This window comes from Rhodoferax sp. WC2427 (assembly GCF_040822085.1).
Lineage (GTDB): Bacteria > Pseudomonadota > Gammaproteobacteria > Burkholderiales > Burkholderiaceae_C > Rhodoferax_B.
Genome location: NZ_CP162006.1, coordinates 4635393 through 4693063 on the forward strand (window position 1 = coordinate 4635393; position 57671 = coordinate 4693063).

38 protein-coding genes and 1 pseudogene (2 of these 39 cut by a window edge) are annotated in these 57671 nt (G+C 65.4%); 25 read left to right on the forward strand and 14 right to left on the reverse strand.

Going from position 1 to position 57671, the window contains the following annotated elements:
- Positions 1-800, reverse strand: the 5' portion of a protein-coding gene (locus AB3G31_RS21600; RefSeq protein ID WP_367848093.1) for a YhdP family protein. The gene continues 3307 nt to the left of window position 1, outside the view; only the first 800 of its 4107 coding nucleotides appear in the window; the start codon lies at positions 798-800; the stop codon falls past the left edge of the window.
- A gap of 25 nt (positions 801-825) precedes the next feature.
- Between AB3G31_RS21600 and glnE the strand changes: the two genes are divergently transcribed.
- The 4 genes from glnE to AB3G31_RS21620 all read left to right on the forward strand — a co-directional run bounded on the left by glnE (position 826) and on the right by AB3G31_RS21620 (position 9737).
- Positions 826-3609 (forward strand): bifunctional [glutamate--ammonia ligase]-adenylyl-L-tyrosine phosphorylase/[glutamate--ammonia-ligase] adenylyltransferase, encoded by a 2784-nt coding sequence (gene glnE, locus AB3G31_RS21605; protein WP_367848094.1) that lies wholly within the window; start codon positions 826-828, stop codon positions 3607-3609.
- 307 nt (positions 3610-3916) lie between these two features.
- Positions 3917-5305 (forward strand): efflux transporter outer membrane subunit, encoded by a 1389-nt coding sequence (locus tag AB3G31_RS21610; RefSeq protein ID WP_367848095.1) that lies wholly within the window; start codon positions 3917-3919, stop codon positions 5303-5305.
- A 20-nt stretch (positions 5306-5325) separates the two neighbouring features.
- Complete coding sequence (locus tag AB3G31_RS21615; RefSeq protein WP_367848096.1) at positions 5326-6468, forward strand: efflux RND transporter periplasmic adaptor subunit; 1143 nt, start codon at positions 5326-5328, stop codon at positions 6466-6468.
- 173 nt (positions 6469-6641) lie between these two features.
- The gene (locus AB3G31_RS21620) at positions 6642-9737 is read left to right on the forward strand and encodes an efflux RND transporter permease subunit (protein WP_367848097.1); all 3096 of its coding nucleotides are present in this window, start codon (positions 6642-6644) and stop codon (positions 9735-9737) included.
- Between the two features lie 148 nt (positions 9738-9885).
- Here the strand turns inward: AB3G31_RS21620 and AB3G31_RS21625 are convergent, their stop codons facing one another.
- Entirely contained in the window at positions 9886-10827 is a 942-nt protein-coding gene (locus tag AB3G31_RS21625) for a homocysteine S-methyltransferase family protein (protein ID WP_367848098.1), read from the reverse strand.
- 282 nt (positions 10828-11109) lie between these two features.
- Positions 11110-12051, reverse strand: a complete 942-nt coding sequence (locus AB3G31_RS21630; protein WP_367848099.1) for a LysR family transcriptional regulator — start codon at positions 12049-12051, stop codon at positions 11110-11112.
- 104 nt (positions 12052-12155) lie between these two features.
- Between AB3G31_RS21630 and uraD the strand changes: the two genes are divergently transcribed.
- The 3 genes from uraD to AB3G31_RS21645 all read left to right on the forward strand — a co-directional run bounded on the left by uraD (position 12156) and on the right by AB3G31_RS21645 (position 14246).
- On the forward strand, positions 12156-12722 hold the full coding sequence (gene uraD / locus AB3G31_RS21635) for a 2-oxo-4-hydroxy-4-carboxy-5-ureidoimidazoline decarboxylase (RefSeq protein WP_367848100.1): 567 nt from the start codon (positions 12156-12158) through the stop codon (positions 12720-12722).
- A 32-nt stretch (positions 12723-12754) separates the two neighbouring features.
- Positions 12755-13732 (forward strand): Bug family tripartite tricarboxylate transporter substrate binding protein, encoded by a 978-nt coding sequence (locus AB3G31_RS21640; protein ID WP_367848101.1) that lies wholly within the window; start codon positions 12755-12757, stop codon positions 13730-13732.
- Between the two features lie 190 nt (positions 13733-13922).
- Positions 13923-14246, forward strand: coding sequence for a low molecular weight protein tyrosine phosphatase family protein (locus AB3G31_RS21645; protein ID WP_367848102.1), 324 nt, complete (start codon positions 13923-13925; stop codon positions 14244-14246).
- 329 nt (positions 14247-14575) lie between these two features.
- Here AB3G31_RS21645 and AB3G31_RS21650 read toward each other — a convergent pair whose 3' ends face one another.
- A complete protein-coding gene (locus AB3G31_RS21650; RefSeq protein WP_367848103.1) occupies positions 14576-15487 on the reverse strand; it encodes a LysR family transcriptional regulator in 912 nt (303 codons plus the stop codon).
- A 143-nt stretch (positions 15488-15630) separates the two neighbouring features.
- On the opposite strand from AB3G31_RS21650, the gene AB3G31_RS21655 reads away from it, so the two are divergent.
- The 5 genes from AB3G31_RS21655 to AB3G31_RS21675 all read left to right on the forward strand — a co-directional run bounded on the left by AB3G31_RS21655 (position 15631) and on the right by AB3G31_RS21675 (position 19920).
- Positions 15631-16383, forward strand: a complete 753-nt coding sequence (locus AB3G31_RS21655; protein ID WP_367848104.1) for an SDR family oxidoreductase — start codon at positions 15631-15633, stop codon at positions 16381-16383.
- 159 nt (positions 16384-16542) lie between these two features.
- Positions 16543-17280, forward strand: coding sequence for a glutathione S-transferase family protein (locus tag AB3G31_RS21660; protein WP_367848105.1), 738 nt, complete (start codon positions 16543-16545; stop codon positions 17278-17280).
- Positions 17281-17389: 109 nt separating this feature from the next.
- Entirely contained in the window at positions 17390-17539 is a 150-nt protein-coding gene (locus tag AB3G31_RS21665; RefSeq protein ID WP_367848106.1) for a hypothetical protein, read from the forward strand.
- Positions 17539-17709 (forward strand): hypothetical protein, encoded by a 171-nt coding sequence (locus tag AB3G31_RS21670; protein ID WP_367848107.1) that lies wholly within the window; start codon positions 17539-17541, stop codon positions 17707-17709. The genes AB3G31_RS21665 and AB3G31_RS21670 overlap by 1 nt, the downstream gene beginning before the upstream one ends.
- Positions 17710-18012: 303 nt before the next feature.
- Positions 18013-19920, forward strand: a complete 1908-nt coding sequence (locus AB3G31_RS21675; RefSeq protein ID WP_367848108.1) for an alpha-amylase family glycosyl hydrolase — start codon at positions 18013-18015, stop codon at positions 19918-19920.
- Here the strand turns inward: AB3G31_RS21675 and AB3G31_RS21680 are convergent.
- Positions 19917-20909, reverse strand: coding sequence for a glycosyltransferase family 2 protein (locus AB3G31_RS21680; protein WP_367848109.1), 993 nt, complete (start codon positions 20907-20909; stop codon positions 19917-19919). The two genes, AB3G31_RS21675 and AB3G31_RS21680, sit on opposite strands and share 4 nt — an antisense overlap.
- 139 nt (positions 20910-21048) lie before the next feature.
- Here AB3G31_RS21680 and AB3G31_RS21685 point away from each other — a divergent pair, with 139 nt between their 5' ends.
- Together AB3G31_RS21685 and AB3G31_RS21690 are read left to right on the forward strand one after the other, a co-directional pair.
- Entirely contained in the window at positions 21049-22488 is a 1440-nt protein-coding gene (locus tag AB3G31_RS21685; protein WP_367848110.1) for a lipopolysaccharide biosynthesis protein, read from the forward strand.
- 32 nt (positions 22489-22520) lie between these two features.
- On the forward strand, positions 22521-23480 hold the full coding sequence (locus tag AB3G31_RS21690) for a glycosyltransferase family 10 (protein WP_367848111.1): 960 nt from the start codon (positions 22521-22523) through the stop codon (positions 23478-23480).
- Between the two features lie 4 nt (positions 23481-23484).
- Here the strand turns inward: AB3G31_RS21690 and AB3G31_RS21695 are convergent, their stop codons facing one another.
- Positions 23485-24633, reverse strand: coding sequence for an acyltransferase family protein (locus AB3G31_RS21695; RefSeq protein WP_367848112.1), 1149 nt, complete (start codon positions 24631-24633; stop codon positions 23485-23487).
- Between the two features lie 113 nt (positions 24634-24746).
- Positions 24747-25868 (reverse strand): alanine racemase, encoded by a 1122-nt coding sequence (alr, locus tag AB3G31_RS21700; RefSeq protein ID WP_367848113.1) that lies wholly within the window; start codon positions 25866-25868, stop codon positions 24747-24749.
- A gap of 155 nt (positions 25869-26023) precedes the next feature.
- Here alr and lplT point away from each other — a divergent pair, with 155 nt between their 5' ends.
- The 4 genes from lplT to AB3G31_RS21720 all read left to right on the forward strand — a co-directional run bounded on the left by lplT (position 26024) and on the right by AB3G31_RS21720 (position 29916).
- Complete coding sequence (lplT, locus tag AB3G31_RS21705) at positions 26024-27304, forward strand: lysophospholipid transporter LplT (protein ID WP_367848114.1); 1281 nt, start codon at positions 26024-26026, stop codon at positions 27302-27304.
- A 4-nt stretch (positions 27305-27308) separates the two neighbouring features.
- A complete protein-coding gene (locus AB3G31_RS21710) occupies positions 27309-28181 on the forward strand; it encodes a DMT family transporter (RefSeq protein WP_367848115.1) in 873 nt (290 codons plus the stop codon).
- A gap of 227 nt (positions 28182-28408) precedes the next feature.
- The gene (locus AB3G31_RS21715; protein WP_367848116.1) at positions 28409-28897 is read left to right on the forward strand and encodes a glutathione peroxidase; all 489 of its coding nucleotides are present in this window, start codon (positions 28409-28411) and stop codon (positions 28895-28897) included.
- A gap of 104 nt (positions 28898-29001) precedes the next feature.
- Complete coding sequence (locus AB3G31_RS21720; protein ID WP_367848117.1) at positions 29002-29916, forward strand: glutaminase; 915 nt, start codon at positions 29002-29004, stop codon at positions 29914-29916.
- Positions 29917-30009: 93 nt separating this feature from the next.
- Here AB3G31_RS21720 and AB3G31_RS21725 read toward each other — a convergent pair whose 3' ends face one another.
- Positions 30010-30891 (reverse strand): LysR family transcriptional regulator, encoded by an 882-nt coding sequence (locus AB3G31_RS21725; RefSeq protein WP_367848118.1) that lies wholly within the window; start codon positions 30889-30891, stop codon positions 30010-30012.
- Positions 30892-30989: 98 nt separating this feature from the next.
- Here AB3G31_RS21725 and AB3G31_RS21730 point away from each other — a divergent pair, with 98 nt between their 5' ends.
- Both AB3G31_RS21730 and AB3G31_RS21735 read left to right on the forward strand, forming a co-directional pair.
- Positions 30990-31994, forward strand: a complete 1005-nt coding sequence (locus AB3G31_RS21730) for an NAD(P)-dependent alcohol dehydrogenase (RefSeq protein ID WP_367848119.1) — start codon at positions 30990-30992, stop codon at positions 31992-31994.
- A gap of 131 nt (positions 31995-32125) precedes the next feature.
- Positions 32126-32254: pseudogene (locus tag AB3G31_RS21735) on the forward strand (glutaminase); the annotation flags it as partial.
- Between the two features lie 592 nt (positions 32255-32846).
- Here AB3G31_RS21735 and AB3G31_RS21740 read toward each other — a convergent pair.
- The 6 genes from AB3G31_RS21740 to AB3G31_RS21765 all read right to left on the reverse strand — a co-directional run bounded on the left by AB3G31_RS21740 (position 32847) and on the right by AB3G31_RS21765 (position 38613).
- Complete coding sequence (locus AB3G31_RS21740) at positions 32847-34007, reverse strand: ROK family protein (protein WP_367848120.1); 1161 nt, start codon at positions 34005-34007, stop codon at positions 32847-32849.
- Positions 34008-34038: 31 nt separating this feature from the next.
- Positions 34039-34818 (reverse strand): ATP-binding cassette domain-containing protein, encoded by a 780-nt coding sequence (locus AB3G31_RS21745; protein WP_367848121.1) that lies wholly within the window; start codon positions 34816-34818, stop codon positions 34039-34041.
- The gene (locus tag AB3G31_RS21750; RefSeq protein ID WP_367848122.1) at positions 34819-36006 is read right to left on the reverse strand and encodes a sugar ABC transporter permease; all 1188 of its coding nucleotides are present in this window, start codon (positions 36004-36006) and stop codon (positions 34819-34821) included. It lies immediately after the preceding gene.
- 130 nt (positions 36007-36136) lie between these two features.
- Positions 36137-37174 carry a D-xylose ABC transporter substrate-binding protein gene (gene xylF / locus AB3G31_RS21755; protein ID WP_367848123.1) on the reverse strand — a complete coding sequence of 346 codons (1038 nt, stop codon included), beginning with the start codon at positions 37172-37174 and terminating at the stop codon, positions 36137-36139.
- A 213-nt stretch (positions 37175-37387) separates the two neighbouring features.
- Entirely contained in the window at positions 37388-37771 is a 384-nt protein-coding gene (locus tag AB3G31_RS21760; RefSeq protein ID WP_367848124.1) for a hypothetical protein, read from the reverse strand.
- A gap of 86 nt (positions 37772-37857) precedes the next feature.
- The gene (locus tag AB3G31_RS21765) at positions 37858-38613 is read right to left on the reverse strand and encodes a YoaK family protein (protein ID WP_367848125.1); all 756 of its coding nucleotides are present in this window, start codon (positions 38611-38613) and stop codon (positions 37858-37860) included.
- A gap of 452 nt (positions 38614-39065) precedes the next feature.
- Between AB3G31_RS21765 and AB3G31_RS21770 the strand changes: the two genes are divergently transcribed.
- The 5 genes in view from AB3G31_RS21770 to AB3G31_RS21790 are tightly spaced (at most 18 nt apart) and all read left to right on the forward strand, a layout consistent with a single transcriptional unit that may run on beyond the window.
- Complete coding sequence (locus tag AB3G31_RS21770) at positions 39066-40439, forward strand: efflux RND transporter periplasmic adaptor subunit (RefSeq protein ID WP_367848126.1); 1374 nt, start codon at positions 39066-39068, stop codon at positions 40437-40439.
- 18 nt (positions 40440-40457) lie between these two features.
- Positions 40458-42620 carry a biotin/lipoyl-binding protein gene (locus AB3G31_RS21775; protein ID WP_367848127.1) on the forward strand — a complete coding sequence of 721 codons (2163 nt, stop codon included), beginning with the start codon at positions 40458-40460 and terminating at the stop codon, positions 42618-42620.
- Entirely contained in the window at positions 42617-44602 is a 1986-nt protein-coding gene (locus AB3G31_RS21780; protein ID WP_367848128.1) for a hypothetical protein, read from the forward strand. The genes AB3G31_RS21775 and AB3G31_RS21780 overlap by 4 nt, the downstream gene beginning before the upstream one ends.
- The gene (locus AB3G31_RS21785; protein WP_367848129.1) at positions 44599-45504 is read left to right on the forward strand and encodes an efflux RND transporter periplasmic adaptor subunit; all 906 of its coding nucleotides are present in this window, start codon (positions 44599-44601) and stop codon (positions 45502-45504) included. Before AB3G31_RS21780 ends, AB3G31_RS21785 begins: the two co-directional genes overlap by 4 nt.
- Before the next feature lie 18 nt (positions 45505-45522).
- Positions 45523-57671, forward strand: the 5' portion of a protein-coding gene (locus AB3G31_RS21790; protein WP_367848130.1) for a cadherin domain-containing protein. It continues 736 nt past the right edge of the window; 12149 of the gene's 12885 nt are visible here — the first part of the coding sequence; the start codon lies at positions 45523-45525; its stop codon lies beyond the right edge, outside the window.

Below are 57671 nucleotides of genomic sequence, written 5' to 3' on the forward strand. Positions count from 1 at the left end.
TCCACATCCACCCCCACATCGGCATAGCGGCGCAGTTGCGACACATCGACCCGGGGCAGGCTGGCGTAGGCCGGGCCGTCCCAGTCCTGCCAGCGGCCCCGGTGGGTGCTGAGCAAGGGCTGGCGAAAGCGGGCGCTGAGGCTGAAACGGTCTCCCCACTCGGCGGGGGGCGAGGCATCCAGGCGCATCTGGTGGCCCAGGCCCTTGTTGCGCATCACCAGATCCACGCCGCTCAGGACCAGCGGGGGGGCGGCGCGCTGCTCGTCGGTCCAGCGCACCGTGCCGCCGCGCACCACCAGCTCGCTCTGGGCAAACAGCCAGTCCAGGGCCCGGCCATCGCCGCTGCCGGTGTGCGACACATCCAGCCCGGCGATGAAGACCGTGCCGTCGGCGCTGCGGCGCACATCCAGCGCGGGCTGCTCGATCCCCAGGGTCTCGAAACCGCGCTTGAGCAGCGACGCGGGCGACACCGTAGCCGTGACCCGCGACAGCGTCAGCGCCTCGCGCCCCTGGGCGTCCAGCAAGGCGACATCGCGCAGCTCGAACGAGGGAAACAGGTGCTCCGACTGGGCCGAGATGGCTCCGATGCGCACCGGTACCCCCAGCGCCTGGCTGGCATAGGTTTCCAGCCACGGGCGAAATTCGCCGATTCGCGGCACAATCCAACCGTGTAAAGCCCCCCAGGCCAAAGCCAGCGCCAGCCAGGCTGCCGCCACCAAGCCCAGACTCCAGGAGGCGGCTGTGGCCGCCCATCGGAGCAGGCGTGTGGGATAGGGCTTGGATTCAGTCATTGGACACATGGATGCAACCAGAATTATCACTCCCATGGCAGCCGCGCCCGCAGCAGGCCCCCCCGTTTACGGTGTTACTTTGTTAAGCACTCCCGCCCCCACCGCGCCCCTGTCCGGCCACTCGCGTTTTGTGCAGCGCCTGCGCCGCCGTTATGCCGACCAGCTCGATCTGCTCCCCCCCGGCCCCCCCATCCGCGCGAACATGGAGGCCACCCTGGCCACCCTGCGCGCCACCGGGCTGGACACCGGGGCCGCCCTGCGCAGCCTGCGCCAACTGGTGATGGAGCGGCTCGTGGTGCTGGACTGCGACCAACAAGCCCCCCTGCAGGTGGTGACCCGGGCGGTGACCGAGCTGGCCGAAATCGCCCTGGATGCCGCCTGCAGCCACGCCTTTGCGCAACTCGACAGCCAGCACGGCGCGCCCCTGGCCCCCGACGGCAGCCGCGCCCAGATGTGGGTGGTGGGCATGGGCAAGCTGGGTGCCCGCGAGCTCAACGTGTCCAGCGACATCGACCTGATCTACGTCTATAACCATGACGGCGACACCGCCGGCCAGCCCGACATGCCCGAGGGCCGGGGCCGCACCAGCAACCACGAGTACTTCTGCAAGGCCGTCAAGACCATCTACGCGCTGGTGGGCGACACCACCGAGCACGGCTTTGTGTTCCGCGTCGATCTGGCGCTGCGCCCGCACGGCAATTCCGGGCCGGTGGCGGTGTCCATGGACGCCTTGGAAAATTATCTGCAAGAGCAGGGCCGCGAATGGGAGCGCTTTGCCTGGCTCAAAAGCCGGGTGGTGGCCCCACGCAGCTGCATCCACGACGCCAGCGCGCTGCGCACCGTGGTGCTGCCGTTTGTGTTCCGCCGCTACCTGGATTACGGCGTGTTCGACGCGCTGCGCAACCTGCACCAGCAGATCCGCGACCATTCGGCCAAGCGCAGTGCGGGCCGCCCCGAGCGGGCCAACGACGTCAAGCTGTCGCGCGGCGGCATCCGCGAGATCGAGTTCACCGTGCAGCTGCTGCAGGTGGTGCGCGGCGGCCAGTTCCCCGAGCTGCGCACCCGCCCCACGCTGGCCGCCCTGCAGCGCCTGGCCCGCGCCGGGCTGATGCCCCAGGTGACCGCCGACGCCCTGGCCCGCGCCTACACCTTTCTGCGCCGGGTCGAGCACCGCATCCAGTACCTGGACGACCAGCAAACCCATGTGCTGCCCACCATCGATGCCGACCTGGCCTGGATCGCCCACAGCATGGGCTACCCCGACTGCTGCGCCTTCCTGACCGAGCTGGACACCCACCGCGAACTGGTGGCGCAAGAGTTCGACACCCTGCTGGGCGGCAAAAAGGAATGCAAGGGCTGCAACGGCAAGGGCGGCAAAGCCAACGCCGGCGGGCCGGGCGACCTGTCGGGTGCGCCGGACCTGGCCACGCTCGCCGAGCGCCTGGACGAGCCGCTCAAAGGCCGCCTGCTGCGCTGGTCCACCCACGCCCGCGTACTGGCCCTGCGCGACATCTCCGGCGCGCGGCTGTCGCGGCTGGTGCAGCGCACCCTGGGCTGGCTGCAAGAGGGCAGCACCAGCCTGGACGGCGTACTGCGCTGGATGGACTGGATCGAGCCCCTGCTGCGCCGCGACCACTACCTGGCCCTGCTGCTGGAGCGCCCCTCGGTGCACCAGCGCCTGCTGCGCCTGCTGGCCGCCGCCAAATGGCCCGCCCGCTACCTGCAGCAACACCCCGGCGTGATCGACGAACTGGCCGCCGAGACCATGCTGGCCGAGCGCTTCGACCCCGCCGCGCTGGAGGCCGAGCTGGAAGCCCGCCGCAACTCGCTGCGCATCACCCAGGAGGACGACGAAGAAACCCTGCTCAACCTGCTGCGCCGCGCCCACCATGCCGAGCTGTTCCGCACCCTGGCGCGCGACGTGGAAGGCCGCATCACCGTCGAGCAGGTGGCCGACGACCTCAGCGCGCTGGCCGACGTGGTGCTGCGCGTCACCGCCCGCTGGTGCTGGCAGCGCCTGCCCAGCCACCACCTGGACGAGCCGCGCTTTGCCGTCATCGGCTACGGCAAGCTGGGCGGCAAGGAGCTGGGCTACGGCAGCGACCTGGACATCGTGTTCGTGTTTGAGGACGAAGACGAACGCGCCCCCGAGGTCTACGCCCAGCTGGTGCGCAAACTCATCAACTGGCTGAGCGTCAAGACCGCCGAGGGCGACCTGTTCGAGATCGACACCGCCCTGCGCCCCAATGGCAACTCCGGCATGCTGGTCACCACCCTGGCCGCCTATGCCAGCTACCAGGAAGGCCGGGGCAGCAACACCGCCTGGACCTGGGAGCACCAGGCCATGACCCGCGCCCGCTACGTGCTGGGCCCAGACGACATGGCCCAGCGCTTCGATACCATCCGCCAAAACGTCATCACCGCCCCGCGCGACCGGCCCGCCCTGCAGGCCGAGATCGTCGCCATGCGCAACAAGGTGCGCGCCGCCCACCCGGTGCGCGGTGACAACTTTGACGTGAAACACAGCACCGGCGCCATGGTGGACGCCGAATTTGCCGTGCAGTACCTGGTGCTGGCGCACGCCGCCCAGCACCCTACGCTGCAAGACAACGTGGGCAACATCGCCCTGCTGCGCCGCGCCGAGGCCTGCGGCCTGCTGCCCCCCGGCGTGGGCGAAGCGGCGGCCAACGCCTACCGCGAACTGCGCAAGGCCCAGCACCAGGCCCGCCTGAACGAAGCCCCCACCCAGGTCGCCCCGCCCCTGCTGCAGAAAGAGCGCGCGGCGGTGCTGGCGCTGTGGCACGTGGTGTTTGGGTAATTGCTATTGAATAAGTAGCTGCTTGCGCTGATGGAACAAGCGCAAGCAGCACTTTTCATGCACAAACCACCCGCGGCCCCGGCCCGGTCGGCCCGCGCCGCGCTGACATAAACCGACACATACCGATACCCCCTGGAGAAGACCCGGCTTACCGACCCTGGCACCATGGGGCCAACGCCTCGCCGCCCTGCGTGGGCTGCGCGGCGTCCCCTCGATGGGGGACAAAGCGCAGGCCTGTCACACGGCAGGTGGCAGCCACCCGATACGATAGCCCCGCCTACCCTTGCCACCCCTGGAGCCCCTCCGCATGCCTCTGCCCCGCTGGCCTCTTCTGTGCCTCCTGCCCCTGTGGCTGTCCGCCTGCGCCATTGCACCGCCACCCGCCACCGTGCCCGCCCAGGCCGCCCCGCAATGGACGGCCCCGCTGCCGCACCAGGGCCACATGGGCGACCTGGCAGACTGGTGGCAGCGGCTGGACGATCCGCTGCTGGTGGCGCTGATCGCGGCGGCGCAGGAGGCCAGCCCCACGGTGGCCTCGGCGGCGGCACGCATTGCCCAGGCGCGGGCCACAGCGGTGGGCGCGGGTGCCGCGCTGGGGCCCACGCTGGATGCCGCGGCCAGCGCCAGCCGGGGCATCTCGCAGCCCGCCGTGCCCATTGCCACCACCGCCCAGGCCGGACTGCAGGCAGCCTGGGAGATCGACCTGTTTGGCACCAACCGGGCCGCCGCCAACGCCGCCCAGGCGCGCCAGCAAGGCGCCCAGGCCCAGTGGCATGACGCGCGGGTGGCGGTGGCCGCCGAGGTGGCCAGCCAGTACGTGTCGGTGCGGGCCTGCGCCCTGCTGCGCGGGCTGGCGGGGGAAGACGCCCAGTCGCGCCGGGAAACGGCCCGCCTGTCGGGCTTGAGCACCCGCGCCGGGTTTACCGCCCCGGCGGTGGACGCGCTGGCCCGCGCCAGTGCCGCCGAGGCCAACAACCGCGTGGTGCAGCAACTGGCGCAGTGCGACCTGTACCTGAAAGCCATGGTCGCGCTGACCGGCCTGGCCGAAGCCGATTTGGCACAAAAACTGGCCTCAGCGCCCATTCCACCAGCGCAACCAGCTCTGTTTTCCATAGCATCCATCCCCGCACAGGCCCTGGCCCAGCGGCCCGACATCTTCAGCGCCGAGCGCGAGGTGGCGGCGGCCAGCTTCGACGTGGGCAACGCCCAGGGCCAGCGCTACCCGCGGCTGACCTTGAACGGCTCCATCGGCGCGCTGGCCTACCGGGCGGGCTCGGTCAGCGAGAACTTTGGCACCTGGTCCATCGGCCCGCTGGCCGTGTCGGTGCCCCTGTTCGACGGCGGGCGGCGCAGCGCCGAGGTGGATGCCGCCCAGGCCCGCTACACCGAAGCGGTGGCCCTGTACCGCGCCAAGGTGCGCCAGGCCGTGCGCGAGGTGGAAGAAGCCCTGGTCAACCTGCGCAGCGCCGCCGACCGCAACGCCGACACCCAGGTGGCGGCCCAGGGCTACCAGGCCGCATTTGCCGCCACCCAGGCCCGCTACACCGCCGGTTTGGCCAGCCTGCCCGAACTGGAAGACGCCCGCCGCACCGCGCTGGCCGCCGACACCAACGCCATTGCCCTGCAGCGCGAACGCCTGCTGGCCTGGATCAGCCTGTACCGCGCCGTGGGCGGCGGCTGGACTGGCCCGCTGTAAACCTCTACCGACACCTTCCCATGCACAAAAATGCTATTTATTCCGTAGCTGCTCTCGCCCTGTCCATCAGCGCCATCGGCCTTTTTTCTATAAATTCTCAAGCCGCGGACAAGGCCCAGGCCGCTGCGCCCAAGCCCGCGCTCACCGTCACCACCGTGCAGCCGCAGCGCAGCCCCTGGGCGGTACAGCTCAGCGCCAACGGCAACGTGGCGGCCTGGCAAGAGGCCAGCATCGGCAGCGAAGCCAGCGGCCTGCGCCTGCTGGAAGTACGCGCCAATGTGGGCGATGTGGTGCGTGCCGGGCAGGTGCTGGCCACCTTTGCCGACGAGAGCGTGCAGGCCGATGTGGCCCAGGCGAAGGCGAATGTGCTGGAGGCCGAGGCCAATGCCCAGGATGCCAGCGGCAACGCCGCCCGCGCCCGCACGCTGCAGGCCACCGGGGCCCTGAGCGAGCAGCAGATCACCCAGTACCAGACCACCGAGCAGGTGGCCAAAGCCCGGGTGGCCGCCGCCCGCGCCACGCTGGTGGTGCAGCAGCAGCGCCTGCAGCACACCCAGGTGCGGGCCCCCGACTTTGGGGTCATCAGCGCCCGCAGCGCCACCGTGGGCGCGGTGCTGGGCAGCGGCACCGAGCTGTTCCGCATGGTGCGCCAGGGGCGGCTGGAGTGGCGCGCCGAGGTCACCGCCGCGGAGCTGGAGCGCATCAAGGTGGGCACCATCGCCCAGGTGCGCACGGCCCAAGGCACGCCGGTGCAGGGCAAGGTGCGCATGGTGGCCCCCACGGTCGACCCGCAAACCCGCATGGGGCTGGTGTATGTAGATTTGCCTGCGTCGAATCTCAAGCCCGGTATGTTTGCCAGCGGCGCATTTGCGCTGGGCCAAACGACCGCGCTGACCGTGCCGCAAACCGCCGTGGTGGTGCGCGATGCCTTCAGCTTTGTCTACCGCGTGGGCAAAGACCAGCGGGTGGCCCAGGTCAAGGTGCAAACCGGACGGCAGCTGGGCGACCGGCTGGAGATCACCAGCGCTTTGCCCCCCGATGCGGTGCTGGTGGCCAGCGGCGCGGGCTTTTTGAACGACGGCGATCTGGTGCGGGTGGTGCAGGAATCCAAGCCGAATGTGTCCCCAGCGCCCTCTGCACCAGCGCAAGCAGCTAGCAAATAAAGAGCAAACATGTTGAACCTAGAAAATGCTGGTGGCTGCCCGCCCCTCACCCCATCCCTCTCCCCGAAGGGGCGAGGGCGTCATGCAGGAGCCCGCATCGCGCCCTCCCCGGATGTCCTGTCTTGCCCCCTCTCCTGCCGTGCGGGAGAGGGCTGGGGTGAGGGAGCCACACCATGAACGTCTCCTCCTGGTCCATCAAGAACCCGATTCCGGCGGTGATGCTGTTTGTGCTGCTGACGTTTGCCGGGCTGCTGTCCTTCAACGCCATGAAGGTGCAGAACTTCCCCGACATCGACCTGCCCACGGTCACCGTGTCCGCCAGCCTGCCCGGCGCGGCCCCGGCCCAGCTGGAAACCGAAGTCGCCCGCAAGCTGGAGAACTCCATCGCCACGGTGCAGGGCCTGAAGCACATCTACACCTCGGTGCAGGACGGCAGCGTCACCGTCACGGCAGAGTTCCGGCTGGAAAAGCCGGTGCAGGAGGCGGTGGACGACGTGCGCTCTGCCGTGGCCCGCGTGCGCAGCGACCTGCCGGGCGACGTACGCGACCCCATCGTCAACAAGGTGGACATGGCGGCCCAGCCGGTGCTGGCCTTCACCATCCGCAGCCCGAAGCTGGACGCCGAGGCGCTGTCGTGGTTTGTCGACTTTGAGGTCACCCGCAAGCTGCTGGCGGTGCGCGGCGTGGGGGCCGTGAGCCGCGTGGGCGGCGTGACCCGCGAGGTGCAGGTGGCGCTGGACCCGCTCAAGCTGCAGGCGCTGGGCGCCACCGCCGCCGACATTTCGCGCCAGCTGCGGCTGGTGCAGCTAGACAGCGCCGGGGGCCGCGCCGACCTGGGGGTGGGCGAGCAACCGGTGCGCACCCTGGCCACGGTGCAAACCGCCCAGGAGCTGGGCCAATTGCAACTGGCGCTGGCCGATGGCCGCCGCATCCGCCTCGACCAGGTGGCCACCGTGACCGACACCGTCGCCGAGCAACGCTCTGCGGCGCTACTCAACGGCCAGCCGGTGGTGGGCTTCGAGGTGGCGCGCAGCCGCGGCGAAAGCGAGGTGGCGGTGGGCGCGGCGGTGCAAAAGGCGCTGGCCGAGCTCAAACTGCAGCACCCCGACATGGAGCTCACCGAGTCCTTCAACTTTGTGACCCCGGTGGAAGAGGAATACACCGGCTCCATGCACCTGCTGTACGAGGGCGCCATCCTGGCGGTGGTGGTGGTGTGGCTGTTTTTGCGCGACTGGCGGGCCACACTGGTGTCGGCGGTGGCGCTGCCGCTGTCGGTCATTCCGGCCTTCATCGGCATGTATTTGCTGGGCTTTTCGGTCAACGTGATCACGCTGCTGGCGCTGTCGCTGGTGGTGGGCATTTTGGTGGACGACGCCATCGTGGAGGTGGAAAACATCGTGCGGCATCTGCGCATGGGCAAGACCCCGTACCAGGCGGCCATGGAGGCGGCCGACGAGATCGGCCTGGCCGTGGTGGCCACCACCTTTACCCTGGTGGCGGTGTTTTTGCCCACCGCCTTCATGAGCGGCATTGCGGGCAAGTTCTTCAAGCAGTTTGGCTGGACCGCCTCGCTGGCGGTGGTGGCCTCGCTGGTGGTGGCGCGGGTGCTCACGCCGATGATGGCGGCCTACATTTTGAAGCCCATCGTCGGGGCCGAAAAAGACGCCGGCTGGATGCGCGTCTACATGCGCTGGGCCACCTGGTGCCTGAAGCACCGGGTGCTGACCATGGTGGGGGCCACGGTGTTCTTCTTTGGCTCGATCGCGCTGATTCCGCTGCTGCCCACCGGCTTCATCCCGCCCGACGACAACTCGCAAACCCAGGCCTATCTCGAGCTGCCGCCCGGCTCCACCCTGGCACAAACCAGCGTGGCCGCCGAGCAGGCCCGCACGCTGATCGCCCAGGTGGCGCACGTGCAAAGCATCTACACCACCATCGGCGGCGGCAGCGCGGGCGGCGATCCGTTTGCCCCGGCCGGGGCCGCCGAGGCGCGCAAGGCCACGCTGACCATCCAGCTCAGCCCGCGCGGCGACCGGCCCCGCAAGCAGGGCATTGAAAACGCCATCCGCAGCGCGCTGGAGCCGCTGCCCGGCGTGCGCAGCAAGGTCGGCCTGGGCGGCTCGGGCGAAAAATACGTGCTGGTGCTCACCGGCGAAGACCCGGTCGCCCTGCAGGCCGCCGCGCAGGCGGTGGAGAAAGACCTGCGCACCATCCAGGGTCTGGGCCAGGTCGCGTCCAGCGCCAGCCTGATCCGGCCCGAGATCGCAGTGCGGCCCGACTTTGCCCGCGCCGCCGACCTGGGCGTGACCAGCAGCGCTATTGGCGAGACGCTGCGCATTGCCACGCTGGGCGACTACGACATTTCGTTACCGAAGCTGAACCTGTCGCAGCGCCAGGTGCCCATCGTCGTCAAGCTCGATGACGCGGCCCGCAAAGACCTCAGCGTGCTGGAGCGCCTGGCCGTGCCGGGTAGCAAAGGCCCGGTGATGCTGGGCCAGGTGGCCACGCTGGAGACCAACGGCGGCCCGGCCGTCATCAGCCGCTACGACCGCACCCGCAACGTCAACTTCGAGATCGAGCTCTCGGGCCTGCCGCTGGGCGACGTGAAAGAAGCCGTACAAAAGCTGCCCGCCATGGCCCAGCTACCGCCCGGCGTGAAGGTGGTGGAAATTGGCGATGCCGAGGTGATGGGCGAGCTGTTTGCCAGCTTCGGCCTGGCCATGCTGACGGGCGTGCTGTGCATCTACATCGTGCTGGTGCTGCTGTTCAAAGACTTTTTGCACCCGGTGACGATTCTGTGCGCGCTGCCGCTGGCGCTGGGCGGGGCCTTCGTGGGCCTGCTGGTCGCGCAAAAGAGCTTCTCCATGCCCTCGCTGATCGGCCTGATCATGCTCATGGGTATTGCCACCAAGAACTCCATCCTGCTGGTGGAATACGCCATCGTGGCCCGCCGCGACCATGGCATGACGCGGGTCGAGGCCCTGCTGGACGCCTGCCACAAACGCGCCCGCCCCATCATCATGACCACCCTGGCCATGGGCGCGGGCATGCTGCCGATTGCGCTGGGCTGGGGCGCGGCGGATTCGAGCTTCCGCAGCCCGATGTCGGTGGCGGTGATTGGCGGGCTGATCACGTCTACGGTGCTGAGTTTGCTGGTGGTGCCTGCGGTGTTTACCTACATCGATGATTTGGAGCACTGGTTCAAGCGCATGGGGGCGAAACTGCGGGGCAAATCGCCCCCGGTGCCGCAGGCCAAGGCGCTATCTTAATAAGAGCTTCCAGCGCTGATGAAATAAGCGCTGGCGGCCCTTTTTTCCTGAGGTGACGCTAGATATGCCTCCGCGAGGGATTGGTTCAGCCCTGCCCTAAGGTTCGAATGCGTTTGGGGACAGGGGGCCAGGTCGTGGCGGTGGGCGCTCAGAATGCCTGGCTGGTCCACGCATCGCGTATGGCGCGCAGGTGGCGCCAGTCGGTGCCGCAGCAGCCGCCCAGTACATTCAGCCGCGGCAAGGCACCTTGGAGTCCACGGTACCGTTGGGCCAGGTCTTCAGGGTCGCCTATGTCCAGTTCGGTTGAGTCATCGAGCTCAGCGTGGCTCTTCGTCGAGGCGTTTGCACGGACACCTTGGATGCGCGCAATCCAGGGCTCGCCCACCGGCAAGGCATGTTCGAAGTGCCGCGGATGCGCGCAATTGATGGCAAAGTACGCTGGCGGCGCATACGCGTCCACTTTCCCTATCGCATCACCCAACGATTCGCCGCTGGGCAATCGGCCGTCGGTTTCTACCGTGAAAGAGATGGCCACGGGCAAACCCACCCGCCGTGCCGCGATGGAAATGCCCAGGGCCTCGGCGGCTGTGGTCATCGTGACCCCGGCGAGCATGTCGACCCCGCCTGCGGCAAGCGCCTGCGCCTGCAGGAGGTGGTAATCGGCAGCTTCGTCCACACTGGTGGGGGCATCGGCAACGTAGCCGTCGCCCCGCGGGCCTATGACCCCGCTGACAACGATGGGCCCGCTGAGGCGTGGAGCCCAGCGCGCACGCATCGCGCACATCATCTGCGCCGCCTGGGTGTTAAGTGCTTTCAGGCGGGTGGCATCGATGCCCAGGAGAGCGGCCCAGTCGGAACTGGCACGCCAGGTGGGTGTTTCCAGTATGAAACCAGCGCCTGGCATCTCACCGCAGAGTTCAAGGTATGGAACGTAGTAACTTTTCAGTCGCTCTTGGCCAAGCTCATCTTGCAGCAGCGTAAAGGCCGCAAAGTGTGGCAATGCAATGTTGTCGAGGAACACGAGCGAGGTCTCAAGGCCGCCGTCGCTCAAGAAGATTCCCCCCGTGAGTTGGGGAAGTGCATGGGTCATGCTCCGCCTCCTTCCATGGATGGGATCCTGCGTTCGGGCACCACGATACTCCGGCGCGCAAGCTTGGGCAACCCTGCATATGCGCTATCGGAAAAGGAGCTTCATGTGCTTATGGAATAAGCGCTGGCGGCCTTTTTCGATCTAAGGCGACGCTTCATGCGTCCCCGTGAGGCGGCGCGCCCTGGATCGGGATGGGATGCAAGGCGCAAACCACTGACATAGCTTGGGCTATGGCGAGGATTTGCAACGCCGCAGACCGCGAGGGGCTTGTTCAGCGTTGCCCTAGTCCTTGGAGGCAGCTTGCCCCCGTGCCGCCGCCAGGCAGTCCTGCAGCGCTTGGATGAGCCGCTCGGACACCAGCTTCACCACCGGTCCGGGCGGCTTGGTGGCATCCACGGCCACGCTGATTTCCTGGGGTTCGGCCCCCCGGTCCCGGATGGGGATGAAGACCAGCGTTCCGGACGCCAGCTCCGATGCCACGTCCAGCTCGGACGTGAACACCACATGGTGGCCGCCCAGTGCCAGCTGCTTGACCAGCTGCAGCGAGTTGGTCTCGGTATAGCGGCGCGGTTCCTTGAACAGCCAGCTGTACTGCGCCTCCAGATACCGCCGGATCGTCAGCGCCTTGCTCTGCAGCGCCACCGGGTGGGCCATGGCCTCCTGGAAACTCACCGTCTCGCGCTGCGCCAGCGGGTGGCCGGGTGCCACCACGCAGCCCAGCGGCAACGCGCTCTTCCACAGCACCAGCAGTTCCCGGCGCGGCTTCAGGTTGAAGATGGCGGCCAGGTCGGCCTGGCCGGTCAGCAGTGCCGCCTCGGCATCGTCGGGCGTGGCCAGCGCGATGGACAGGCTGACCAGCGGATGCAGCGCACCCAGATCCCGCACCAGGGCGGGCATGACGCTGGTGGCATGGCTGTCCATAGCCACCAGCGACACATGGCCCTGGTGGACGCCCTGGAGGCGGCGGATCTCGGCGACCACCCCCCGTTCGTCTTGCAGCCAGTGGCGCGCCAGCGTGATGAGTGCGTCGCCCGAGGCCGTCAAGCGCATGCCGCGCGGCAGCCGCTCGAACAAAGGCACGCCGAGTTCTTCCTCCAGTTGCAGGATCTGCCGGTTGATGGCCGAAGCCGCCACGTGGAGCTCGCGCGCGGCCTTCTGGATGGAGCCCGAGCGCGCCACCTGGTCGGCGTAGCGCAGTCCGGCGGGAACGAGGGAATGGCGCATGGAGGGGTATTGAGAAGTGTCGGCAGAGTGTACTAATTTTGCGTATGCAGCACTGCAAAAATGGTGATGGACGGCAATGATTTGCGTCCCTAAGATCCGTTTCCATGAGCACACGATCTACCCTGGAACACCTCAACACCTGCGCACCCGAGGTCTTTTGCGCCACCCTGGCCGACATCTGGGAGCACGCCCCCTGGGTGGCACGCGGTGTGGTCGACCAGCGCCCTTTTGCGACCATCGATGCCCTGCACACCGCGATGGTGGAGGTGGTGGCCGCTCTGGACGAGCCCGCACGCGTCGCCTTCTATGCCGGACACCCGGAACTGGCCGGTGACGACGCCCGCCGGGGTTTGATGACCGATGCGTCGGTTGCCGAGCAGGGCACCTTGGCGCTGGCGCGGCTGGACACCGTGGATGCCGAGCGCTGGAGCGCCCTCAACCGGGCCTACCGGGCGCGCTTCGGCTTCCCGTTCATTCTGTGCATCCGCCGCCACACGCGGGAGTCGGCCCTGCAGGCCTTCGAGCAGCGGCTGGGGCACGACCGCAACACCGAGCTGGCCACCACGCTCAGCGAAATCGCCGCCATCACCCGCCTGCGCCTAGACCGCCTGGTGCCCGATGCGCCCGAGGTTTCCCACACGGCCAGCCACGGCGAATCGATTCCTTCTTGACCGTACTTTCTAATCCACCACCGGAGCTATCCATGAACACTCGACGCAAAATTTCCCTCCTGGCGTGCGCGCTGGGCCTGCTGGCCGCGGTGCCCGCTGGCGCCCAGGGCACCTATCCCGACCATCCGGTGAAACTCGTTGTGGCGCTGCCCGCGGGTGGTGGGGTGGACATCATTGCGCGCCTGGTCGGCCAGAAGCTGGCCGCCGTCACCGGCCAGCCCTTCGTGGTGGACAACCGGGCCGGAGCCTCTGGCCGCATCGGCCTGCCGTTCGTGGCCAAGGCCGCGCCGGACGGCTACACCTTGATGGCGTCACCCGCGTCGTTCCTGACCACCAACAAAAGCATCTTCAAAGAGCTGCCTTACGACCCGCAGGCCGATTTCGTACCCATCACCAAGCTGGCCAACCAGTCGATGGTGCTGGTGGTCAAGGACAAGCAAAAGTTCTCCAGCGCAGCGGCGCTCTTGGCCGCCGCCAAGGCCAAGCCCGGGGGCCTGAACTACGCCAGCTCGGGCGACGGCAGCCCCCAACACCTGGCCGCGCTGATGTTCGAGACCCGGGCGCAGGTGCGCATGACCCACATACCGTACAAAGGCGGCGCGCTGGCCATCACCGACCTGCTGGGCGGCAACGTAGACCTGCTGTTCGCGCCCCTGCCCGAGGCGCTGCCCTACCTCAAGACCGGTAAGCTCACCGCGCTGGCGCTGATGAGCGACAAGCGCTCGGCACTGATCGCCGACGTGCCCACGATGCGCGAAGCAGGCATCCCCAACATGGTCATGCAGACCTGGATCGGCCTGCTGGCTCCCGCTGGCACGCCCCGCCCCCTGGTGGACCAGCTCAACCGCCAGGTGCACGCCCTGCTGCAGAGCGAGGACGTGAAGAAACAACTCTATGAGATCGGCATGGACCAGGCCCCCACCACCCCCGAGCAATTCCAGCAAACCATCGCCCAGGAGATCGCGCTGCATGCCGACCTGGTAAAGGCTTCGGGGCTGGTGCCGCAGTAGGGGTTTGCGACGTCGGAACACGTCGGCCAGCTGCGGCAAGAGATCCATCGCCCCGCAATGGATAGTGGCGGTGCCAGCGCAGTTGCCGCCGGAATCGCAAACCCAGTTGCTATCGCAATAAGAGCTGCCAGCGCAGGTACCATCTGCGCTGGCAGCTCTTTTTTTTTAAACCTTGGATATAGCTCCCGCCATGCCCCGCGTACTCTTCATCTGCAGCCGCAATAGATTGCGCAGCCCCACGGCGGAGCAATTTTTCTCCACCGTACCGGGCGTAGAAACCGACTCCGCCGGCCTGGCGCCCGACGCCGAATGCCCGCTGAGCGCGGACCAGGTCGAGTGGGCTGACATCATCTTTGTGATGGAGAAACGGCACCGCACGCAGCTGACCCAGCGGTTCAAGCGGCACCTATCCGGGAAGAAAGTGGTGTGCCTGGATATACCGGACAACTACCAGTTCATGCAGTCGGAGCTCGTGGCGTTGTTGGGGAAGCGGGTGGCGGGGCATTTGGGGTAGGGACATTTGCAATGCCGAAACCTGGAACCAGCCACTCCACCGACAGTACCCACGGATGCCCACGGATGCCCACAGCCCCAGATTGCTATTGGAGAAGTTGACACGGTTCAGCAGCACCTGGGTCGTGGCCGCTACCCGCAGCCGCTACTTCGTCCCTGGCGAGTGGGCAGGGCATATCGTCAGCACTCGTGTCTACCGCGAACATGTGGATGCAGCGGACGCCGTGTAGGCCACCAGCAGCCACCCCGCACAATGCACAAGCTGCCGTATTTTTGTCATCGACCCATCCGGTGTTGTACGGCGCAAAGGTGAAGACAGCGAAAGCCCCCTTATCGAACCAGAGGCAGCTCATGGTGGGCGTTGAGTGCAGGAACCTTTGAAAACGCTTCGGCGATGAAATCCATGAATACGATGGCCCGCTTCGGAAGAAGTCTGTTCGCAACGTAAATGACTTGAATGGGAACAGGCGGGGCGGCGTATTCCGTCAGTAACAACTGCAAATTACCGTTTTTCAGCCCTTCCTCGTACAGCCATTCCGGCCCATGCCCGATCCCTAGCCCTGCATTGACAGATTCGCGGATGGCTTCAGGTGAGTTGACGCGAAGCCTGCCAGAGACGGGAACTTCGGTATCCCGGAAACGCCATGTGGCACCGGACGACAGCAAGGTGTACACCACGCAATCGTGCCCGCGTAGATCATCGGGAGTACCGGGGACTCCGCGTTGAGCCAGATATCCCTTGCTGGCAACGCACACGCGTCCGAACAAGCCTATCCGCCGCGCGCGCAGTGCGCTGTCTTCCAAATGCCCGATCCGAATCGCCAGTTCAGCCCTCTCATCGACCAGATTCACATAGCGGTCATTGATCTGGAGATCCAACTCCAACCCTGGATAGCGTTCCAGGAAGGTGGGCACATGGGGCAACACGAATGTGTGGGCCAGCGCCGTCGGACAAGCGACGCGTAGCAATCCGGAGGGGTTGACGTTCTCCCTGAATGACGACTCTGATTCGTCCACGGCGTCAAGAATTCGCCGTGCTTCCGCGTAGTAGCGTTCCCCCTCGGGCGTGAGGGCAAGCTTGCGCGTTGACCGGTGCAGCAGCCGCGTTTGCAGATGATCTTCCAGTGCCGCCACATAGCGGCTGACGTTTGGCTGTCCTAGCCCCAGGTCGCGGCCCGCAGCGGAGAAACTGCCTGTCTCAACGGCACGAGCGAAGCATGTCATCCACAAAAAACGGTCCACGCGAAATCCTTGATTCATGCAATTGAAGCATGAAATATATTCAAATATACGATCTTATCCAATTCAATGCATGAATGCATAGTTCTCCCCACGGCAGGTCAGCCAAGGTTGGCTGACCATAAATAACCTACAGGAAAACTTTCATGTCCCGATTGCAAGGCAAACGTACTCTCATCACCGGCGGCACCAGCGGCATTGGCCTGGAAACGGCCAAGCAGTTCCTCGCCGAAGGCGCACGCGTCATCGTCACCGGTGTCAACCCGGACTCCATCGCAAAGGCCCAGGCAGAACTGGGTAGCGAGGTTCTGGTACTGCGTGCCGACTCAGCCAGTGTGGCCGCGCAGAAGACGTTGGCGCAAGCCGTCCAGGCGCACTATGGCCAGCTCGACATCGCCTTTCTCAACGCCGGCGTCTCCGTCTGGTTGCCAATCGAAGCGTGGACGGAAGAAATGTTCGATCGCTCGTTCGACATCAACGTCAAGGGGCCTTACTTCCTGATCCAAGCACTGTTGCCTGTTTTCGCAAACCCCGCATCGGTGGTGCTCAATACGTCGGTCAGCGCGCACATTGGCGCGGCGCATTCATCGGTCTATGCCGCAACCAAGGCTGCATTTCTGAACATGTCGAAGACGCTTTCGGGTGAATTGCTAGCGCGTGGCATTCGCGTCAACGCCGTCAGTCCTGGCCCGGTTGAAACGCCGCTGTACGACAAGATGGGCATTCCTGAGGCCTATCGCGATCAGCTCAACAAGGACATTGCCGCAAGCATTCCGTTTGGTCGCTTCGGCACGCCTGAGGAAGTAGCCAAGGCGGTGCTGTATCTGGCTTGCGACGAGTCCCGATGGACTGTGGGCTCTGAAATCATCGTTGACGGTGGTCGCACTCTTAACGGCTGATTGCCGACGACATCTAAAGGACCACACCCATGCCGACTCTTTCTGCCAGCCTTTGAGCTATCACCCTCGGCCGGATTTCTCGAAGCCACACGGGTAAATCAGCCGCGATGCGCCCGCCCCACATGCGTGGGGGGCTTCTTATTTACAAGGAGCATTCCTATGCCACAAACGCAATTGACACTCATCAGCCACCCTCTATGCCCGTTCGTTCAACGGGCGGCTATCGTCCTTCTGGAAAAGGGCGTGTCGTTCGCCAGGATCGATGTCGATCTCGCGGCCAAGCCGGACTGGTTTCTGGCGCTTTCGCCAACCGGTAAGGTGCCATTGCTCAAGGTAAGCCAGGCGGATGGACCGGATGCCGTTCTCTTTGAAAGCATGGTGATCTGCGAGTATCTCGAGGAATCTCAGGGCGGCGCAGCGTTATATCCTGTCGATGTACTGTCTCGTGCCCGGCAGCGGGGCTGGATCGAGTTCGGCACGGCAACCCTCGCCGAGGCCTGGCAGTTCCTCAACGCCAAGGATCGCCCGACCGCAGATGCAAAGCAGGCGGCGTTCCAGGACAGGCTCCAGCAGCTGGAAACGGTGCTCGTGGAAGGGCCCTATTTCGGCGGTGCCGCCTTCGGCATGGTCGATGCCGTGTTCGCGCCCCTTTTCCGCTATTTCGACATCCTCGAGCCGACGGTATCGCAGCCGATCTTCGAGAACCTTCCCCGCGTCACAGCGTGGCGGGACGCGCTGGCAAGTCGACAAAGTGTTATTGCTGCGGTGACAGGAGACTATGCCGAGCGATTCCAGCAGCACCTTCGCCAGCATCAGGTGCTCCTCGCGCACAGACAGCTGGTTCACCACATGCCGGAGTCGGCCAGGGGCAGTCCACCTGATGGTTCGGCGACATGACCGCTCCAAGTGCCAGTTAGCTCCTTTTTGAGCTCGCCGCGTGGTCGATGGGTGCGGCCCAGTGCCCGCGAGATGGCCCGGCCTGCTCCGGCGCGACCAGGTCTGGTTTATGGAGAAGCACCCGAACCAAAGCTCGTCGCTGTACCCGTTGCCCGACTTCAGCCCGCGCAAGAACGAAGCGCTGGAGCGCGGTTATCTGCAAGGGCGCTACGGCGCGCTGCCGCTCATGCGCAACCAGGCTTTGGGGGTTACGGGCTGATGGGGCGCGACAACCAGGCCAAAGACCGGCAGTTGCGTCGCAAGACAAGCAAAGAGGCGCAGCGTGCCAGTTACGCCCGCATCCTGGTCGTGACCGAGGGCAGCAAAACCGAGCCGCTGTATCTGGAGGAGAACCCTTCAGCGCACTGCACGAACTGGTCACGTTGCTGACCACGCTAAGCGCCTGAGCAGGTTCGATCACCGCGAACACGGGTTCCAACGCACGGCGGGCCGGGTGCCGTATGGCGAATGCAGGGCGAGATGCAGGCAGTTGCTATATTTATAGTAGCTGGTTACCCCCTTGGAATCAGCACAAGAGGCCGATTTTTCTTAAATTCTTAGCACCGACACTGGTGTTTTCCCTGTGCCGCAGGCAGGCCATTCCGGCTTCAAATCCCTCTGCTTCAAAGCGCTTTGAACGGCGGGTTCCCGTACACTCGCCGCAGCTTTACCTACCCACCCACTCGCCGCACCATGCTTTCCGTCGCACACCAAACCCAACTCGCCCACCAGCACGTCGTCGCCGCCCTCAAAGCCCGCCCCGAGGCCAAGGCGGCGCGCAAGGCCTGGAACGCATTTGCGGCCAGGCTGGACGCGCACTTTCCGCAACTGGTGAAAGAGCTGGCCCCGCTGTACGGCGCGCGGCCGGACTTTCTGGACTTCTTGGTGGACCTGCTGTCCAAGGCCTTTGATGCCTGGAACGCCCGCCCCGCGGATTTGCAGGCACTGGATGTGCAGCGCGAGAAGAACCCGCGCTGGTTCCAGTCGCAAAAGATGCTGGGCGGCGTGTGCTACGTGGACCTGTACGCGGGCAACCTCAAGGGCCTGCAGAAGCAGATTCCCTACTTCAAGGAGCTGGGGCTGACGTATCTGCACCTGATGCCGCTGTTCAAGTGCCCCGACGGCAACAGCGACGGCGGCTACGCGGTCAGCAGCTACCGCGAGGTGAACCCGGCCCTGGGCAAGATGGAAGACCTGCAAAACCTGGCCGCTGCGCTGCGCGCCGAGGGCATCAGCCTGGTGCTGGACTTCATTTTTAACCACACCTCCGACGAGCACGCCTGGGCCACGGGCGCGGTGGCGGGCGACCCGCAGTACGCCGACTTTTACTACCTGTTCCCCGACCGCACGCTGCCCGACGCGTACGACAAGACCGTGCGCGAAATCTTCCCCGACCAGCACCCCGGCGCGTTCTCGCAGCTGCCCGATGGCCGCTGGGTCTGGACCACCTTCAACAGTTTCCAGTGGGACCTGAACTACAGCAACCCCGCCGTGTTTACCGCCATGGCGGGCGAGATGCTGGCCATCGCCAACCTGGGCACCGAGATCTTGCGCATGGACGCGGTGGCCTTTGTGTGGAAACGCCTGGGCACGGTGTGCGAGAACCTGCCCGAGGCGCACACGGTGATCCGCGCCTTCAGCGCCCTGGTGCGCATTGCCGCGCCCAGCATGCTGTTCAAGAGCGAGGCCATCGTGCACCCGGACGATGTGGTGAAGTACATCTCGCCCGAGGAGTGCCAGCTCTCGTACAACCCGCTGCAGATGGCTTTGCTGTGGAACAGCCTGGCCACGCGCGAGGTGAACCTGCTGCAGCAGGCGCTGGAGCAGCGCCACAACCTCGACCCCGACACCAGCTGGGTCAACTACGTGCGCAGCCACGACGACATTGGCTGGACCTTTGCCGACGAAGACGCCATCCAGCTGGGCATCCACGGCTTTCCGCACCGGCAGTTTTTGAACCGCTTCTACGTGAACCGCTTCGAGGGCAGCTTTGCGCGGGGCGTGCCGTTCCAGGACAACCCGGCCACCGGCGACTGCCGCATCAGCGGTACCTGCGCGTCGCTGACGGGTATCGAACAAGGCGACCCGCTGGCCCCGGCGCGCATTTTGCTGCTGCACAGCGTGGCCCTGAGCACCGGCGGCATGCCGCTGATTTACCTGGGCGACGAAGTCGGCACGCCCAACGACAACAGCTACCTGAACGACCCCGCCAAGGCCGGGGACAGCCGCTGGGTGCACCGCCCGGCCCGCGTGCCGAGCCTGTACGCCCAGCGCAACAAGAAGAACACCGTGCCCGGCCAGATCTACCAGGGCCTGCGCCGCATGGTGGAGGTGCGTGCCTCGCTGGACGAGTTTGCCGGGGGCCATCTCACCGGTTTTCGGGCTGGCAACCCCAGCGTGCTGGGCTATTTGCGCGGCACGCCGGGCGCGCATGTGCTGGCGCTGGCCAACTTCAGCGAGCAGCCGCAAAGCTGCCCGGCCATCGTCTTCAGCGCCCAGCCCGAGAGCGCGGTGGACCTGCTGACCGGCGAGACGTGCCACTTGCACGCCGGGCTGACGCTGGCGCCCTACGAGGTGCTGTGGCTGGACTGCCGGGGCTAAGAACGCTTCAATAGACTGCGGGCGATGTGCTTGGGGTGCAGCACCCGCAGCGCGCCGCCCCAGCCCGATAGCTGGCGGATGAAGGCCAGGCCTTCGCGGTAGTCGCGCCAGCCTTTCTGGCAGCACAGGTACATGTAGTCTTTGGCGCAGGCCTGCATTTCTGCCAGGCAGGCGGCCCGGTTGGCCGGGCTCAAATGCAGGGCCGGGTTGTCGCGCACCATCTGGATGGCCCGCAGGCCGTTGGCGGCATTGCGCTGGGCGTTTTTGATCTGCGAGGCGTTGTCGTCGTGCCAGCGGTAGCGGGTGATGGATTCGCTGGTGTAGACAAAGTCGCCCAGCAGCACCAGCCGCACCAGAAACTCGCGGTCTTCGGCCGTGCCCAGGCTTTCGTTGAACACGCCCACGGTGTCGATGGCCGCGCGCGCCACCACCAGGCTGGAGGGCTTGATAAAGTTGCCCTTGACCAGCCGGGGAAAGATGGTGGCGTCGATGCGGTAGCAGGCGGTGCCCGCAATCGGCATGCCGAATTTTTTGGACGGGTTGCCCCAGAAGTCGTCGTACAGGCGCTCATTGGGCACGTCGCCCGCAAACAAGCGGCCCGCGCCATAGGCCGCAATGGCCGAGGGCACCAGGGCCAGGGCGGCCACCAGGGTGGCAAGGTGGAACGGCTCCCAGATGTCATCGGCATCCAGAAAGGCGATCCAGTCGCCGGTGGCCAGGCGGATGCCCTGGTTGCGGGTGGCCGAGATGCCGCTGTTTGTCTGGTCGTGCAGGCACACGGTGAAGGCGGTGGTGTTGTGCGCCATCCAGTCCCGGATCACCTGGCTGGTGGCGTCCTTGGAGCCGTCGTTGACCACCACCACCTGCACCGGGGGCAGGGTTTGCCGGGCGATGCTGTCCAGGGCATCGGTGATGAAGCCAGCAGCGTTATAAGCAGGTATCACCACCGAAATGCGGGCGGCGGCGGGTGAAACTGTTGTTTCGGGCATCAATTTCTTTCTCAAGACAAGGACAAAAGCGGCGTTGGGAATGATAGTCCCGGCCAAACGCCAAATCTGCCACAGTTCTGCGCATGGGCGGCTGCGCCATCCCCTAAACTCGTTAGCTGTTTCCTATCCGGTAGCCGCTTTGTCCATTCGCAAATCACTCGTCTATTCCTATCTGGACCGCTATGCCAGCTTAGTGGTCAGCATTGTTTCCTCCATGGTGATTGCCCGCGTGCTGACGCCGGAGGACATTGGCGTCTTCTCCGTCACCATGGTGTTGATCTCGTTCGTTGCCACGGTCCGCGACCTGGGTGCCGGGCAGTACCTGATCCAGGAAAAGGAGCTCACCACCGACCGCATCCGCGCCGTCTGGGCCGTGCAGCTGGGCCTGGGGGTGTTTTTAGCCATGGTGGTGTTGGCCGCCAGCGTACCCGTCTCCACGTTCTACAAAGAGCCCCGCATGCTGAACATCATGCTGGTGGTGGCGGCCAATTACGTGATCAACCCGTTTGGCTCGCTTACCTATGCCTGGCAAATGCGCGAAATGCGCTTTGACACCCTGGCCATCGTGCGTTTCAGCTCCACCTTGGTCGGCGGCATCGTGGGGGTGGCCATGGCCTGGTTTGGCCACGGGCCCATCAGCCTGGCCTATGGCGCACTCGGCTCTACTTTGGTGAACGCCGGCATGGCCATCTTCTTTCGGCCCAAGGATTTTCCGTGGCTGCCGGGCACCAAGGAAATCCGCCGCGTGCTGGCGTTTGGTTCGCGCCTGACGGGGTCCAGCATCTTGCAGACGGTGGCCGGTAGCGCCCCCGAGCTGCTGCTGGGCAAGTTGCAAAGCATGACCGCGGTGGGCCTGTTCTCGCGCGCCACCGGGCTGGTGTCGATGTTCAACCGCATCGTGCTCGAAGGCATGAACGTGGTGGCGATTTCCTGGTTTGCCAAACAGTCCCGGCAAAACGAGAGCATCACGCCCGCCTTCCTGACGGCCACCTCGTACGCCAGCGCCCTGGGATGGGCCTTTTGCCTGGGGACAGTGTTCCTGGCCCACCCGACCATCCACATGATGTATGGCGACCAGTGGGGGGGCGCAGTGGACCTGACCCGCGTGATCGCGCTGTCGCTGGCGGTCAGCCTGCCGTCCGCGCTATGCCATCCGGCGCTGATGGCGCTGGGCTCGGTTGACCGCATGCTGCGGGTGACCACCTCCACCACCGTGATGACCGTGGTGCTGGTCGCTATCGGCTCGTACTTCGGACTGATGGCCATGGGCTGGTGCGTGGTGCTGGCCGCAGCCTTGCGCAGTTGGGTCTGGCTGGTCGCCGCCCGCAAGGAGGTGGACTTCACCTGGCCGGCCTTGCTGTCCCTGTCGCTGGGTAGCGCTGCGGTGGCAGGCGCCTCGGCCATCGGACCACTGTGCGCGTTTGTGGTGTACGGCCCCTATCCCACAGAGATCTGGCAGCCATTGCTGATGGGTGTGCCGACTGCTATGGTGGGGTTCCTGGTGGCGGTCATTGGGCTGAAACACCCGTTGCTGGACGAGCTCAAGCCGCTATGGGCCAAGCTGCGCACTTACCGGTAGTTCGCCAACTTATTCTTTAGTGGAAAGCACACATGCTCATCCGAATCGACAAAGACTGGGATTTTCCCGATGTGAAGCAACAGAGCCCCGGGTCGCGCCGCCAATGGGGGGGACACGAGTTCACCTTCGATCCGGTCAAAGAATGCGATCTGCTGGTGTCGTTAAATCCGCCCAATAAGGAAATAAAGGTCAAATGCCCGCCGGGGAATAAATGGCTATTCACCTTGGAGTCCCCGATTGAGCAATACCGGTGGCACACCGATTCATTTGAATACTTCGACAAGGTCTTCACGTATTGGGATGATTCGGTAGCCGCCAATATTGAGCACGAACAGACCGCATTGCCCTGGCATATCGGCAGGAGTTACGACCAGTTGGTGGCGTTGTCGCGTGAGCAAAGTCTGCAGGCTAAGAAAGAAGCGGTCTCGTGGGTTACCAGCAATGCCACCCACAAAGAAGGGCACAAGCTCCGGATGGGCTTCAAAGACCATTTGCTGTCCCAAAACTTCGATTTCGATCTTTTCGGCAGAGGATTCAGCCCCATCGATGACAAGTTTGACGGCATATTTCCATACCAGTACAGCATTGCCATCGAAAATTATGCGTGCAATGACTATTGGACTGAAAAAATTGCCGATTGCTTTCTGTCGTGGACCATCCCCATTTACTGGGGCGCGAAGAATATCCTGAATTACTTCCCGGAACGGTCGATGATTTTGATTGACCCTAGCGACCCTCAATCTGCACTCAAAAAAATCCGCGAGGCCATGGAAAGTGGCTATTACCACCAGAATCTGGATGCGCTTGCCGAAGCCCGGGATCTGGTACTGAACAAATACCAGCTATTCCCCCATATCACCGGGCTCATTCAAAAATACGGCGTCCAGGCCGGGGCAGACAAACGCAGGGTGTACATTCCCAAAAACAAGGCGCACGGAGAAACCCGCAGCATTTCCTCCGTTGCCGCCAAGATTTTGCGCAGAATTCTGTAAATTATCAGCGGACTTGGGGCACCGTTCGGGCGGAGAATTTCTTGGCCAGGCTGTACCTGCTGGCATCCAGGGGTTTAAATAGATAGACATAGAGCAGCAGGGCAAGCACCACCGACAGCAAGCCCGCAACCGGGCCCACCACAGCGCCAGGCAAACCCAGTTTGGATTGCACGGCCATGGCAAATGACACCGCAATCAGGTGGCCAAGATACACCGGGTAAGACAATTCGCCGATAAATCGGTCGTGTTTATAGTTTCCAAACAAGGCGAATACGACAGGAATAGCCAACGCCCACAGACCGTAGAAAATCAATACGGCATAGTGGTAGCCGATCACTGCGCCCAAAACCTCCACCCCTTTGCTGGCGCCGACCAACACCCCGATAAAAACCAGGCTTGCCAGCGCATAATTTCCAAGGCTTTTCAACTTGAACGCTTTTACCGATGGCGGTAGCTGTCGGTACAGGCGTTGGCTCAGCATGCCCAGCACGAACAAGAACACTTCAAAAGGGAAAAACCGGTATTCCCAAGGGTCTTGCTTCAAGCCCAGTATTTCGTAGACATAAATACGTGCGCACAAAGAGGCAATGGCGATGGCCATCAGCGTTCGGCTGCGCAATGCGCTGAGAAACGGCACCAGCAAATAAAATGTTAATTCCACACTGATCGTCCATGCCTGGGGAATCAGCAAATAGTGGAAGAGGGGATAACTGCTGGTGCGGTAGTCGCTGGTCCACACCAGGCCCTGGCCCGCATCGTCGGCTAGAAACATCACCCAATCCTGAAAAAACAACGTGACATTGGCGATGCCCGCCAATACAACACCCAGCACGCCATTGTGTTGTAAAGGTGCATTGAAGAATGGATGCACCGAGGTCCAGACCCATTGCCAGTGCAGCATGAGCGAGAACAGACTCAGCACCAGGGTCAACGCCAAAATAATCCAGTAGGGGATAAATATGCGCATAAACCGGCTGGCATAAAACTCAGCAGGTGTTGCATAGTGCGTGCCATACACCATTTGCATATAAAAGCCAGATATCAGATAGAAAATCTGTACGGCCTGGTGCCCGTCATGGACCGACCACGGAAAAATGGGGCCACTGTGCACGCCCACCACGCACAGTGCCAAGTACAGCCGCAAGATTCCCATAGAGACATTTTCCGGTACGTCATGGAGGGCCTTACGGTAATGGCGTTTGCGCTATCTGTCCATATTTTGCGCACATCTATAACAAGTATCTGTCTTCTATTGCGCTCAAATAACTACTCCACCACCACCGGCACCCGCTGCGCCAGCGCGCACATCAGTTCATAGCCCACCGTGCCGGCCATCTGGGCGACTTCGTCGATCGGCAACACCACGCCATTCGCGGCGCGGCCCCACAGCGTGGCCACGCTGCCCATGTGCGCTTGCGGCACGGGGGACAGGTCGACCGCCAGCATGTCCATGCTGACGCGGCCCAGGGTGCGGGTGCGCACGCCGTCCACCAGCACCGGGGTGCCGGTGGGGCAGATGCGCGGGTAGCCGTCGGCATAACCGCAGGCCACCACGCCGATGCGCATCGGTTGGTCGGCCACAAAACTGGAGCCGTATCCCACGCTTGCGCCCGTCTGCAGGTCTTGGATAGCTATTATTTTCGCAGCAAGCGTCATGGCGGGCTGCAAGCCCCAGTCGGCGGCGCTGTAGGCCGGAAAGTCGGGTGCGCTGCCGTAGATAGCAATGCCGGGGCGCACCCAGTCGCCCGCCACCTGGGTGGCCAGTGCGGGCTGCTGCAGGGGACCGCCGGGGGTGTGGCGCAGGGTGGCGGCGCTGTTGGCCACGCTGCGCTCGCCGGGCAGGTCGGCGGTGACGGCGTTGAACACCGCCATGGCCTCGGCAATGCCGCGCGGGCCGTCGGCATCGCTGAAATGGGTGATCAGCGAGATTTCATCCACCTGGGGCAGCAGGTTCAGCCGGGTCCAGGCGGAGCGGTAGCGCTCTGGCGCAAAGCCCAGGCGGTTCATGCCGGTGTTCATCTTCAGAAAGATGCGGTGCGGCACGTTGGTCTTGTGGATGGCCAGCATGTCGATCTGCGCGTCGCAGTGCACCGTGTGCCACAGGTCCAGGCGCGAGCACAGTTCCAGGTCGCGCTGCTCGAACACGCCTTCGAGCAGCAGCACCGGGCCGCGCCAGCCGAGGGCGCGCACGCGCTCGGCCTCGTTCAGGTCGAGCAGGGCGAAGCCGTCGGCCCCGCGCAGGCCCTCAAACGCGCGCTCGATGCCGTGGCCATAGGCGTTGGCCTTGACCACCGCCCAGACCCGGGCATCGCCCGCAGCGGCCCGGGCCCGGGCCAGGTTGTGGCGCAGGGCATCGGTGTGGATGGTGGCTTGGATGGGACGGGGCATGGTGGGGGTCCGTTCAGGTCAAAGGCGCGGGCTTGCGGGGTCGGTACAGGGGTATTGCGGATTTTGGCATTCCGCCACGTGATATAACCCGCTGTTCCTGAGACATGGCTTAAATCAACCCGCATCAGCCCCACTGATGCCGTTACCCCAATTTAATGAAGCGCGGTTTCTTTACCCTCATGTCGGCCCAGTTCTTCTCGTCACTGGCCGACCAAGCGCTCTTTGTCGCATCGGTAGCCATGATCCGGGGCAGCGGCGGTGCGCAATGGCAGCAAGCGGCACTGGTGCCGATGTTTGCGTTGTTCTATGTGATCCTGGCCCCCTGGCTGGGTGCCCTGGCCGATGCCTACCCCAAGGGCCGGGTGATGCTGGCCAGCAATGCCATCAAGATGGTGGGCTGCGGGATGATGCTGTTTGGCGCGCACCCGCTGGTGGCCACGGCCATCGTCGGCCTGGGCGCGGCGGCCTATTCGCCCGCCAAATACGGCATCCTGACCGAGATGCTGCCCGCCTCGCAACTGGTCAAGGCCAATGGTTGGATCGAGGGGCTGACGATTGCCTCCATCATTCTGGGCGTGCTGTTTGGCGGCCAACTGGTGGGGCCGATGCTGTCCACCAAGCTGCTGGCGCTGGACTTTCCGCTCATCGACACCGGTATCAGCACCCCGCCCCAGGCCGCCATCAGCGTGCTGATCGCGGTGTATGCGCTGGCCGCATGGTTCAACACCCGCATCCCCGACACCGGGGTGGAGATGCGCCCTATGCCGCGCAACTTCCTGGCCCTGCTGCCGGACTTCTGGCGCTGCAACTCCCGCCTGTGGAACGACAAGCTGGGCCAGATCACCCTGGCCACCACCACCCTGTTCTGGGGTGTCAGCGGCAACCTCAAATACATCGTGCTGGCCTGGAGCGCCACCGCCCTGGGCTACAGCATCACCCAGTCCACCAGCCTGCTGGGCGTGGTGGCGATTGGCACCGCCGTGGGGGCCGTGGCAGCCTCCATGCGCATGCGGCTGGACACGGCCACCAAGGTGATCCCGCTGGGCCTGGCCATGGGCCTGCTGGTGATTCTGATGAACTTCATCCACAACGTCTGGGTGGCTGTGCCATTTTTGATTGTGCTGGGCGGGTTGGGCGGCTTCATGGTGGTGCCGATGAACGCCCTGCTGCAGCACCGCGGCCACAACCTGATGGGCGCAGGCCGCTCGATTGCCGTACAAAACTTCAACGAGCAGCTGTGCATCCTGGCGCTGGGCGCGTTCTACAGCGTGTCCACCGGCATGGGGCTCTCGTCGTTTGGTGCCATCACCGCCTTTGGCCTGGTGGTGGCCGGGTTCATGTGGCTGATCCAGCGCTGGCATGCCGGCAACTGCGTGAAGCACAAGGACGAGGTCGACCATCTTTTGATGCTGGCCCGCACCGACAACACGCACTGAACGCGTGCGTTCCTCCCCCCTGCTGCCGTTCCTGGCGCTGCTGCTCAACGCCTTCATCTGGGGCGTGTCGTGGTGGCCGTTTCGGCAGTTGCAACAAATCGGGCTGCATCCGCTGTGGGCCACCTCCCTGCTGTTTGCCGTGGCCCTGGCGGGCCTGCTGGCCCTGCGCCCCGGCGCGTGGAAGGGTCTGCGCCAACCCGGCCTCTGGCTGCTGCTGGTGGCTACCGGACTGACCAACGTGTGCTTCAACTGGGCCGTGGCCATCGGCGACGTGGTGCGGGTGGTGCTGCTGTTCTACCTGATGCCCGGCTGGGCCGTGCTGCTGGCCTGGGGCCTGCTGGGCGAACGCCCCACCCGGGGGGCACTGCTGCGGCTGGCGCTGGCCGTGGCGGGCGTGCTGGTGGTGCTGTGGCCTGCGGGTGGTGTGGCGGCGACCGCACTGTCGATTGCCGACCTGCTTGCGGTGCTGGGCGGCCTGGGCTTTGCGCTGACCAACGTGCTGCTCAAGCGCCTGCACGCCGTGCCCGGCACCGAGCGCATGGCGGCCATGTTTACCGGCGGCGTGCTGATGGCCGGGCTGGCGGCGGGCATCGGCGGCCCGTTTGGCGTGGTGCCTGCCTTGCCGCCGCTGTGGGACCACGGCGGTGCGATGCTGGCGGTGGCAGGCCTGGGCGTGGCGTTTTTTCTGGGCAACATGGGCCTGCAGTTTGGCGCCTCGCGCCTGCCCACCAGCACCACGTCCATCGTGATGCTGACCGAAGTGGTGTTTGCCAGCGTGTCGTCCATCGCCCTGGGTGCCGCCAGCCTGTCGCTGCGCACGTTGCTGGGGGCCAGCCTGATCTTGCTGGCCTCCATCCTGGCCGCGCGCAGCGAATAGGGCGCACCCCCTGGCTACAGTGCTGCGCATCTTTCGCCAACCCCCTTGCAGGGGGCAACACCAGCGGCCTGGCAAAGCCAGTTCTGCGGTGTTTCTGGAAGGGGTGTCTTTGCACGGTATATAGGCTATTTGGGCCGCTTGCGCCCACTGGATGCGCAGGAGCAGCTATTTATTACATAGCAATCAAAACCATTTGCATCCGGTGTATTTCTGCTTAAATCAGGGGCATGACCACCTCCATTTTTGACTTCACCGCCACCGACATCCACGGCCAGCCCGTGGCCCTGTCGCAGTTCAAGGGCCAGGCCCTGCTGATCGTCAACACGGCCAGCGCCTGCGGCTTCACGCCGCAGTTCGCCGGGCTGGAGGCGCTGCACAAAAGCTACGGCGCCAAGGGTCTGGTGGTGCTGGGGTTTCCGTGCAACCAGTTTGGCGCGCAAGACAAGGGCAGCAACGACGAGATCGCCAGCTTTTGCCAGCTCAACTACGGCGTAAGTTTTCCCATGATGGCCAAGATCGAGGTCAACGGCGCCGGTGCCGACCCGCTGTACCAGTGGCTGTGCGCCGAGGCCCCCGGCCTGCTGGGCACCAAGGCCATCAAGTGGAACTTCACCAAGTTTCTGGTCGGCAAGGACGGCCAGGTGCGCAAGCGCTACGCACCGACTGACACGCCCCAAAGCCTGGCCAAAGATATCGAAGCCGCCTTGGAAATTTAAACAAAATCAGCCTCTAGCGCTTATTCCGCAAGCGTGAGCAGCTCTGTTTTCCATAGCAAACAGAATACCGGACAATCCGGGCTCCTTTCTGTGCGGAGCTGCGTGTGAACTTCCAAGCCATCCTCGACGACATCGTTGCTGACGTGCGGCCCCTGCTGGGCGCGCAGGGCCAGGTGGCCAGCTACATCCCGGCGCTGGCCCGGGTGTCGCCGCAGCAGTTCGGCATCGCCCTGCGCACCCGCGACGGGCTGGAGGCGGCCAGCGGCGACTTTGCCACGCCGTTCTCCATCCAGAGCATGTCCAAGCTGTTCTCGCTGACCCTGGCCATGCAGCACCTGGGCGACGCGCTGTGGCAGCGCATCGGCCGCGAGCCCTCGGGCAACCCGTTCAACTCGCTGGTGCAGCTGGAGCACGAACAGGGCAAACCGCGCAACCCCTTCATCAATGCCGGAGCCATCGCCGTGGCCGACCGGCTGCTGTCGCACGGCGACACGGTGGGCTCGCTGCTGGCCATGCTGTCCGACCTGTGTACCGAGGCCGTGCACCTCGACCCCGAAGTGGCCCGCTCCGAGGCCGACACCGGCTTTCGCAACCACGCGGTGGCCAACTTCATGAAAAGCTTCGGCAAGCTCGACAACCCGGTGGCCGCCGTGCTGGACCTGTACTTCCACCAATGCGCCATCCGCATGAGCTGCCAGCAAATGGCCCGCGCCGCTGGCTACCTGTGCCGCGACGGCCGCCACCCCCACCGCGACGGCGTCTGCGTGGTTACCGAAAGCCAGGCCCGCCGCCTCAACGCCCTGATGCTGACCTGCGGCACCTACGACGCCGCGGGCGAGTTCGCCTACCGCATCGGCCTGCCCTGCAAAAGCGGCGTCGGCGGCGGCATCGTCGCCGTGGTGCCCGACCAGCTCACCCTGTGCGTCTGGTCACCGGCGCTGGATGCCAGCGGCAATTCGCTGCTGGGGATGCATGCGCTGGAGCTGTTTGCGGCGCGCACCGGCTTGTCTATTTTTTAGGTTTTGCGGGCCTGGATCTTTCAGTAAAATCAGGCCATAGCGCATATCCCTAGTGCGCTAATAGCTACATTTACAATAGCAATTGGCATCCGACTAGCTGAACCGCTCGACCAGAAAATCCACAAAGCTGCGCAGCTTGGGCGAGCGGTAACGGTCCGGCAGGTAGACCACGCTCATCGGCCGACTGGGCAGCGTATGGGTGGCAAACAATTGCACCAGACGGCCAGCCTGCACGTCGGCCTGCAGCAGAATCGCCGGCTGCAACACGATACCCAAGCCGTGCAGGGCCGCCACCCGCAGTGCCTGCCCGTTGTTGACCTGCAGGCGACCCGAAACCGGCACGCGGCAGATGGTGTCTTGCGTGTCCGTCAAGCGCCAATGCACCAGGGCGGCGGGCGAGAACGACAGGCATTCGTGCTGGCCCAGGTCCTCGGGCGTAGCCGGTGTGCCGCGGCGAGCCAGGTACTCGGGCGATGCGCAAATCATCAGCCGGTAGGGTGCCAACGGCCGGGCGATCAGCGCCGAGTCTGGCAGCGGGCCGATGCGGATCGCCGCCTCAAAGCCCTCCTCCACCAGGTCGACCACGCGGTCGCACAGGGCCACGTCCACGCTCACCTCGGGGTAACGCGCCAGGTACACCGACAAGGCCGGTACCAGGGCTTCGGTGCCAAAGCTCACGGGCGCGCTGATGCGCAGCTTGCCTGCGGGTGCCAATTGCAGGTTCTGCGCCTGCGCATCGGTCTCGGCCACCAGACGGAGGATTTCCTTGCAGCGCGCGTAGTAGTCCTCGCCAAAAGCCGTGAGGTGCTGGCGGCGGGTGGTGCGCTGCAGTAGCTGCATGCCAAGGCGCTTTTCCAGCGTGCGCAAGTGGTTGCCCGCCATGGTCGCCGAAATGCCGCAGGCCGTGGCAGCTGCGCTGAGGCTGCCCTTTTCCACCGCCTGTACGTAGACCCGCATGCTGTCAAACACGTCCATTCAGCACTCCTTATTTCAAATCTATCAACTTAACCGAAGTTTATCTCGGATGGTTTTTAAATAAAACTGCGGTCTTCCTTCATTCCAGAGAAAACACCGTGCACGCCATCCAACTCACCGCCCATTCCCTCAGCGCTTTTCAAAGTACCGAGCTGCCCGACCCGCAGGCTGGCCATGGCGAGGTACTCGTGCGCATGCGCGCCGCCACGCTGAATTACGCCGACGTGGCCGTGGCCACCGGTGCCTTCCCCGGCGCCAGTTTCCCGATGGTTCCGGTCGCCGATGGTGCGGGCGAGATTGCGGCCCTGGGCGCAGGTGTCAGCGGCTGGGCCGTGGGCGACCGCGTGGTGCCGCACTTCATGCCCGGCTGGCAAGACGGCCCGATGGCACCGCGCAAGGTGGTCGGCATGCGCGGCATCAGCTTGCCGGGTTCGCTGGCCGACTACGTGGCCGTGCCCGCCCACAGCCTGGTCGCCCTGCCCGCGCATCTGGATTTCGTCCAGGGTGCGGCGCTACCGATCGCCGCCACCACCGCGTGGAACGCCGTGCGTTCGGCCCCGCTGCGGCCAGGCTCGGTGGTGCTGCTGCTGGGTACAGGCGGTGTCAGCATCTTTGCCCTGCAGTTCGCCAAAGCATCCGGCGCGACGGTGATCCTGGCTTCGTCCTCCGACGAAAAGCTGGAGCGCGCGCGCCAACTCGGTGCGGACCACCTGGTCAACTACCGCGCCACCCCCGCCAGGGACGCAGAAGTGCTGAAACTCACCGGCGGGCGCGGTGTCGACCTGGTGGTGGAAACCGTGGGCGGGGCCACCATTGCCCGCTCGCTCAACGCCACCGCCATGGGCGGCACGGTGTTCACCGTAGGCTTCCTTACCGGCACCGCCGCATCGGTTGATCTGCTGCCCGTCATCGTCAAGGGCCTGCGCATCGTCGGCAACAGCACCGGCTCGGTGGCCGACCTGGCCCAGGCCACCCGCGCGATTGCCGCCCACCGCATCGTGCCCGTGATCGACCGCATCTTCGGCATCAATGACACCAGCGCCGCCTATACCGAGCTCAGCGCTGGCGGACGCCACTTCGGCAAGCTGGCCATTGTGCATTGAGGCAGGGCCTGGAGAATCACGACAAATATGGCGCTAGCGCTTATTCCACCAGCGCCAGAAGCTACTAATACCATAGCACCCTCCCACCCAAGCGTCCAGCCCGCGCCGCCGGTTAGCTGTGCTGCGAAAGCGTGGCCGTGGCGCCCGACCAGCTCACCCTGTGCGTCTGGTCTCCGGCGCTGGATGCCAGCGGCAATTCGCTGCTGGGGATGCATGCGCTGGAGCTGTTTGCGGGGCGGACGGGGTTGTCTATTTTTTAGGGATGGGGTTGGAAGGGAATTGGGTGTTTGCGCCCATTGCATGGGCGTGAGAAGCTATGAATAAAATAGCAATTTCCAACCGCAATAGGTATCCTGCCTCCGGGCTGCTTGGACGCACGCGGAAATCTCCGCATCGTGCGGCCGTTTTCGGCCAAAAGCAGAAACCTGAATTGCCATTTCAAATCACTTAAATGAAGAATTACTCGGTGCTCGTGGAGCGGTGGCTGTTGCCTGAGTCGATACCTCCTGTAGTGCGTCCAGTAGTGGAGTCGCTCCGAAAGATGGGTATTAAGGTCTGCAGCGTCGGCATGGAGAATCCGAAAGCGCCAACGCACTATGTATTCGTTGACCAGCCATTTGACGCTCAGAAACTACTAGCCGAACTACACGAAAGCACTGGTCTAAGCGTTGACCAAAACGGTTCAGGAATCAACTCCCGAGAATATGTATGGATAGGATTTGAGGCGGGCATTTGCATGGTCGCTAACTCTCAGCCATCCACACTCTGAAAATTCAAGCCAAATAGGCTTCTACCGCCCATCCAACAAGCACAAGCAGCTACTAATCCCATAGCACCTATCCCGCCCCAACCTCACCCCCCCACGTTCCCCGCCCGCGCCCTGCGCGCTTCTGAATTCGGGTGCATGGGCCGCAAATACTCGTGCAGCGTCAGCGCCGCCGCCCCCACCACGGCGGCGAGGGGGCCGTAGCGGGCCATGCGGATGCTGGGGGCGGGCATGCCGGAGCTGGCGGCGTAGGTGGCTACGGTGGCCAGGGCGCTTTGCAGGAATTCGGGGTGGTGGTCGCAGGATTGGCCGCCGACCACGATGGCACGGGGGTTGAAGGTGGTCCACAGGTTTTGCAGCAGCACGCCCAGGTAGTGGCCCGAGCGGCCCAGGTCTACCGCCTTGCCGTCCTGGCCGCTGAGGGCGCGCAGGCCGATGAAGGCTTCGGCGCAGCCCCGGCGGCCGCAGGAGCACAGCGGGCCGTCGATCTGCATGATGGTGTGGCCGATTTCCCCGGCCATGCCTTGCGCACCACTGAACAGCCGGTCGTTGGAGACGATGCCCGCGCCCACGCCCGCGTCGCAGCTCACAAAGATCAGGGGGTCTTCGCCCTCGCCGTCGGCAAATTCGTACTCGCCCAGGGCACCCGCGTCGGCGTCGTTTTGCAGCTGCAGCGGCACCGGCGGCAGGCCGACCTCGGCCAGGGCGCGGGTCAGGTGGCCGAGCAGGTCCAGGTTGCGCCAGCCCAGGTTGGGGGCAAACAGCACCAGGCCGCTGGCGTGGTCGATGGCGCCCGGGGTGCACACGCCCACGCCCACCAGTTCCAGGCCCACCGCCACCAGTTCGGCATAGGCCGTGGCCACCATGCGGGCGGTTTGCCCGCTGGCCAGGGCCGGGTCGGTGCTGGCCAGCGGCTGCTCGTCGGCATGCAGGATTTCGCCCTGCAGGCTGACGCAGGCCACGCGCAGCACGCCAACGGCGATTTCCACCCCGATCAGCGCGCGCTTGCCCTCGTGGATGCGCAGCGGCGTGGACGGGCGGCCCAGGCCTTCGTTGACGGTTTCCATGGCCTCGGTGAGCCAGCCGTCATCCAGCAGCTCGCGCACCAGCAGGCTGACGGTGGATTTGGTCAGGCCGCTCTCGGTGGCCAGCCGCGCCCGCGACAGGCCGGGCTGGGCGCGCAGCAGACGCAGCAGCACGCTGCGGTTGATGCGCTTGACGAGTTGCTGGTCGCCGGTGGTTTTCATAGGGGCTTGCCGAGTGGGGAAAGCGCTAAGTCTAGTGTGCTGCGCGCTCGGTTTGCGGCTTGCCTTCGGGGCGTTTGCCGGTGATGACCATGCCCAGCACCTCGTCCTCGGTCACGTCGGCGGTGGCGTAGGTGCCGACCAGCTTGCCGTTTTTCATCACCGCCAGCCGGTCGCTCAAGCCAAACACGTCGGGCATGTCGTGGGTGATCAGGAAGATGCCCACGCCTTCGCTCTTGAGCTGCTGCACCAGGCGGCCGACCATGGCGGTTTCTTCAGGGCCCAGCGCGGCGCAGGGCTCGTCCATGATCAAAATGCGGGCGTTGAAGAACAGCGCCCGCGAGATGGCCACCACCTGGCGCTGGCCGCCCGAGAGCTGCCGCACCGGCACGCGGATGTTGGTGAAGTTCTTGTTCAGGCGGGCAAACACCTTGCGGGCGTGGACCTCCATGAAATGGTCGTCCAGGGTGTTCCAGCGGGTCATCTTCTCGCGGCCCAGGAACAGGTTGGCCACCGAGTCGAGGTTGTCGGCCAGGGCCAGGGTTTGGTAGATGGTTTCAATGCCCTGGGCCTGGGCCTCGGCGGGGGTCCGGATGTGCACTTTGTGCCCGGCCACCAGGGTGTCGCCAGAGTCGATGGGGTAGGCCCCGGCCAGCATTTTCATCAGCGTGGATTTGCCCGCGCCGTTGTGGCCCAGCAGGGCGACCACTTCGCCGGGATACAGGTTGACGCTGACACCGTCTACCGCGACCACGCCGCCAAAGGCTTTGCGGATGTCGCGCAATTCGACCAGGGGTTGGGAGAGGTCGGCCATTTAGCGGTCTCCCGTGAATTTGCGGTACAGCACATCGAAGACGACGGCCACGATCAGCACCTGGCCGATGATGACCATGCGCTTGCCGATGGACACGTCCAGCAGCAGCATGCCGCTGTCCAGTGACTGCATGATTAGCGCGCCCAGCACCGAGCCGAAGATCGACCCGCTGCCCCCGGCCAGCGCGGTGCCGCCAATCACGGCAGCGGCAATCACGTACAGCTCCATGCCGGTGCCCAGCGAATTGGTGCCGGCATTCAGCCGCGCGATGGAAACAATCGCGGCAATCGTGATCAGCACGCCCAGCAGCGCGAACAATTGCAAGGTCACCTTCTTGACCGGAATGCCCACCAGCGCCGCCGCGTCAGGGTTGCCGCCCATGGCGTACACGTAGCGGCCAAAGCGGGTGCGGTGCACCAGAAACGACAAGCCGCCCGCCACCACCGCCCAGATCAGCACCGGCACCGGGATGCCTTGGGGCTCGGTCTTGCTGGATATCTGGTAGTGGTTCATGGCGCTGGCAAAGGCCAGCAGCAGCGCGATGGGCACGCCGACCAGCAGCGCCTCCATCCACAGCGGGTCGGTGGCCACGCCGTGCTGCTGGCGGGTGCGGCGCTTTTGCACGGCGCGCAGCAGCATCCCGGCGCTGAGCAGGCCCACCACCACCCAGCTGGCGGTGGCGCCGATGCCGCCGTCGTAGCCGCCGCCCAGGCGCAGAAAGAAATCGTTGGTGACCGGCTGGGTCTTGCCGTCGGCCACCAGAAAGGCCGCGCCGCGAAACGACATCAGCCCACCCAGGGTGACCACAAACGAGGGCACGCCCAGCACCGCCGTGAGCCAGCCCTGGTAGATCGATACCGCCATGGCCACCGCCAGCCCGGCCAGGCAGGCCGTGGGCCAGGACCAGTTGGCGCTGTACTGCAGGTAGGCAATGAGCACGCCCACAAAGCCCATCACCGAGCCCACCGACAGGTCGATGTGCCGGGCCACGATGACCAGCACCATGACGGTGGACACAATGCCCACCACCGCCGTCTGCTGGGCGATGTTGTAGAGGTTTTCCGGCGAGAAAAACAGGCCGCCGGACATCAGGCCAAAGCCCAGTGCCAGTACGGCCAGCACCAGGCTCATCAGCACCAGCCGCCAGTCGATGGCGGCGTTGCGCCAGGGGTTGGGGGAATCGGTCATGGGATTTTTTGTAGAGTTGCAGGGGCCATCCAACCCTCACCCCGGCCCTCTCCCATGCTTGGGAGAGGGAGGTGGACTTGTCCCCTCTCCCGCGAGCGGGAGAGGGTTAGGGTGAGGGCGGAAGTCCGATTTACTTGCAGGCCGCCGGTGCCGCCGCAGCGTCCACACCCTTGCAGAGCTCGTCCTTCTTGATCCAGCCCGCCTTCACCACCACGTCGAGGTTGTCACGGGTGATGGCCACGGGGGCCAGGAAGTGCGACTCCAGCGCAATCTTCTTCTCGCCACCGCTCCAGCTCACGGCACCGGGCACCTTTTTGCCATTGCCCAGAGCCACGGCGGCGCTGGCGGCTTCGCTGCCCAGGGCGCGGGCATCTTTCCACACCGAGACAGTTTGCGAGCCCAGGGCCACGCGGTTCAGTGCGGCAAAGTCGCCGTCCTGGCCGGACACCGGAATGCCCTTGATGCCCTTGCTGGTGAGTGCCGCCACCACGCCACCGGCGGTGCCGTCGTTGGAGGCGATCACCGCATCCACCTTGCCGCCCACCTTGGTGAGGATCTGCTCCATGTTCTTTTGCGCCACTTCGGGCTTCCAACCGTCGGTGTATTCCTCGCCCACGATCTTGATGGCACCGGACTTGACGGCAGCGGCGATCACCTCTTGCTGGCCTTCGCGCAGGAAGTCGGCGTTGGGGTCGGTGGGCGAGCCCTTGATCATCACGTAGTTGCCCTTGGGCTGGGCCTTGAACACGGCGCGGGCCTGCATGCGGCCCACTTCCTTGTTGTCAAAGGTGATGTAGAACACTCCGGGCGCTTCGATCAGGCGGTCGTAGGCAATGACGGGCACCTTTTGCTTGGTGGCCTTGTTGACGGCGGGCAGGATGGCATCCTTGTCCATGGCCAGCACGATCAGCACTTTTGCGCCCTTGGTCATCAGGCCTTCGATGTCACCCAGCTGCTTCTCGGGCGAGCCACCGGCATCGGCGCTGATGTACTTGGCACCCAGCTTCTCCAGCTGCGCCTTGATGGCACCTTCGTCGGTTTTCCAGCGTTCCTCCTGGAAGTTGGACCAGCTCACCCCCACCGTCATTTGCGCCAGCGTGGCGGTGCTGACGGTCCCGAGGGCGGCCAGTGCCAGGACGGACAGGGTTGTCTTGAATGTGTTTTTCATGCTTGTCTCCATTGGGTGCCTTTAACAGGCGGGTCTGGTAAGGCGAATGCGAGGTAGATAGTTCGACTTCCGGACGAACTATCCGGCATTTTGCAGATTGCCGAACTAGGACTTGCCCTAGGTTGCGATGCAAAGGGCCGCCAACACACTTTTGAATGAAATCAGCCGCTCGTGCTCATTCCATGAGCGTGAGCAGCTATCAAAACCGCAGCATCAACCGATCGTGTTGGCGATACGGGTATAGAAGGCCATGTCGTGCCGGTACTGGGTGTCGGAGATCTGGCGGTTGGTGTGCTGGGTGGTCAGCTGGTCCATCACCTTGCGGACCTGGGCCTGCGGGCTGGCGCTGCCGGGGGTGCTACCGGGCCCACCGCCATCAGGGTTGCGCTGCTGGATCAGGTCCATCGCGCGGCTGGACAGGGACACGCTGGCCTGGGACTGGGCCAACAGGTCTTTGGCGGCTTGGGAGATGGTGACGGTGTCGGTGGCGGCGGGGGCCGACGTGGTTTCGGTCGCCTTAGGTGCAGCCTGCCGGGTCGGTGCAGCGCTGGCCAGGGTGGCCAGGGTAGATTGCAGACGGCTGGCTTGGATGTGCATGGTGCACCAACCATAACCAGGCCGTCGCGCCGCGAAGTCCCGAAAAGCGGGTCAAAAATGCCGCTTTCTCACCCGCCCCCAGCGGGCTAGCCCACGCGGACGGGCCGCCGGGGCCGCACCAGGTCGGCCACCAGCGGCGGCAACGACAGGCCCAGCAGCAGCAGCGCCAGCGGCACCACCCAGATAAAGCCGACGTATTTGAAGCCGGTAGCCCCCACCAGCCCGCCCACCACAAAGGCCGACAGCAAGGTGGCGTACAGGCGCAGCTTGGTGCGATTGGCCCGCACGCGGGATGCCAGCGGGCTGCCCTCGCGGTTCATGTAGAACAGCTTGCCCAGCTCGATGCCAAGGTCGGTGATCACGCCGGTCATGTGGGTGGTGCGGATCTGCGAGGCCGAAAGCTTGGACACCACGGCGTTTTGCAGCCCCATGGTGAAGGCCAGCACCAGCAACGTGAGCGGCACGGCAAACGGGGTCTGGCGGTTCAGCGTGCCACCGATCAGGCCAAACACCAGCAGCAGCAAGGCCTCGCACAGCAAGGGCAGCGCGTATTGGCTGCGCAGATGGTGCTGCCGCGCCCAGTTCACCAGCACGGCCGTGGTTCCCGCGCCCGCGGTGAAGGCCAGCAAGGCGCCCAGCGCGCCCAGCACGAGCTTGATGTTGCCCAGCACCAGGTTGTCGGACAGCATGGAGGCAAAGCCGGTCATGTGCGAGGTGTACATGCCCACCACCAGAAAGCCGCCTGCGTTGATGGCCCCCGCATTGAACGCCAGCAGGCCGCCCAGCAGCCGGTTGGTGGCCGCAATGCGGTGCTGGCTGGTCAGGTGGCGAAGGCGGCGCATGCAGTGTACTTTGGTAAGAAATCAGGGCCTAGCGCTTATTCTATAAGCACAAACAGCTACCAAAAAAGTAGCAACAACCGACTGGCATCGCCCGGAACAAAGACACCGGCACATCGCCCTGCATGGCCGGCTTGCAGCCCGACGCGGGCACCGATCGATACGCACAGGGTGCCGGCCAGCAGCGCCCCTGCAGAAGGCATTTTCCGCCATCGAAGCCGTTGCGGGTCGGCAACAGCCCACCCACCCTGCGAAGCCCTGAAAAGCGGGCGGGAAAAGCCGTTCGACCTGTAACAAGATATGTTGTTTCAATTTGTTATATGACGTATAAGTATGTAGCAAATGGTGCATGTTGGGGTCTTGCACCGTTCACAATGTTTCTGCCAAACAGAACGCAAAAGAATGTACACAATTCCCTTCAGGATTGAGATCGTTGCGCGGCCCACGCTGACGACATGAGCGTTCGCCCCCAAGACCCCTCCATGCTGGCGCTGTCGCTGCAGGCCACCGTGCTTTCGCATGCGCGCCTGCGGGAAGCGGCCACCGCGTTTGCCAGTGAAATCGCCAGCGCCCGAGGCTGTACGCGGGTCAGCGTGGGGTTTCTGGTCAACGGTTGCATCACCCTGGTGGCGGTGTCACACGGCAGCGACGAAGGCCTGGGCGGCAAGGCTTTCGCCAACCTGGCCGCCGCCATGGACGAGGCGGTGGCGCAAGGGGCCAGCGTGCGCTGGCCCGCCGACGGGGCCCCGGCCATCCGGCTGGCGCACAGCCGCCTGGCCACCGGCGCGGTCGGCGGCGTGGCCACCGTGCCCATCGTCTACATCGGCGAGGCTATTGGCGCGGTGACCTGCGAGTGGTCGACCTGCCCACCGGGCCTGGCGCTGCTGGTGCAGGAACTGGAAAACCTGGTGAGCCTGGCCGGGCCGGTGCTGTACCTGATGCACCAGCGCGAGGCTCCGTTGGGCAGGCGCGTGGCCCACGCACTGCGCCGCAGCGGCCGCAGGCTGCGCTCGGCCGAGGGGGCGCGCCTGCGCATCGCCGTGGCGCTGGCGCTGCTGGCGGCGGTAGCCTTGTTGGCCTGGCCCGCGGCGTACCGTGTGGGCGGCCGCGCGCATATCGAAGGCGAGCAGCAACGCTCGCTGGTGGCGCCCGCAGATGGTTTTCTCAAGGCGGCCCATGTCCGTCCCGGCGACCATGTCAAGGCCGGGCAGGTGCTGGTGGAAATGGCCGACCAGGACCTGGCGCTGCAGCGGCGCAAATGGACCAGCGACCTGGGCCAGCAGGAAAACGCCTACGCCAGCGCCGTGGCCCGCGCCGACCGCGCGGCCATGGTGATCGCCCTGGCCCGCGCCGATGAAGCCCGCACGCACCTGGAGCTGGTCGATGCCGAGCTGGCCCGTTCGCGCATCCTGGCGCCGTTTGACGGCATCGTGGTCGACGGTGACCTGAGCCAGTCGCTGGGCGCGCCGGTAGAGCGCGGCAAGCCGCTGATGGTGATGGCCCCGCTGGAGCGCTACCGTGTGGTGGTGCAGGTCGACGAACGCGACATTGCCGACGTAAAGACCGGCCAGCAGGGCTCGTTGGCGCTGTCCGCCCTGCCCTGGGATGCACTGCCGATCCGCGTGACACGCATCACGCCGGTGGCGCATGCGGTAGACGGGCGCAATGTGTTCGATGTGGAAACCGACATTACCGCCGACGCCACCCGCATCCGGCCGGGGCTGGAGGGCGTGGCCAAGATCACCGTGGGCCAGGCGCCGCTGGCCTGGGTGGGCTCGCACCGCCTGGTGGAATGGGTCCGGCTGGCTGTTTGGGGCTGGCTGCCTTAGCACCCGCCCTGTCGCAGCATGGAAACCTCCCTCTTCAGCCCCCGCTGGTACCGCGTCGCCGGATTGCGGCCCCAACTGCGCGCCCAGGTAGACCTACAGCGGCAAGTGCAGCGCGGCACGCCGTGGTACGTGCTGCAAGACCGCAGCAGCGACAGCGTGCACCGCCTGAACGCAGCGGGTCACGCCTTTCTGGGCCGCTGCGATGGCTCTGTGACGGTGCAGCAGGTATGGGACGCGCAGTTGGCCGACCGGCCCGAAGCAGCGATATCGCAGGACGAAGTGATCGAGCTGCTGGTGGCCCTGCATGGCCGTGGGCTGGTGCAGTTCGACGTGACACCCGACGTGGAAAACCTCTTCCACATGCAAGACCGGCGGCAACGCCGTCGGCGCCGTGGCGGCGTCAATCCGATGGCTTTTCGGCTCACGCTGGGCGACCCTTCGCGCGCACTCGACCGGCTGGCCCGGCTGGCGCCCTGGGTGTTCTCGGGTGCAGGCCTGGGCCTGTGGCTGGTGGCCGTGCTCGCGGCAAGCCTGGCCGCGGCCATGCACTGGACCGAACTGCTGACCTACGCCGACAAGGTGCTGCATTCACCCGGCTATCTGCTGACCGCCTGGCTGATGTACCCGCTGATCAAGACCGTGCACGAAGCCGCCCACGCGCTGGCCTTGCGCCACTACGGCGAGCACGTGCGGCTGGCCGGTATCACGCTGGTCCTGCTCAACCCGGTGCCCTTCGTCGACGCCTCCGCCGCCGAAGGCCTGCGCAGCCGCCACCAGCGCGCTTTGGTGAGTGCGGCTGGCATCATGGCCGAACTGCTGGTCGCGGCAGGGGCCATGGCGGTGTGGCTGGCAGTGCAGCCGGGGCTGGTGCGCGACGTGGCCTTCATCACCCTGCTGATCGGGGGCCTGTCCACCCTGCTCACCAACGGCAATCCGCTGCTGCGCTATGACGGTTACTACGTTTTTTGCGACCTGCTGGATCTGCGCAACCTGGCCACCCGCAGCGGCCGCTACGGGACCGAAGGGCTGGCGCGCCACCTGTTCGGCATCCGCACCCCGGTGCCGCTGGAGGTATTGCCCGGCGAAGGCTTCTGGCTGCTGGTCTATGCGCCCCTGTCCTGGGTGTACCGGCTGGTGCTGTCGGTGGCGGTGGGGCTGTGGGTGGGCAGCTTCTCGTCGCTGGTGGGCTTTTTTGTCGGACTGATGATGCTGATCGCCAACATCGGTCTGCCGCTGTGGCGCGTGCTGCAGATGCTGCGCACCGCCGCCACCGAAGACGGCGTGCGACACCGCGCCGCCTGGCGCGCCGGTGCGGTGGCCCTGGTGGTGGTGGGCCTGCTGGGCTGGCTACCCGTGCCGGACCGCACCCTGGTCGAAGGCGTAGTCTGGCTGCCCGACCAGGCCCAGATCCGCGCCAACACCGACGGCTTTATCCAGGCGCTGCATGCGCGCAACGGCCAGCACGTCCAAACCGGCGAGCTGATCGCCACCCTGTCCGACCCGCAACTCACCGCCCAGCGCGCCACGCTCCACGCCGATGCCGCCGAACTCGATGTGCGGTTGTTCCGCGCCATGGACACCGCGCCCCAGGATGCTCCTGACCTGCGCGAGCGCCTGGCCTACGCGCAGGCCGAGCTGGCACGGGTGGACGACAAGCTCGCCCAGCGCGAGATCCGCGCATTGGGCAATGGCTTGCTGGTGCTGCCGCACGAGGACGAAGTGGTCGGGCAGTTCCACAAGCGCGGCGACCGCATCGGTTACCTGCTGACCGCAGCGCCCACCGTGGTGCGTGTGGCCTTGCCACAGCAAGAGGCAGACCTGGTGCGTGGCAGCCCTTCCACCGTGCAGGTCCGCCTGGCCGACGGCTTCGCCAGCGTACACACGGGCCGCATCGCCGCCAGCGTACCCGGCGCGGCCATGCGCCTGCCCAGCGCCGCGCTGGGCGACACCGCAGGCGGACGCATCGCCACCGACAGCAGCGACAAGGAAGGGCTCACGCCACGCCAACCGGTGGTGGTGATGGACGTGGAGCTGGCCCCACCCAACGCCGCCGCCCATACCAGCGACCGGGTCGGCGCGCGCGCCCTGGTGCGCTTCGACCACGGCACCCGGCCCATCGCCGCGCAGGCGGTGCGCCAACTGCAGCAATTGTTCCTCGGCCATTTCAACCCTTCCACATGAACGCCAGCACCCTGCCCATCCCCGGTCTGTGCTGGGGCCATTACCCGGAACGCAGTGAGCCCACAGGCCCACGCCAATGGCGGCGCGCGCCCCTGCTGGCCTGGGGCTGGCCGGGTGAACTGCGTGGCCGCGCAGAGCAGGCGGCACGCCAGGCCATGGCCCTGCAAGACCTGTCGGCACAGGCCTTTGCGGCACAGGGCGCCATGCTGCAGCAGCGCATATTGCACAACGGCTGGCGGCGCGAGGTACTGGTGCAGGCCTGTGCCCATGCGGCAGAAGGGGCGCGGCGCGCACTGGGCTGGATAGCCTACGTGGAACAGCTGATGGCCGCGCTGGCCCTGCTGGACAACCAGATGGCGGAAATGGCCACCGGCGAAGGCAAGTCGCTGGCGGCGGCCCTGGCCGCCGGGGTGGGTGCGCTGGCTGGCATTCCGGTGCATGTGCTCACGGCCAACGACTACCTGGTGGAGCGCGATGCCACCACCTTCGCACCGTTTTATGCCTTGCTGGGCCTGCGTGTGGCCTTCGTCACGGCACCCCAGTCGACTGAGATGCGCCGCTTGGCCTATGCGCAGCCGGTGGTCTACGCCACGGCGCGGGAGGTCGCCTTCGACTACCTGCGCGACCGGCTAAGCCACGGCACACCCCGGCAGGCGCTGCAGCGCCGGGTGCAGGCACTGGCCGCACCCATGGGGGCGCAGCCGCTGCTGCGCGGCCTGTGCATGGCGGTCATCGACGAGGCCGACAACATCCTGGTCGACGAGGCACAGATGCCCCTGGTCCTGACCCGCGCAGTGGCGCAGGCCAGCGACCGGGCCTTCCTGTGGCAGGCGTACGCGCTGTCAGCCCGCCTGGCCACCGGGGTGGATTACCAGCTGCAGGAAGACACGCGCCGCGTGCAGCTCACCGAGACGGGCCGCACCCACATCGCCACACTCACGGCCACGCTTGGCCCGCTGTGGCTGAACAGCCGCCACCGCGACGAAACCCTGGCCACCGCGCTCACTGCGCGGCACGCGCTGGTCCGCGACCGGGACTACCTGCTCATGCAGTCACCAGACACACCCGGTGGGCAGGAAGTTGTGATCGTCGACACCGTGAGTGGCCGCATCGCCGAGGGCCGCAAGTGGTCGCACGGCTTGCATGCGCTGGTGTCCATCAAGGAAGGCTGCAAGCTGCCCGCCGAGACGGAAACCCTGGCGCAGATTACCTTCCAGCGATTTTTCCGACGCTACCACCGTCTGGGCGGCATGAGCGGCACCCTGCGCGAAGCGCGGGCCGAATTGCGCTCCTTGTATGGCTGCGGCATGGTGCAAGTACCGCCGCGTCTGCCAAGCCAGCGCCTGGCCTGGCCGACGCGCCTGTATGCCGACGAGCCCGCGCGGTGCCGCGCCGCAGTAAAACGTACGCAGGAGCTGGTCGCCCTCGGCCGCCCGGTGCTGATCGGTTGCGACTCGGTCGAGGCTTCGCAAGCCATGGCCCTCGCCTTGGGCCAGGCCGGCATCGCCCATGCGGTGCTGAACGCCCGCTTTGATGCCGAAGAGGCCGCCATCGTGGCGCGCGCCGGGCAGCGCGGCCAGGTCACCGTGGCTACCAACATGGCCGGGCGCGGCACCGACATCCAGCCCGATGCCGCAGCCCTGGCCGCGGGCGGCCTGCATGTGCTGAGCTGCCAGCGCAACGCATCCCAACGCCATGACCGCCAGCTCCTGGGCCGCGCGGCACGCCAGGGCGAGCCCGGCAGCGGCGAAGTCTGGCTGGTGCTGAACCCGGACGACCACCCTACCCATGGCCTGCGCGCACGTTGCGCCAGCCTGGCATCCCCCGATGGCCGGATGCCCGTGCCCGCCTGGCTGCAAACCCTGTGGCGGCAGGCCGCCCAGGACCGGGAAGACAGCCGCCGGGCCCGCCGCCGCCGCCAATTGTTCCGAAACGACCTGGCCATGGACGACGGCCTGTCTTTCTGTGGATCGACCGAATGAAAAACCATCGCTACCAATTCCTGTTTTCCGCCTTTCGAAAGTCGCCCAGCGTCCTGGCGGCATGGGTAGGCCTGTGCCTGGGCCTTCCGGTCGCTGCCCAGCCGGTGCCCATGGCTCCGCCCACTGCATCCATGGCATCGCTCGCCTGCCTGATCCTTCCCGAGCGGGTGGCCGACATCGGCAGCGCGGTGATCGGCATCGTCGAGACCATCGAGGTGGAACGCGGCGACACCGTGCGCAAGGGCCAGGTGCTGGTCCGTATGCGCGCCGAGGTGGAACGCGCCAACAACGAGGTCGCACGCTCACGTGCCTTGAGCGAAGCCGAGCTGCGCGGCGCGCTGGCTGCACGCGATCTGGCCCAGCTCAAGCTGGACCGCTCGCACTCCCTGAAGGCCGAGAACTTCATCTCGACGCAGGCGGTCGAACAAGTCCAGGCCGAATTGCGCGTGGCCCATGAAAAGGTGGCCCAGGCCCGCGAGAACCTGCGCACGCTGGCGCAGGAGGTACACATGTCCGACGCGCAATCCGCGCAACGGATTTTGCGCAGCCCGTTCGACGGCGTGGTCATCGAACGCTACGCAAATCCCGGGGAACGCTTCGAAGACAAGCCGCTGCTGAAAGTGGCGGCCATCCGCCAATTGCGCGTGGAGGTGGTAGCGCCGACCGCATTGTTCGGCAGCCTCCAGCCGGGGCAAGAAGTGATGGTGTCGCCCGAGTTGCCGGGCGCTGCACCGCGCACTGCGCGCATCGCCCAGATCGACCGCGTGCTCGACCCGGCCAGCAACACCTTCCGGATGCGGCTGGACCTGCCCAACACCGATGCCAGCCTGCCCGCCGGACTGCGCTGCAAGGCGGATCTCGGCCTGCGGGCGGCCAGGCCGCCGGCTTCCGCCGCACGCTGAGCACCGGCCTGTTCCACCATGGTTGCCCCCACCCGCCGCCGCGCCGTCCTCGAAGACGTAGAGCCGCGCATCCTCTACGCCGCCGACCACCCAGCCGCGGCCGTGGCGGCTCCACTGCTGGCGCAGGAAGCGTCCATGGTGGCGCGGCCCGAAGCCCAGCCAGAGACCGAGGCGCCGCGCGATGCCACGGAGCTGGTATTCATCGACGAGCGCGTGCCCGATGCCGACCTGTTGATCGCCGACATCACTGCGCAGACAGCCGGGGGGCGGCATATGGAGGTGGTGCGCATCGGGGCGGACGAAGATGGCATCGCGCGGATCTCGGCCATCTTGGCCGAACACAGCGATGTCACTGCCGTGCATGTGTTGGCACACGGCAGTGCGGGCAGCGTAACGCTGGGCAACACCACGCTGGACCACGATGCCCTGCTGCTGCGGGCGGGGGAAATCGCTGCCTGGGGCGACCACCTGTGCGGCGATGCCGACCTGCTGCTCTATGGCTGCGACGTGGCCAGCACCGCCGAGGGCCAGGCGCTGGTGCAGAACCTGGCGCAGCTGACAGGAGCCGACGTGGCCGCTTCCGACAATCTGACCGGTGCCGCCGGGCTCGGCGGCGACTGGGTGCTGGAGATGCATACCGGCACCGTCCAGACAGCCAGCGCCATCGACGCGGCCGGACAAGCCGCATTCGACGCGGTGCTGGCCACCTACACCGTAACCAACACCAACAACACCGGTGCCGGCTCGCTGCGCCAGGCCATCACCGACGCCAATGCCAATGCAGGCACCGACACCATCAACTTCAACATCGCTGGCACTGGCGTGCACACCATCACGCTGTCCAGCGCGCTGCCCAGCATTACCGGCACCGTGGTGATCGATGCCACCACCGACGACAGCTTTGCGGCCAATGGCAATAAGCCAGCCATCGTGCTGGACGGCAACAGCCTCAATGCCGACGGCCTGGTGCTGGCCAGCGGCTCGGGTGGTTCGACCATCCGCGGCCTGGTGATTCGCAACTTTGGCCAGGACGGGATCCAGATCGACAGTGGCTCCACCGGCAACACCATCGCTGGCAACTACATCGGCAGCTTCGCAGCCAGCGGCAGCAGCGGTGGCGTGGGCAACGGGGGCGCTGGCATCAACGTGCTGAGCGCCAACAACACCATCGGCGGCACCACGGTGGCCGACCGCAACCTCATTTCGGGCAATGCCAATGGCATCGTCATCACCGGAAGCAGTGGCAACCAGGTGCTCGGCAATTACATCGGCACCAACCTGGCCGGCACCAGTACCGTTGCGAATACCTTCGACGGGGTACGCATCGAAGCGGGCAGCACGGGCAACACAGTGGGTGGCGGCAATACCAACCAGCGCAACATCATTTCCGGTAACGGCAAGGACGGGATCCAGATCGATGGCGAAACCAGCGACAACAATGTCGTGCAGGGCAACTGGATTGGCGTGGCTGCCGATGGCGCGACCGCGCTGGGCAATGGCGGCGACGGTATCTTCATCATCGACGGCGCCGATGGCACCATTGTGGGGGGCGCCACCACCGGCCAGGGCAACTGGATTGCCGCTGCGGGCCTCGTGGGCATCGAGCTGGACGGAACCTCCAGCGGCACGCTGGTCCAGGGCAACCGTATCGGCACCGACCTGGCGGGTTCGGCCAACTGGGGTATGCAGCAAAATGGCATCTTGCTGGAGGACACTTCTGCCCCCATCAATGGGCCAAGCTCGAACCAGTTCCTGGACAACATCGTGGCCTTTAGCGGCCAGGGTGGGGCCTTTACGGCCGGCATCAGCGCGAACAACTCCGCCGGTACAGGCAACAGCTTCCTGCGCAACCTCGTGTACGGAGGCACGGGCTTAGGCATCGATGTGGGCGGTAACGGGGTCACTGCGAACGACACGGGCGACGGCGATACCGGCCCCAACAACCGGCAGAACTACCCGGTGCTGACGCTGGCGCGCACCAATGGCAGCAGCGTGGACATGGCTGGCACGCTCAACAGCACGGCCAGCAGCTACTACCGGATCGAATTCTTCGCCTCGCCCACGGGCAATGCCGGCGGCTATGGCCAGGGCCAGATCTACCTGGGCTTCGTGAACGTAGCCACCGACGGCTCGGGCAACGCCAGCTTTTCGACCACGCTGTCGGGTGTCGCGGTGCCTGTGGGGTACGTGGTTTCGGCCACGGCAACGAAGTCCGACAGCGGCTACGCGACCTTCACCGACACCTCGGAGTTCGGGCGCAACGTGGTCGCGATCTCGTCGGTACAGGCCACCATCGCGGTAGACACCGCGGCCGACACCAACGACGGCGACACCACCAGTCTGTCCACGTTGCTGGCCAACAAGGGGGCGGACGGCTTTGTGTCGCTGCGCGAGGCGATCACGGCGGCCAACAACACCGCCAACGGCACACAGGCCGACCTGATCACCTTCCAGATCGCCGGCACTGGCGCCCACACCATCACACTGGGATCGCTGTTGCCCAGCATCACCGGTGCAGTGGTCCTGGATGCCAGCACCGACGACAGTTTTGCCGCCAACGGCAACCGCCCGGCGATTACGCTGCTCGGCGGCGGCTCCGTGGCCACCGGACTGACTCTGGCGGCCGGCAGCGATGGCAGTACCGTCCGAGGTCTGACCCTGAGCGGCTTTGGCACGGTGGCGATCCTGCTGAACTCCAGCAACACCACGATTGCGGGCAATTACATCGGTGCGCTGACCGCCACGGGTGCCATCGGCGGCACAGGCAACTACAACGGGATCAGCGTCACCGGCAACAACAACACGATCGGTGGAACCGTCGCGGCCGACCGCAACGTGATCTCCGGCAACACAAACCGCAACATCACCCTGGAATCCTCGACCCCGACCGGCAATCGCATCATTGGCAACTACATCGGAACAGTCGATGCCAATGGCACAACGGGCATACCTTCCTCGGTCGCCGGGATCTACGTGGGCGCGGGCAATAACACGCAGATCGGTGGCACCGGTGCAGGGGAAGGCAACCTGGTGACCGGTCAGACCGGATACGGCGTGTCCGTCATTTTCGGAACCGGGCATGCGATCCTGGGCAACACAATCTATGCCAACAACAACCTGGGCATCAATATCGGTGCCAATGGCGTCACCACCAACGACGCGGCAGACAGCGACACCGGCGCCAACAACCAGCAGAACTTCCCGGTGCTGACGCTGGCACGCACCAACGGCAGCAGCCAGGTCCAGGTGGCTGGCACGCTGAACAGCACAGCCAGCAGCTATTTCCGGCTGGAGTTCTTCGTCTCGGCCACGGCCGACGCCAGCGGCTACGGTGAAGGGCAGATATTTCTGGGCTTCGCCAACGTTGCGACCGATGGGTCGGGCAACGCCAGTTTCTCGACCATGCTGTCGGCCAGCGTGCCGGTGGGCTACAGCGTTTCGGCCACGGCCACCCGCAGCAACGCGGCTTTCAGTGCCTTCAGCGACACCTCGGAGTTTGCTGCCGTCTCTGTGGCCGCAGGACCGGTGGTGCAGACCGTGCCGGGTACCCAGAGCATCGTGGAGGATGTAGGCACAGCCATTGGCGGCATTTCGGTGTCGGCGCCCTTCGCCGCGGCCATCAGCACCACCTTGACCGTGTCCAACGGCACGCTGCTTGTCAGCTTGCTCGGCGGTGCCAGCATCAGCACTGGGGCCAATGGCAGCACCATACTGACGCTCAACGGCACCGTGGCCCAGGTGAATGCTGCGCTGGCCACGCTGCAGTACACCGGCGCGACCAACTACTTTGGCAGCGACACCCTGGCCATCTCCACCAGCGACGGTGCCAGTGGCAGCGATGCCGACAACTTGGGCATCACCGTGACGCCCGTCAACGACGCGCCGGTGATCAGCAGCAACGGCGGCGGCGCCACGGCCAACCTTTCGCTGGCAGAGAACACGACGGCAGTCACCACAGTGGTGGCCAGTGACGTCGACGGGCCAGCGCTCAGCTACACCATCAGCGGTGGCGCCGACGCGGCGCGCTTCCAAATCAACAGCAGCACTGGCGCTTTGAGCTTCTTGAGTGCACCCGATTTCGAAAACCCGACGGACGCGGGCAGCAACAACGTCTACGACGTGACGGTCCGGGTCAGTGACGGTAGCCTGGCAGACACCCAGGCCATTGCCGTGACCGTGACCGATGTGAACGACACTCCCCCAGTGATCACCAGCAACGGCGCTGGCGCCACGGCCAGCATCTCCATCGCCGAGAACGGCACGGCGGTCACCACGGTGACGGCCACCGACGCAGACGGCCCCCCCCTTAGCTACAGCATCGTGGGCGGCGCAGATGCAGCACGTTTCCAGATCAACAGCAGCACTGGGACTTTGAGCTTCGTGACCGCACCCGACTTCGAGAGCCCTGCAGATGTCGGGAGCAACAATGTTTACGACGTGACGGTGCAGGCCAGCGACGGTAGCCTGACGGACACCCAGGCCATCGCTGTCACGCTGAGCAATGCCAACGACAACGCACCGGTGATCACCAGCAACAGCGGCGGCGCGACAGGATCGTTGAACCTGGCCGAAAACGGCACGGCGGTCACCACGGTGGCGGCCTCCGACGCAGATGGTTCAGCCCTGATCTACTCCATCAGCGGTGGTGCCGACGCGGCGCTGTTCCAGATCAACGCCAGCACCGGCGCACTAAGCTTTGTGAGCGCGCCCGACTTCGAGAACCCGGCGGACGCAGGCGCCAACAACGTCTACAACGTGACCGTGCGGGTCAGCGACGGCACCTTCACCGACACCCAGTCCCTGGGTGTCACCGTGACCGACGTGAACGACAACGCGCCCGTCATTACGAGCAATGGCGGCGGCGCCACGGCCAGCATCTCCATCGCCGAGAACGACACGGCGGTGACCACGGTCACGGCCACCGATGTGGACGGCCCCACTGTGGCCTACAGCATCGTCGGGGGTGCCGACGCGGCGCGTTTTCAGATCAACGCCAGCACGGGGGCGCTGAGCTTCGTGACCGCGCCGGACTTCGAGAGCCCTGCAGATGTCGGCGCCAACAACGTCTACGACGTGACGGTGCAGGCCAGCGACGGTACCTTGACCGACAGCCAGGCCCTCGCGGTCACGGTGACCAACCTCAATGACAACGCACCGGCGATCACCAGCAATGGCGCCGGTGCCTCGGCAGCGACCAACATGGCCGAGAACGGCACCTCCGTCACCACGGTGACGGCGACCGATGCGGACGGCTCAGCCCTGACCTATTCCATCAGCGGTGGTGCCGACGCGGCGCTGTTCCAGATCAACGCCAGCACCGGCGCACTAAGCTTTGTGAGCGCGCCCGACTTCGAGAACCCGGCGGACGCAGGCGCCAACAACGTCTACAACGTGACCGTGCGGGCGAGCGACGGCACCTTGACGGACACACAGAATCTGGCCGTGACCGTGACCGACCTGAACGACAACGCGCCGGTCATCACGAGCAATGGCGGCAGTGCCACGGCCAGTGTCTCCATGGCCGAGAACGGCGCGGCGGTGACCACGGTCACGGCCACCGACCTGGACGGCCCCTCACTCAGCTACAGCATCGTGGGCGGTGTTGATGCGGCACGGTTTCAGATCAACGCCAGCACCGGGGCGCTGACCTTCCTATCTGCGCCCGACTTCGAGAACCCGACGGATGCGGGTGCCAACAACGTCTACGACGTGACGGTGCAGGCCAGCGACGGTACCTTGACCGACAGCCAGGTGATCACCATCACGGTGACCAACCTCAATGACAACGCACCGGCCATCACCAGCAATGGCGCCGGTGCCTCGGCAGTGACCAACATGGCCGAGAACGGCACCTCCGTCACCACGGTAACGGCAACCGATGCGGACGGCTCAGCCCTGACCTATTCCATCAGCGGCGGGGCCGACGCGGCGCTGTTCCAGATCAACGCCAGCACCGGGGCTTTAAGTTTTGTGAGCGCGCCCGACTTCGAGAACCCGGCGGACGCAGGTGCCAACAACGTCTACAACGTGACCGTGCGGGCGAGCGACGGCACCTTGACGGACACACAGAATCTGGCCGTGACCGTGACCGACTTGAACGACAACGCGCCGGTCATCACGAGCAATGGCGGCGGTGCCACGGCCAGTGTCTCCATGGCCGAGAACGGCGCGGCGGTGACCACGGTGGCAGCTATCGATGTGGACGGCCCTTCGCTGACCTTCGCCATCAGTGGCGGGGCGGACGCGGCGCTGTTCCAGATCAACGCCAGCACCGGGGCGCTGAGCTTCCTATCTGCGCCCGACTTCGAGAACCCGACGGATGCGGGTGCCAACAACGTCTACGACGTGACGGTGCAGGCCAGCGACGGTACCTTGACCGACGGCCAGGTGGTCACCATCACGGTGACCAACCTCAACGACAACACCCCCGCCATCACCAGCAATGGCGGTGGCCCATCGGCCACCGCCAGCGTGTCCGAACTCTCCACGGCCGTGACCACGGTGGTGGCCTTTGACGCCGATGGCTCCACGCTGACCTACGGCATCGTCGGCGGTGCCGACGCAGCGCTGTTCACCATCAACGCCAGTTCGGGAGCCTTGGGGTTCGTGCTGGGGCCTGATTTCGAGAACCCGCAGGACGCGGGTGCCAACAACGTCTACGACGTGCAGGTACAGGCCAGCGACGGCACGTTCGTGGACACGCAATCCATCGCCGTCACGGTGACCGACCTGAACGACAGCGCACCGAACATCACCAGTAATGGCGGAGGCGCCACGGCGGCCATCAGCGTGGCAGAGAACACCACCGCTGTGACCACGGTGACGGCCATCGATTCGGACAGCCCCACCCTGACCTTCAGCGTCACCGGCGGCGCGGACGCAGCCCGTTTCGCCATCGATGCCAATACCGGCGTGCTGACCTTTCTCGCCGCACCAGACTACGAGACCCCGCAGGACGTGGGCTTTGACCACGTGTACGAGGTGCAGGTGCAGGCGAGCGACGGCGGTTTCACCGACACGCAGGCCATCGCCGTGACGGTGACCAATGCCAACGACAACGCACCGCTGATCACCAGCAATGGTGGTAGTGGCACGGCCAGCGTCTCCATCGCCGAGGACAGCACGGCCGTCACCACCGTGGCGGCCACCGACTTGGACGGCTCCGCCGTGACCTATTCGATCAGCGGCGGTGCGGACGCGGCGCTGTTCCAGATCGACAGCAGCACGGGCAGTTTGCGCTTCGTTGGGGCACCCGACTTCGAGGCCCCGCAAGACGCAGGTACTGACAATGTCTATGACCTGACCGTGCAGGTGAGCGACGGCAATGCAAGTGACACCCAGGCTCTCACCGTCACGGTGACCGATGTGAACGATGTCGTGCCTATCATCACCAGCAACGGCGGAAGCTCCACAGCCACCATCTCCATGGCCGAGAACGGTACCTCGGTCACCACGGTGACGGCCACCGATGTGGATGGCCCCTCGCTGGCCTACACCATCAGTGGAGGGGTCGACGCGGCGCTGTTCCAGATCAACGCCAGCACCGGCGCTTTAAACTTCGTGACCGCACCCGACTTCGAGAACCCGGCGGACGCAGACGCCGACAACGTCTACAACGTGACCGTGCGGGCGAGCGACGGCACTTTGACGGACACACAGAACCTGGCCGTTACCGTGACCGACCTGAACGACAACGCGCCGGTCATCACCAGCAACGGCGGCGGCGCCACAGCCAGCGTGTCCATCGCCGAAAACAGCACGGCGGTGACCACGGTCACGGCCACCGATGTGGACGGTCCGTCACTCAGCTACAGCATCGTGGGCGGTGTTGATGCGGCACGGTTCCAGATCAACGCCAGCACCGGGGCGCTGAGCTTCGTGACCGCACCGGACTTCGAGAGCCCTGCAGATATCGGCGCCAACAATGTTTACGACGTGACCGTGCAGACCAGCGACGGTACCTTGACCGACAGCCAGGCCATCGCCATCACGGTGACCAACCTCAACGACAACACCCCGACCATCACCAGCAATGGCGGCGGGGCCGCGGCAGCGACCAACATGGCAGAGAACGGCACCTCCGTCGCCACCGTGACGGCAACCGATGCCGACGGATCCACGCTGAGCTACGGCATCGTCGGTGGTGCCGACGCGGCGCTGTTCCAGATCAATGCGTCGACCGGCGTGCTGAGCTTCCAGGTGGCACCGGACTTCGAGAGCCCGGATGACGCCAACCTGGACAACGTCTACGACGTGCAGGTACGGGTCAGCGACGGCACATTGACGGACACACAGAACCTGGCCGTGACCGTGACCGACCTGAACGACAACGCACCGGTGCTTACCAGCAACGGTGGCGCCGCCACGGCCAGCCTGTCCATCGCCGAAAACAGCACGGCGGTGACCACGGTCACGGCCACCGATGTGGACGGTCCCTCACTCAGCTACAGCATCGTGGGCGGCGTTGATGCGGCGCAGTTCCAGATCGACAGCAACACCGGTGCCCTGCAATTTGTATTGGCACCGGATTTCGAGGCCCCGCAGGATGCCGGGGGCGACAACGTCTATGACGTGACGGTCCAGGTCAGCGACGGCAGCACGGTCGACTCCCAGGCCCTTGCGGTCACGGTGACCAACCTCAATGACAACGCGCCAGTCGTCACCAGCGACGGCGGTGGCGCCACAGCCGCAGTCAACGTGGCCGAAAACGCCTCGTTCGTAACCCTTGTCACCGCAACCGATGCTGACAGCTCCGCACTGGTCTACAGCATCGCCGGCGGCGCCGATGCGGCGCAATTCACGGTCAATGCCAGCACGGGCGCCCTGCGCTTCGTGGCCACACGCGATTTCGAGAACCCGCAGGATGCCAACGCCGACAACGTGTACGACGTCACAGTCCAGGTCAGCGACGGCAGCCTGACCGACACGCAGGCCCTGGCCGTGGCGGTGGTGGACACCAACGACAACGCACCGGTCATCGCCAGCGGTGGCGGCGGGCCTGCAGCCAGTGTCGCCCTGGCTGAAAACAGCACCGCCATCACAACCGTGGTGGCTACCGACGTCGACGGGCCAACCGCCACCTACAGCATCGTGGGTGGCGCCGACGCAGCGTTGTTCCAGATCGATCCCAGCTCGGGAGCCTTGCGTTTCGTGAACGCGCCAGACTTCGAAAACCCGCAGGACGCCGACTTGAACCACATCTACGAGGTGACAGTACAGGCCAGCGACGGCCTGCTGGCCGATACCCAAACCATCGCCATCACAGTAACCAACCTCAACGACAACGCGCCCGTGATCACCAGCAATGGCGGCGGTGCCACGGCCTCCACCAGCCTGGCCGAAAACGGTACGGCGGTGACCACCGTTGTGGCAACCGACGCGGACGGCTCTGCACTGACTTACAGCATTGTCGGTGGCGCGGACGCGGCGCTGTTCCAGATTGATGCCAGCACTGGCGCCCTGCATTTCGTGAATCCGCCGGACTTCGAGAGCCCGCAGGACACCCTGGCCAACAATCTCTACGGCGTGCAGGTGCGGGTAAGCGATGGCAACTTCACTGACACCCAGGCCATCACCGTGGCGGTGACGGATCTGAACGACAACGCACCTTCCATTACCAGCAACGGCGGTGGTGCCGCGGCGTCGGTCAGCGTGGCGGAGAACACCACAGCGGTAACCGTGGTGACCGCCAGCGACGCAGACGGGCCGTCACGTGCCTACAGCATCGTCGGCGGTACCGACGCAGCGCGCTTCCAGATCGACAGCGTCACCGGTGCCTTGGCCTTCGCCAGTCCACCAGATTTCGAAAATCCGCAGAACGCGGCTGCCAACAACGTTTACCAGGTGACGGTGCAAGTCAGCGACGGCAGCTTCACCGACACGCAAATGATGGCCGTCACGGTGACCGACGTCAACGACAACGCGCCCGCCATCACCAGCAATGGCGGCGCGGCGACGGCTGCGGTCAGCGTGGCCGAAAACACCAACGCCATCACGACGGTCGTGGCCACGGACCTGGACGGCCCGGCCTTGGGCTATGCGATCACGGGCGGTGCGGACGCTGCGCTTTTTAGCATCGACCCCCTGACCGGCGCTCTGGGCTTCCTGAACGCCCCCAACTTCGAGGCTCCGCAGGATGTGGGTGCCGACAACGTCTACGACCTGGTGGTGCAGGCCAGCGATGGGGCGATGGCCGACACCCAGGCCATCGCGGTCTCCGTGACCAACGTGAACGAAGCCCCCGTGGTCACCAGCGCCGCCACCGCGAATGTGCCCGAGAACAGCACTGCCGTGCTGACCGTCACCGCCACCGACGTGGATGGCCCCACCCTGAGCTATGCGATCAACGGTGGGGTCGATGCGGCGCTCTTCAGCATCGATGCCAGCTCCGGCGCGTTGCGCTTCGTCAGCGCGCCAGACTACGAAAGCCCGCAAGATGCTGCCGCCAACAATGTCTACCAGCTCATCGTCAGCGCCAGCGACGGCGTGCTGAGCGCCAGCCAGGCGATCACGGTCCACCTCACCAATGCCAACGATGTGCCAACCGCCGCCGTGCCCATCGCGGACCAGATTGCCACCGAAAATGCGGCCTTTCAGTTCCAGTTCGTGGCCAATACGTTCGCCGACCCGGACCCGGCTGACACCTTGGCCTACACCGCGCAACTGGCAGGCGGCGGCGCCCTGCCTGCCTGGTTAGGTTTCGATGCTGCCACGCGCACGTTCTCGGGCACACCTGCCCATGCCGATGTTGGTAGCCTGGTCATCCAGGTCACGGCCAGCGACGGCCATGGCGGCGTGGCCAATGCCAGCTTTGCCCTGAGAGTAGCTGCCCTGAACCAGGCACCGGTGGTGATCGCCAGTAGCGGCGCCGCCAGCTATGCATTGGGTGGTGCGGCCGTTGCCGTCGACAGCGGCCTGCTGGTGTCGGATGGGGACAGCGCCAGCCTGGGCGGCGCCAGCGTAGCCATCAGCGCCCACTACGCCGTCGGCCAGGACGCGCTGGGCTTTGTCGACCAGAACGGCATCTCGGGCAGCTGGAATGCCACCACTGGCGTGCTCACGCTGGTCGGCAGCGCCACAGTGGCCGATTACCAGGCCGCGCTGCGCAGCGTGACCTTCTCAAACGGTAGCGCATCGCCGGATATGACCACTCGCACGGTGCTGTTCACGGTGGACGACGGCAACGCCGCCAGCGTTCCGGCCACGCGCGACGTGGCGCTTTCGCAGCCGAACCGGGCGCCGGTCATCACCAGCAACGGAGGTGCCGCTACCGCCACCCTGTCGGTCGCGGAAAATAGCACGGCCATCACCACGGTGACAGGCGTGGATGCGGATGGCGACCTGCTGGGCTACGGGATTGTGGGCGGAGCCGATGCAGGGCTGTTTACCATCGACAGCAGCTCGGGCGCGCTGCGCTTCACTGCAGCACCCAACTTTGAGGCTGCGCACGATGCCGACGGCAACAATATCTACGAGGTCGTCGTGCAGGTGTCCGACGGGCGGCTGAGCCGCACGCAGGCTGTCACGGTAGCGGTAGTCGATGTCAACGAAGGTGGCGTTGGCCTGGTCATCGACGCCGATGCAACACCCAACCGGGTGGCCGAAAACGCGGCCACCGGCACCCTGGTCGGCATCACTGCACGGGCCACCGACCCCGACCGCACCGACACCGTCAGCTACAGCCTGGCGGACGACGCGGGCGGGCGCTTCGCCATCGATGCGACCAGCGGCGCGGTGACGGTCGCCCACGGCGCACTGCTCGACTTCAAAACCGCGACCCGCCACAACATCACGGTGCGTGCCACCAGCTCCGACGGCAGCACCCGCACCGAAAGCTTCACCCTGGCGGTGACGAACGCCAGCAGCGTCGGTCTGTCCGAACCCATTGACACCAATCCCGGGCCGAATCGGGTGGCCGTCCGCACGGTCGATGGCACGGCGGTGGGCATCACCGTGCAGGCCTTTGCCGAGGCTGCCAGCACGCCCGTGTCTTATTCCCTGGTCGATGATGCCGGTGGCCGGTTTGCCATCAACCCGGCCACCGGCGTGGTGACCGTCGCCAACAGCGCGCTGATAGCCACGGGCGTGCCGGGTGACGCGTATGGCATCACGGTCCAGGTCCAAAGCGCCGAAGGCGCGGTGCGTACCGCCCTCTTTACGGTCCGGCT

What these genes read in the sequence shown, in the direction of transcription:
- glnE (WP_367848094.1), top strand. Translation starts at nt 826, where the DNA reads ATGGCAGCCGCGCCCGCAGCAGGCCCCCCCGTTTACGGTGTTACTTTG.
- AB3G31_RS21610 (WP_367848095.1), top strand. Translation starts at nt 3,917, where the DNA reads ATGCCTCTGCCCCGCTGGCCTCTTCTGTGCCTCCTGCCCCTGTGGCTG.
- AB3G31_RS21615 (WP_367848096.1), top strand. Translation starts at nt 5,326, where the DNA reads ATGCACAAAAATGCTATTTATTCCGTAGCTGCTCTCGCCCTGTCCATC.
- AB3G31_RS21620 (WP_367848097.1), top strand. Translation starts at nt 6,642, where the DNA reads ATGAACGTCTCCTCCTGGTCCATCAAGAACCCGATTCCGGCGGTGATG.
- AB3G31_RS21625 (WP_367848098.1), bottom strand. Translation starts at nt 10,827, where the DNA reads ATGACCCATGCACTTCCCCAACTCACGGGGGGAATCTTCTTGAGCGAC.
- AB3G31_RS21630 (WP_367848099.1), bottom strand. Translation starts at nt 12,051, where the DNA reads ATGCGCCATTCCCTCGTTCCCGCCGGACTGCGCTACGCCGACCAGGTG.
- uraD (WP_367848100.1), top strand. Translation starts at nt 12,156, where the DNA reads ATGAGCACACGATCTACCCTGGAACACCTCAACACCTGCGCACCCGAG.
- AB3G31_RS21640 (WP_367848101.1), top strand. Translation starts at nt 12,755, where the DNA reads ATGAACACTCGACGCAAAATTTCCCTCCTGGCGTGCGCGCTGGGCCTG.
- AB3G31_RS21645 (WP_367848102.1), top strand. Translation starts at nt 13,923, where the DNA reads ATGCCCCGCGTACTCTTCATCTGCAGCCGCAATAGATTGCGCAGCCCC.
- AB3G31_RS21655 (WP_367848104.1), top strand. Translation starts at nt 15,631, where the DNA reads ATGTCCCGATTGCAAGGCAAACGTACTCTCATCACCGGCGGCACCAGC.
- AB3G31_RS21660 (WP_367848105.1), top strand. Translation starts at nt 16,543, where the DNA reads ATGCCACAAACGCAATTGACACTCATCAGCCACCCTCTATGCCCGTTC.
- AB3G31_RS21665 (WP_367848106.1), top strand. Translation starts at nt 17,390, where the DNA reads ATGGAGAAGCACCCGAACCAAAGCTCGTCGCTGTACCCGTTGCCCGAC.
- AB3G31_RS21670 (WP_367848107.1), top strand. Translation starts at nt 17,539, where the DNA reads ATGGGGCGCGACAACCAGGCCAAAGACCGGCAGTTGCGTCGCAAGACA.
- AB3G31_RS21675 (WP_367848108.1), top strand. Translation starts at nt 18,013, where the DNA reads ATGCTTTCCGTCGCACACCAAACCCAACTCGCCCACCAGCACGTCGTC.
- AB3G31_RS21680 (WP_367848109.1), bottom strand. Translation starts at nt 20,909, where the DNA reads ATGCCCGAAACAACAGTTTCACCCGCCGCCGCCCGCATTTCGGTGGTG.
- AB3G31_RS21690 (WP_367848111.1), top strand. Translation starts at nt 22,521, where the DNA reads ATGCTCATCCGAATCGACAAAGACTGGGATTTTCCCGATGTGAAGCAA.
- AB3G31_RS21695 (WP_367848112.1), bottom strand. Translation starts at nt 24,633, where the DNA reads ATGGGAATCTTGCGGCTGTACTTGGCACTGTGCGTGGTGGGCGTGCAC.
- alr (WP_367848113.1), bottom strand. Translation starts at nt 25,868, where the DNA reads ATGCCCCGTCCCATCCAAGCCACCATCCACACCGATGCCCTGCGCCAC.
- lplT (WP_367848114.1), top strand. Translation starts at nt 26,024, where the DNA reads ATGAAGCGCGGTTTCTTTACCCTCATGTCGGCCCAGTTCTTCTCGTCA.
- AB3G31_RS21715 (WP_367848116.1), top strand. Translation starts at nt 28,409, where the DNA reads ATGACCACCTCCATTTTTGACTTCACCGCCACCGACATCCACGGCCAG.
- AB3G31_RS21725 (WP_367848118.1), bottom strand. Translation starts at nt 30,891, where the DNA reads ATGGACGTGTTTGACAGCATGCGGGTCTACGTACAGGCGGTGGAAAAG.
- AB3G31_RS21740 (WP_367848120.1), bottom strand. Translation starts at nt 34,007, where the DNA reads ATGAAAACCACCGGCGACCAGCAACTCGTCAAGCGCATCAACCGCAGC.
- AB3G31_RS21745 (WP_367848121.1), bottom strand. Translation starts at nt 34,818, where the DNA reads ATGGCCGACCTCTCCCAACCCCTGGTCGAATTGCGCGACATCCGCAAA.
- AB3G31_RS21750 (WP_367848122.1), bottom strand. Translation starts at nt 36,006, where the DNA reads ATGACCGATTCCCCCAACCCCTGGCGCAACGCCGCCATCGACTGGCGG.
- xylF (WP_367848123.1), bottom strand. Translation starts at nt 37,174, where the DNA reads ATGAAAAACACATTCAAGACAACCCTGTCCGTCCTGGCACTGGCCGCC.
- AB3G31_RS21760 (WP_367848124.1), bottom strand. Translation starts at nt 37,771, where the DNA reads ATGCACATCCAAGCCAGCCGTCTGCAATCTACCCTGGCCACCCTGGCC.
- AB3G31_RS21765 (WP_367848125.1), bottom strand. Translation starts at nt 38,613, where the DNA reads ATGCGCCGCCTTCGCCACCTGACCAGCCAGCACCGCATTGCGGCCACC.
- AB3G31_RS21770 (WP_367848126.1), top strand. Translation starts at nt 39,066, where the DNA reads ATGAGCGTTCGCCCCCAAGACCCCTCCATGCTGGCGCTGTCGCTGCAG.
- AB3G31_RS21775 (WP_367848127.1), top strand. Translation starts at nt 40,458, where the DNA reads ATGGAAACCTCCCTCTTCAGCCCCCGCTGGTACCGCGTCGCCGGATTG.
- AB3G31_RS21780 (WP_367848128.1), top strand. Translation starts at nt 42,617, where the DNA reads ATGAACGCCAGCACCCTGCCCATCCCCGGTCTGTGCTGGGGCCATTAC.
- AB3G31_RS21785 (WP_367848129.1), top strand. Translation starts at nt 44,599, where the DNA reads ATGAAAAACCATCGCTACCAATTCCTGTTTTCCGCCTTTCGAAAGTCG.